This window comes from Rosenbergiella gaditana (assembly GCF_018494065.1).
GTDB lineage: Bacteria > Pseudomonadota > Gammaproteobacteria > Enterobacterales > Enterobacteriaceae > Rosenbergiella > Rosenbergiella gaditana.
The window spans coordinates 56,608-114,278 of record NZ_JABBFR010000006.1 but is presented as its reverse complement, the minus strand read 5'-3'; the positions used below and the strand labels follow the sequence as shown (position 1 = coordinate 114,278).

At 45.9% G+C, this 57,671-nt stretch carries 49 protein-coding genes, 1 tRNA gene and 3 pseudogenes (2 of these 53 only partly in view); 31 read left to right on the top strand and 22 right to left on the bottom strand.

Annotation, left to right across the window (positions count from 1 at the left end; translation table 11 throughout):
* Positions 1–1,114: the 5' portion of an acetate kinase gene (locus HH682_RS06360; protein WP_214236754.1), read on the bottom strand. It extends 89 nt beyond the left edge of the window; 1,114 of the gene's 1,203 nt are visible here — the first part of the coding sequence; its start codon is at positions 1,112–1,114; the stop codon falls past the left edge of the window.
* A gap of 299 nt (positions 1,115–1,413) precedes the next feature.
* Between HH682_RS06360 and yfbV the strand changes: the two genes are divergently transcribed.
* Both yfbV and HH682_RS06350 read left to right on the top strand, forming a co-directional pair.
* Positions 1,414–1,863: a terminus macrodomain insulation protein YfbV gene (yfbV, locus tag HH682_RS06355; RefSeq protein ID WP_214236753.1), complete on the top strand. Its 450-nt coding sequence runs from the start codon at positions 1,414–1,416 to the stop codon at positions 1,861–1,863.
* A gap of 14 nt (positions 1,864–1,877) precedes the next feature.
* The gene (locus HH682_RS06350) at positions 1,878–2,519 is read left to right on the top strand and encodes a sugar phosphatase (protein ID WP_214236804.1); all 642 of its coding nucleotides are present in this window, start codon (positions 1,878–1,880) and stop codon (positions 2,517–2,519) included.
* 43 nt (positions 2,520–2,562) lie between these two features.
* Here the strand turns inward: HH682_RS06350 and yfbR are convergent, their stop codons facing one another.
* Together yfbR and HH682_RS06340 are read right to left on the bottom strand one after the other, a co-directional pair.
* A complete protein-coding gene (gene yfbR, locus HH682_RS06345; RefSeq protein ID WP_214236752.1) occupies positions 2,563–3,168 on the bottom strand; it encodes a 5'-deoxynucleotidase in 606 nt (201 codons plus the stop codon).
* Positions 3,169–3,226: 58 nt separating this feature from the next.
* Entirely contained in the window at positions 3,227–4,444 is a 1,218-nt protein-coding gene (locus HH682_RS06340; RefSeq protein ID WP_214236751.1) for a pyridoxal phosphate-dependent aminotransferase, read from the bottom strand.
* Positions 4,445–5,266: 822 nt separating this feature from the next.
* Between HH682_RS06340 and HH682_RS06335 the strand changes: the two genes are divergently transcribed.
* The 15 genes and pseudogenes from HH682_RS06335 to HH682_RS06265 all read left to right on the top strand — a co-directional run bounded on the left by HH682_RS06335 (position 5,267) and on the right by HH682_RS06265 (position 22,241).
* Positions 5,267–6,193, top strand: coding sequence for a LysR substrate-binding domain-containing protein (locus HH682_RS06335; protein ID WP_214236750.1), 927 nt, complete (start codon positions 5,267–5,269; stop codon positions 6,191–6,193).
* Positions 6,194–6,684: 491 nt separating this feature from the next.
* Positions 6,685–7,128 (top strand): NADH-quinone oxidoreductase subunit A, encoded by a 444-nt coding sequence (locus tag HH682_RS06330; protein WP_048912317.1) that lies wholly within the window; start codon positions 6,685–6,687, stop codon positions 7,126–7,128.
* Between the two features lie 12 nt (positions 7,129–7,140).
* A complete protein-coding gene (locus HH682_RS06325; protein ID WP_071430808.1) occupies positions 7,141–7,821 on the top strand; it encodes a NuoB/complex I 20 kDa subunit family protein in 681 nt (226 codons plus the stop codon).
* 87 nt (positions 7,822–7,908) lie between these two features.
* Positions 7,909–9,722, top strand: a pseudogene (nuoC, locus tag HH682_RS06320) (NADH-quinone oxidoreductase subunit C/D).
* Between the two features lie 2 nt (positions 9,723–9,724).
* Positions 9,725–10,240 (top strand): NADH-quinone oxidoreductase subunit NuoE, encoded by a 516-nt coding sequence (gene nuoE, locus HH682_RS06315; protein WP_214236748.1) that lies wholly within the window; start codon positions 9,725–9,727, stop codon positions 10,238–10,240.
* A 2-nt stretch (positions 10,241–10,242) separates the two neighbouring features.
* The gene (nuoF, locus tag HH682_RS06310; RefSeq protein ID WP_214236803.1) at positions 10,243–11,583 is read left to right on the top strand and encodes an NADH-quinone oxidoreductase subunit NuoF; all 1,341 of its coding nucleotides are present in this window, start codon (positions 10,243–10,245) and stop codon (positions 11,581–11,583) included.
* 92 nt (positions 11,584–11,675) lie between these two features.
* A complete protein-coding gene (gene nuoG, locus HH682_RS06305; protein WP_214236747.1) occupies positions 11,676–14,399 on the top strand; it encodes an NADH-quinone oxidoreductase subunit NuoG in 2,724 nt (907 codons plus the stop codon).
* Positions 14,396–15,373, top strand: coding sequence for an NADH-quinone oxidoreductase subunit NuoH (nuoH, locus tag HH682_RS06300; RefSeq protein ID WP_214236746.1), 978 nt, complete (start codon positions 14,396–14,398; stop codon positions 15,371–15,373). The genes nuoG and nuoH overlap by 4 nt, the downstream gene beginning before the upstream one ends.
* A gap of 11 nt (positions 15,374–15,384) precedes the next feature.
* The gene (gene nuoI / locus HH682_RS06295; protein WP_071430795.1) at positions 15,385–15,927 is read left to right on the top strand and encodes an NADH-quinone oxidoreductase subunit NuoI; all 543 of its coding nucleotides are present in this window, start codon (positions 15,385–15,387) and stop codon (positions 15,925–15,927) included.
* A gap of 10 nt (positions 15,928–15,937) precedes the next feature.
* On the top strand, positions 15,938–16,492 hold the full coding sequence (nuoJ, locus tag HH682_RS06290) for an NADH-quinone oxidoreductase subunit J (RefSeq protein ID WP_214236745.1): 555 nt from the start codon (positions 15,938–15,940) through the stop codon (positions 16,490–16,492).
* Positions 16,489–16,791, top strand: a complete 303-nt coding sequence (gene nuoK, locus HH682_RS06285; protein ID WP_048912308.1) for an NADH-quinone oxidoreductase subunit NuoK — start codon at positions 16,489–16,491, stop codon at positions 16,789–16,791. The genes nuoJ and nuoK overlap by 4 nt, the downstream gene beginning before the upstream one ends.
* Positions 16,788–18,623 (top strand): NADH-quinone oxidoreductase subunit L, encoded by a 1,836-nt coding sequence (gene nuoL / locus HH682_RS06280; protein WP_214236744.1) that lies wholly within the window; start codon positions 16,788–16,790, stop codon positions 18,621–18,623. Before nuoK ends, nuoL begins: the two co-directional genes overlap by 4 nt.
* Before the next feature lie 99 nt (positions 18,624–18,722).
* Positions 18,723–20,243 carry an NADH-quinone oxidoreductase subunit M gene (nuoM, locus tag HH682_RS06275; protein ID WP_214236743.1) on the top strand — a complete coding sequence of 507 codons (1,521 nt, stop codon included), beginning with the start codon at positions 18,723–18,725 and terminating at the stop codon, positions 20,241–20,243.
* A 6-nt stretch (positions 20,244–20,249) separates the two neighbouring features.
* Positions 20,250–21,707 carry an NADH-quinone oxidoreductase subunit NuoN gene (gene nuoN, locus HH682_RS06270; RefSeq protein ID WP_214236742.1) on the top strand — a complete coding sequence of 486 codons (1,458 nt, stop codon included), beginning with the start codon at positions 20,250–20,252 and terminating at the stop codon, positions 21,705–21,707.
* Between the two features lie 165 nt (positions 21,708–21,872).
* Entirely contained in the window at positions 21,873–22,241 is a 369-nt protein-coding gene (locus HH682_RS06265; RefSeq protein WP_214236741.1) for a hypothetical protein, read from the top strand.
* 89 nt (positions 22,242–22,330) lie between these two features.
* Here the strand turns inward: HH682_RS06265 and HH682_RS06260 are convergent, their stop codons facing one another.
* Entirely contained in the window at positions 22,331–22,636 is a 306-nt protein-coding gene (locus HH682_RS06260) for a hypothetical protein (protein WP_214236740.1), read from the bottom strand.
* 178 nt (positions 22,637–22,814) lie between these two features.
* The gene (locus tag HH682_RS06255; RefSeq protein WP_214236739.1) at positions 22,815–24,473 is read right to left on the bottom strand and encodes a glucan biosynthesis protein D; all 1,659 of its coding nucleotides are present in this window, start codon (positions 24,471–24,473) and stop codon (positions 22,815–22,817) included.
* Between the two features lie 293 nt (positions 24,474–24,766).
* On the opposite strand from HH682_RS06255, the gene HH682_RS06250 reads away from it, so the two are divergent.
* The gene (locus HH682_RS06250; RefSeq protein WP_214236738.1) at positions 24,767–25,033 is read left to right on the top strand and encodes a DUF883 domain-containing protein; all 267 of its coding nucleotides are present in this window, start codon (positions 24,767–24,769) and stop codon (positions 25,031–25,033) included.
* Between the two features lie 31 nt (positions 25,034–25,064).
* Positions 25,065–26,237, top strand: a complete 1,173-nt coding sequence (locus HH682_RS06245) for a CinA family nicotinamide mononucleotide deamidase-related protein (protein ID WP_214236737.1) — start codon at positions 25,065–25,067, stop codon at positions 26,235–26,237.
* 19 nt (positions 26,238–26,256) lie between these two features.
* Here HH682_RS06245 and yfaE read toward each other — a convergent pair whose 3' ends face one another.
* From yfaE to ubiG, 4 genes are all read right to left on the bottom strand, one after another.
* Positions 26,257–26,523 carry a class I ribonucleotide reductase maintenance protein YfaE gene (gene yfaE / locus HH682_RS06240; protein WP_214236736.1) on the bottom strand — a complete coding sequence of 89 codons (267 nt, stop codon included), beginning with the start codon at positions 26,521–26,523 and terminating at the stop codon, positions 26,257–26,259.
* 2 nt (positions 26,524–26,525) lie between these two features.
* Positions 26,526–27,656 carry a class Ia ribonucleoside-diphosphate reductase subunit beta gene (gene nrdB, locus HH682_RS06235; RefSeq protein WP_214236802.1) on the bottom strand — a complete coding sequence of 377 codons (1,131 nt, stop codon included), beginning with the start codon at positions 27,654–27,656 and terminating at the stop codon, positions 26,526–26,528.
* Positions 27,657–27,735: 79 nt separating this feature from the next.
* A complete protein-coding gene (nrdA, locus tag HH682_RS06230; RefSeq protein ID WP_214236735.1) occupies positions 27,736–30,021 on the bottom strand; it encodes a class 1a ribonucleoside-diphosphate reductase subunit alpha in 2,286 nt (761 codons plus the stop codon).
* A gap of 344 nt (positions 30,022–30,365) precedes the next feature.
* Positions 30,366–31,097: a bifunctional 2-polyprenyl-6-hydroxyphenol methylase/3-demethylubiquinol 3-O-methyltransferase UbiG gene (ubiG, locus tag HH682_RS06225; RefSeq protein WP_214236734.1), complete on the bottom strand. Its 732-nt coding sequence runs from the start codon at positions 31,095–31,097 to the stop codon at positions 30,366–30,368.
* A gap of 170 nt (positions 31,098–31,267) precedes the next feature.
* On the opposite strand from ubiG, the gene gyrA reads away from it, so the two are divergent.
* The gene (gyrA, locus tag HH682_RS06220; protein ID WP_214236733.1) at positions 31,268–33,901 is read left to right on the top strand and encodes a DNA topoisomerase (ATP-hydrolyzing) subunit A; all 2,634 of its coding nucleotides are present in this window, start codon (positions 31,268–31,270) and stop codon (positions 33,899–33,901) included.
* An 89-nt stretch (positions 33,902–33,990) separates the two neighbouring features.
* A complete protein-coding gene (rcsC, locus tag HH682_RS06215; RefSeq protein WP_214236732.1) occupies positions 33,991–36,840 on the top strand; it encodes a two-component system sensor histidine kinase RcsC in 2,850 nt (949 codons plus the stop codon).
* Between the two features lie 31 nt (positions 36,841–36,871).
* Here rcsC and rcsB read toward each other — a convergent pair whose 3' ends face one another.
* Together rcsB and rcsD are read right to left on the bottom strand one after the other, a co-directional pair.
* Positions 36,872–37,519, bottom strand: a complete 648-nt coding sequence (gene rcsB / locus HH682_RS06210) for a response regulator transcription factor RcsB (RefSeq protein ID WP_214236731.1) — start codon at positions 37,517–37,519, stop codon at positions 36,872–36,874.
* Positions 37,512–40,172: a phosphotransferase RcsD gene (gene rcsD, locus HH682_RS06205; protein ID WP_214236730.1), complete on the bottom strand. Its 2,661-nt coding sequence runs from the start codon at positions 40,170–40,172 to the stop codon at positions 37,512–37,514. Before rcsD ends, rcsB begins: the two co-directional genes overlap by 8 nt.
* Positions 40,173–40,695: 523 nt before the next feature.
* Between rcsD and ompC the strand changes: the two genes are divergently transcribed.
* Positions 40,696–41,811: a porin OmpC gene (ompC, locus tag HH682_RS06200; RefSeq protein ID WP_214236729.1), complete on the top strand. Its 1,116-nt coding sequence runs from the start codon at positions 40,696–40,698 to the stop codon at positions 41,809–41,811.
* 63 nt (positions 41,812–41,874) lie between these two features.
* Here ompC and HH682_RS06195 read toward each other — a convergent pair whose 3' ends face one another.
* A complete protein-coding gene (locus tag HH682_RS06195) occupies positions 41,875–42,039 on the bottom strand; it encodes a hypothetical protein (RefSeq protein ID WP_214236728.1) in 165 nt (54 codons plus the stop codon).
* Between the two features lie 167 nt (positions 42,040–42,206).
* Here HH682_RS06195 and apbE point away from each other — a divergent pair, with 167 nt between their 5' ends.
* Positions 42,207–43,247, top strand: a complete 1,041-nt coding sequence (gene apbE, locus HH682_RS06190) for an FAD:protein FMN transferase ApbE (RefSeq protein ID WP_214236727.1) — start codon at positions 42,207–42,209, stop codon at positions 43,245–43,247.
* A 12-nt stretch (positions 43,248–43,259) separates the two neighbouring features.
* Complete coding sequence (gene alkB, locus HH682_RS06185; RefSeq protein ID WP_214236726.1) at positions 43,260–43,880, top strand: DNA oxidative demethylase AlkB; 621 nt, start codon at positions 43,260–43,262, stop codon at positions 43,878–43,880.
* Here alkB and HH682_RS06180 read toward each other — a convergent pair.
* Positions 43,875–44,609 (bottom strand): 4'-phosphopantetheinyl transferase family protein, encoded by a 735-nt coding sequence (locus HH682_RS06180; RefSeq protein WP_214236725.1) that lies wholly within the window; start codon positions 44,607–44,609, stop codon positions 43,875–43,877. The two genes, alkB and HH682_RS06180, sit on opposite strands and share 6 nt — an antisense overlap.
* Positions 44,610–44,774: 165 nt before the next feature.
* On the opposite strand from HH682_RS06180, the gene HH682_RS06175 reads away from it, so the two are divergent.
* On the top strand, positions 44,775–45,035 hold the full coding sequence (locus HH682_RS06175) for a hypothetical protein (RefSeq protein ID WP_048912288.1): 261 nt from the start codon (positions 44,775–44,777) through the stop codon (positions 45,033–45,035).
* A gap of 166 nt (positions 45,036–45,201) precedes the next feature.
* Positions 45,202–46,140: a DUF535 family protein gene (locus HH682_RS06170; protein WP_214236724.1), complete on the top strand. Its 939-nt coding sequence runs from the start codon at positions 45,202–45,204 to the stop codon at positions 46,138–46,140.
* Positions 46,141–46,315: 175 nt separating this feature from the next.
* On the opposite strand, the pseudogene HH682_RS15785 reads toward HH682_RS06170, so the two are convergent.
* Positions 46,316–46,445: pseudogene (locus tag HH682_RS15785) on the bottom strand (recombinase); the annotation flags it as partial.
* Between the two features lie 128 nt (positions 46,446–46,573).
* Here HH682_RS15785 and HH682_RS06165 point away from each other — a divergent pair.
* From HH682_RS06165 to HH682_RS06155, 3 genes and pseudogenes are all read left to right on the top strand, one after another.
* A pseudogene (locus HH682_RS06165) lies at positions 46,574–47,175 on the top strand (IS1 family transposase).
* A 232-nt stretch (positions 47,176–47,407) separates the two neighbouring features.
* On the top strand, positions 47,408–48,292 hold the full coding sequence (locus HH682_RS06160; RefSeq protein WP_214236723.1) for a GNAT family protein: 885 nt from the start codon (positions 47,408–47,410) through the stop codon (positions 48,290–48,292).
* A 449-nt stretch (positions 48,293–48,741) separates the two neighbouring features.
* The gene (locus HH682_RS06155; protein ID WP_214236722.1) at positions 48,742–49,059 is read left to right on the top strand and encodes a head-tail connector protein; all 318 of its coding nucleotides are present in this window, start codon (positions 48,742–48,744) and stop codon (positions 49,057–49,059) included.
* A 408-nt stretch (positions 49,060–49,467) separates the two neighbouring features.
* Here HH682_RS06155 and HH682_RS06150 read toward each other — a convergent pair.
* From HH682_RS06150 to HH682_RS06140, 3 genes are all read right to left on the bottom strand, one after another.
* Positions 49,468–49,544, bottom strand: a tRNA-Pro gene (locus HH682_RS06150).
* Positions 49,545–49,616: 72 nt separating this feature from the next.
* A complete protein-coding gene (gene yejM, locus HH682_RS06145; protein ID WP_214236721.1) occupies positions 49,617–51,371 on the bottom strand; it encodes an LPS biosynthesis-modulating metalloenzyme YejM in 1,755 nt (584 codons plus the stop codon).
* A 17-nt stretch (positions 51,372–51,388) separates the two neighbouring features.
* Positions 51,389–51,616, bottom strand: coding sequence for a YejL family protein (locus HH682_RS06140; protein WP_214236720.1), 228 nt, complete (start codon positions 51,614–51,616; stop codon positions 51,389–51,391).
* Positions 51,617–51,840: 224 nt separating this feature from the next.
* On the opposite strand from HH682_RS06140, the gene yejK reads away from it, so the two are divergent.
* Positions 51,841–52,845 (top strand): nucleoid-associated protein YejK, encoded by a 1,005-nt coding sequence (gene yejK, locus HH682_RS06135; RefSeq protein ID WP_214236719.1) that lies wholly within the window; start codon positions 51,841–51,843, stop codon positions 52,843–52,845.
* Between the two features lie 46 nt (positions 52,846–52,891).
* Here yejK and rplY read toward each other — a convergent pair whose 3' ends face one another.
* Together rplY and radD are read right to left on the bottom strand one after the other, a co-directional pair.
* Complete coding sequence (gene rplY, locus HH682_RS06130; RefSeq protein ID WP_214236718.1) at positions 52,892–53,176, bottom strand: 50S ribosomal protein L25; 285 nt, start codon at positions 53,174–53,176, stop codon at positions 52,892–52,894.
* Positions 53,177–53,298: 122 nt separating this feature from the next.
* On the bottom strand, positions 53,299–55,050 hold the full coding sequence (radD, locus tag HH682_RS06125; RefSeq protein WP_214236717.1) for a DNA repair helicase RadD: 1,752 nt from the start codon (positions 55,048–55,050) through the stop codon (positions 53,299–53,301).
* A 107-nt stretch (positions 55,051–55,157) separates the two neighbouring features.
* Here radD and rsuA point away from each other — a divergent pair, with 107 nt between their 5' ends.
* The gene (gene rsuA, locus HH682_RS06120) at positions 55,158–55,883 is read left to right on the top strand and encodes a 16S rRNA pseudouridine(516) synthase RsuA (RefSeq protein ID WP_214236716.1); all 726 of its coding nucleotides are present in this window, start codon (positions 55,158–55,160) and stop codon (positions 55,881–55,883) included.
* Positions 55,884–55,954: 71 nt separating this feature from the next.
* On the opposite strand, the gene mepS is transcribed toward rsuA, so the two are convergent.
* The 3 genes from mepS to yeiP form a co-directional block, all read right to left on the bottom strand.
* The gene (gene mepS / locus HH682_RS06115) at positions 55,955–56,527 is read right to left on the bottom strand and encodes a bifunctional murein DD-endopeptidase/murein LD-carboxypeptidase (protein WP_214236715.1); all 573 of its coding nucleotides are present in this window, start codon (positions 56,525–56,527) and stop codon (positions 55,955–55,957) included.
* A 323-nt stretch (positions 56,528–56,850) separates the two neighbouring features.
* A complete protein-coding gene (locus tag HH682_RS06110; RefSeq protein WP_214236714.1) occupies positions 56,851–57,546 on the bottom strand; it encodes a phosphatase PAP2 family protein in 696 nt (231 codons plus the stop codon).
* 20 nt (positions 57,547–57,566) lie between these two features.
* On the bottom strand, positions 57,567–57,671 hold the end of the coding sequence (gene yeiP, locus HH682_RS06105; RefSeq protein ID WP_214236713.1) for an elongation factor P-like protein YeiP. Its footprint extends 468 nt past the window's final position; 105 of the gene's 573 nt are visible here — the last part of the coding sequence; its start codon lies beyond the right edge, outside the window — the gene reads right to left on this strand; the stop codon is at positions 57,567–57,569.

The following is a 57,671-nucleotide window of genomic DNA, read 5'->3' as shown; positions in this document are numbered from 1 at the left end:
TTGCGCCTGACTCACCAAAACGCGCTGCTAAGTTTTTCGTCTCGTCAATGGCTAAATTTAATAATGCTAGTTTTTGCACGGTTTGTTCACGAATTTTTGCTGAGTTTTCACCAATTCCGCCGGTAAAGATCACCGCATCAAGCCTGCCGTCCATAAGCGAGGTGTAAGCACCAATATATTTGGCTAAACGGTGACAGAAAACATCTAAAGCGCGCTTCGCTTCGGGTTTATCAGCAAAATTGTCTTCGACATATCGGCAATCGCTTGTCACGCCAGTAAGCCCCAGTAACCCCGACTCTTTGGTCAACAACTGGTTGATCTCCGCGACCTTCATTCCTAAATTATCGTGCAGATAAAAGATAATGGCGGGATCGATATCGCCACTGCGTGTGCCCATCACCAATCCTTCCAAAGGCGTTAGCCCCATTGAGGTATCGACACATTGTCCGTGGCGGATGGCGGCGACCGACCCCCCATTACCGAGATGGCAAGTAATGACATTGAGGTCATCGACCGATTTTTCGAGTAATTTAGCGGCTTGTCGTGATACATAAAAATGGCTTGTGCCATGTGCACCGTAGCGGCGAATACCATGTCGCTCATAAAGCTCGTAAGGCAACGCATAGAGATACGATTCCTCAGGCATGGTTTGATGGAAGGCGGTGTCAAAAACAGCGACATTTTTAGTGGTTAAGTGGGGGAAATTTTTGAAAGCTTCTCGTATGCCAATAAGGTGTGCGGGATTGTGTAAAGGGGCAAAGCAGATAGCGTGTTCTATTGCTTTAATCGTCTCATCGGTTATGACGGCAGACTGGGTAAGATGCTCGCCTCCATGGACAATTCGGTGGCCAATAGCGGTAATTTTTTCAGACAGTTCAGGGGCGTCGGCCAAAATACGATTAACAATAAAAGCTAATGCCTCACTGTGGGCCGTTCCAGCACCTAATGCAGACTCTTGCTTAACGCCAGAATATTTCCATTTTATACGGGATTCCGGCAGCGAAAAACATTCTGCTAAGCCGGAAAGGTATTCAGCGCCCGTGGCGGGATCAAGAATTGCGAATTTTAGAGAGGAACTGCCACAATTAAGAACCAGAACTAAGTTATTCGACATAAACGCACCTGTAAATTTAATGTGTGAGCAACCACCAAATTCCCTCTGAATCGGTATTGCCATCGTTAATGCTAATATACACTGGTCAATAGCGATAACTATGTTCTGAGGCAATGCCACTGTGATTTATAGGATTGTTCAGAATAATCAGTGTAAGTTTGTGTCATCTTTCTCATCGATTGATGATGGGGGTGTTATCCTAGACCCATTCATGCACGCAGAGAGTGTGGTGCGAATGGTACTCCCAATTAATCGGGATTTAAAACTTTTTAAATCCTTCGGCTTTTGAGGCAAAAACAATGAACGATACGCATCGACCCGGGGTCTTTACTACGCTGCGTCTTGGGAAAAAATATATGAAAAGTTGGCCATTACAAAAGAGCCTCTCTGCCATTTTTCCTGAAAATAGGGTTTGTCGAGCGACACAATTTGGTATTCGCTTTATGCCGCCGATTGCGGTATTCATTCTGTGCTGGCAGCTGGCGTTTCATGCGCAAATCGGACCCGCGATTGCGACTGCCATTTTTGCCTGTAGTTTGCCAATCCAAGGTCTATGGTGGTTAGGTAAACGGGCGAGTAAACCCTTACCTGGCGGTACGTTAGAATGGTTTCATACTATTCGTGAAAAGCTACAAACTTCGGGGCATGTAGTAAACCTTCCCCAGAGGGAAGTGACCTACCAACACCTTGCAGAATTATTAATGAGGGCTTTCAAGCAGTTAGATAAAGCCTTTTTGGATGAACTGTAGTAATAAGGTAAGCAATTATGTATCAAGGATTTCTCTTTGACTTAGACGGCACGTTGGTTGATTCGTTAGCGGTGGTGGAGACAGCTTGGTCGAAGTGGGGTGAACGGCAGGGTATCCCTACGTCAGATATCCTTGCATTCATTCATGGTAAGCAAGCGATGACCTCATTGCGTCACTTTTTACCTCAAGCAGATGAGGCCACTTTGCGTCAAGAGTTTCTGTGGCTTGAGCAGCTTGAGTCGACAACTTTAGAGGGAATTGTGGCGTTACCCGGAGCGAAATCATTACTGACCTATCTGACTGACCACCAAATACCGTGGGCAATTGTCACCTCTGGCAGTCTACCGGTAGCGACTGCGCGTTATCAAGTGTTGGACTTACCTCGTCCTGAGGTCTTTATTACTGCTGAGCAGGTCGCTAAAGGTAAGCCTCATCCGGATCCTTATTTATTAGGGGCTAAACGTCTTCATTTAGCACCGGAACATTGTGTGGTGGTGGAAGATGCTGCGGCAGGAATCGAAGCAGGCTTGGCAGCCAAATGTGCCGTTGTTGCGGTGAATGCGCCGAACGATTCAGCACATCTTGCTGCGATGCTTCGACTTGAGAGTTTGACCGAATTATCCATAAAGCTAATGGCGAAAGGGTTTACGTTATAGAAATAATGGAGGAGACATCGGGATCCCCGATGTCTCCTCATCGCTATTGATAGTTTTCTGAAATACGATCGAAGGTAGTTGTGCAGCTCGCTGCGAATATTTCCATAAAGTCGTTAACTTCTGGCATGGTAGCGCGAAGCTGGTTTAGTCTCTCCTCAAGCCCCTCTTTTACGTGGATAAATTCGTCATTGTTAAATCGTAATTCATTTAATGCCTTAATATACGCCGCTAAAATATCCGCAGCTTTAACGATTTTTTTATATTCACTGTCGACATTATCTTGAATGATCAGTCTGGAATACGTCTCACGCAGATCATCAGGCAGTGTGGTTAAGCACTCTTGTTCGGCAATTTTTTCAAGATGTTTAAATGCCTGCGTTAATTCTGGATTGTGGTATTTAGTATGGGAGTTGATATCTTGCAGTTTAGTTTCGGAGACTTCGTGATACAGGGCGACTACCGCTGCACGGTCCGGATTTAGCGTGTTCCCGTAACGTTTATTACCAATAACGGTGAGTAAATGTGCAATGACGGCGACTTGATGACTATGCTCTGCCACATTTTCTTTCTGCACACAGTGCATCAAGGCCCAACGTTTAATCAGTGGCATGCGTGTTATCCACGCCATAAAAGTACTTTGGATCGCCATATCATCCCCTTATCTGGCCAAATAAAAAGACGCCTTGAGGCGTCTTAGTGAACAATAATTATTGATGGTAGTGACTGAGAAAGCGACCAAACTTATTAATCGCCATTTCTAAATCATCGACCCTTGGCAGGGTGACGATCCGCACGTGGTCAGGCCAAGGCCAATTGAAGGCAGTACCTTGTACCAACAGTACTTTCTCCTGTAAAAGGAAATCGAGCACCATTTTTTGGTCATCATAAATATTGAATTTTTTGATATCAATTTTTGGGAACATGTATAAAGCACCCTGGGGTTTCACGCAGCTTACCCCCGGTATTTGGTTAATCAGTTCCCAGGCACGTTCGCGCTGCTGGTAGAGGCGACCATCAGGAGCGATAAACTCACTGATACTTTGATAACCGCCTAAGGCAGTTTGAATTGCGTGTTGAGCTGGAACATTAGCACACAGGCGCATGGAAGCCAGCATTTCGAGGCCTTCTATATAACCTTTTGCATGTTTTTTAGGCCCATTCAATACCATCCAGCCTTGACGAAAACCGGCAACACGGTAGGTCTTAGAAAGACCATTAAACGTGACCGTTAACAGGTCTGGGGCTAAGGCTGCAATGGAGTGGTGCTGGGCTGCATCATAAAGAATTTTGTCATAAATCTCGTCAGCAAAGATGATGAGATTATGCTCGCGTGCAATCTTAACCACTTCAATCAGTAGCTCTTTACTGTACACCGCACCTGTTGGGTTATTTGGGTTAATAATCACAATCCCACGGGTACGTGGGGTGATTTTTGCACGAATATCATCAAGATCAGGGAACCAATCGCTGCTCTCATCGCAGAGGTAGTGGACTGCTTTACCACTGGATAGTGATACGGCAGCAGTCCACAGCGGATAGTCTGGCGCGGGTACTAGCATCTCATCGCCAGTGTTTAAAAGCGCCTGCATAGACTGCACAATAAGCTCAGAAACACCGTTACCGATATAAATATCTTCAACGGTCACATCACGCATTCCCAGTGCCTGGTAGTGTTGCATGATTGCTTTACGTGCTGAGTAGAGACCTTTTGAGTCGGAGTACCCTTGTGAAGTCGGAAGATGTTTAATGACATCGACTAAAATTTCGTCAGGTGCCTCAAAACCAAAAGGAGCAGGGTTGCCAATGTTCAACTTAAGTACTTTATTACCTTCTTCTTCAAGCCGCTTAGCTTCTTTTAATACTGGGCCACGAATATCGTAACAAACATTCTCTAATTTGGCGGATTTTTCTATTTTTATGCTCATCGGCTTCATCTCGGCTTTAGGAACAGGGAATGGCACTGCAAATTTTTAGTAAATGTACTCCGGTCAGGCAGTTAAATGAAGTGCCTCTGTGATGTCAACGCTGATTACAGAAGGGAAATCTAAAGATCTAGTGTTTTATGCTGAATTTACCAATTTATATTGCATTTTATATCGACAGTGTGTGGCGGATGGTTACTCGTAATGTTCAAGGTTTATACAACTAGTTATCTATTTAATTATAGAAAGCCTCAAATTTTAAACTGTCGTAAATACTTGATGAATTTTTATAAGAATTTTTGGAATTACTTTTAATAAGATTTTTAACAGGGTGATCAAAAGAATTAGCTAAGATTTATATGTTTATTTATTAATTTGTCTTAAAGGTTTTTGATTTATTAGTTATTAATAATTTAAGGTTAAAAAATTAATCATTATATGATTTCTTATAAGTCTCGGTATTAGGGGGAGTAACAACGGTTTAGAGCAATATTATATGAACTAAGTCAAAGAAAGTTCATTTTTATTGAAAAATGATTCCAATTCATGGCTAGAAATGATTAAGTCGAATTAACAAATTAAATCTTATCGTAGAAGGGGCATTAACTTAATTTTTTTGTCTACTATAGACAATTCATTATTCCTGATGGCCGATAACGATGAGTAAAAGAGAGTGCTACTCACCAAGCATGGCGGATAACCCTGATCAACTGTTTGGAAAGCGTTTGAGTTGACGCTATTGAGTCATTTTAAAAAAAGTAGTCACTCTCGACCAGTAATAAACAACACCAGTAAGTATTAAAATAAAATTAAAAGTGAATAATTATGACAAACCATAACAATACATCGATCAATCTCGATCTTGATCTGCTTCGTACTTTTGTTGCGGTAGCCGATTTAAATACTTTTGCTGCAGCCGCGGTAGCGGTGTGTCGAACGCAGTCTGCAGTCAGCCAACAGATGCAGCGATTGGAGCAAATTGTAGACCGAGAACTTTTTGCACGTCATGGACGCAATAAACTCCTCACAGAACATGGCATACAATTATTGGGCTACGCTAGGAAGATACTCCGCTTCAATGATGAAGCCTGTGCTTCATTGAAATACAGCAATGAACAAGGAAAGCTTATAGTTGGTGCAACCGAAGATACATCGGAGAGTTTATTACCTTTCGTGCTCAATCGAATTACCGCACTTTATCCAAGCCTGGAAGTGGAAGTCCGTATCAATACAACAGAAACCATACTGTCACTGCTTGATCAGCAGGAAATTGATGTTGCCTTAACAACGCAGGGTGATACGCGTTTTGAGCAACAAGTCTTACGTACCTCACCGACACTTTGGTTTTGTGCGGCCGATTTTGCTATCACGGCGGGTGAGGCTATTCCTCTGGTAATCCAAAATGAGGGAGAGCTATTCAGAGAGATTGCGATTAATGCACTCGACGAACATCAGGTGCCATGGCGTTTAGCTTATGTCGCAAACTCAAAAGCTGCCATAAATGTTGCGGTGAAATCAGGCTTGGGCGCAACAGCTAGGCCAGCTGAAATGCTAAACCCTGAACTGCGTGTATTAGGGACAGCGGAAGGATTACCTCTGCTTTCAGATACGCAGTATCTATTATGCCGTCTCCCTATGGGTGAAAAAGCCTTTGTCCAATCGCTATTCAACGTATTGGCGCCCGCGCCTGATACTGTTCATCGTTTAGCGGAGATTCCAAGCTCAGAGACTGACACGGATGAGTCGAACTAAAGCGACGTGGATAGCCTTGTAAAAGCTTGTGTCTTTGACGGTAGAACACTGTTATCTGTCATCATTGACGACACGAGTCACTACATGGTCTTAGGATCTTGGACGGTTCGATTGCTCCTCCAAGTACGAGAGGAGCAAATTACCTTTTTGATGATAAATCAGGTGAAATTATGAGTCAGATCAATAAAACCTTAGTTATTGTACGTGAAAATTCTTATAGACCTGCCACACTTATTTGAGATTTCTTGAAAATTTTTGATAGAGATCTAAGGTTAAGTCTTTACATTTCATGTTCGTCAATTGTTAAAAAATATTTATATTTATTCACTTAGGTTGACAAAAGGTTGTAAAAAGGAGTAAAAAAAGCCAATAAAAATACTGTTAATATTGTTATTTAACAGACATAGCTAAAAGGTGTTACACCTTCCGTAAACTTTTGTGGTCACTCCTTGCGCAGTTTTGCGAACTGTCATCACACTTGAAGAGTAAGCATGAGTATGTCAACCACTACTGAAGTAATCGCTCATCACTGGGCTTTTGTCGTTTTTGTCGTCATCGCTTTCGGACTCTGTGCCTTCATGTTAACCGGTGGTTGGTTACTGGGTGGGCGCGCCAAAGGTCGACACAAAGATACACCTTTCGAATCAGGTATCGAACCTGTTGGCTCTACACATCTTCGCCTCTCTGCAAAATTTTATCTTGTCGCGATGTTCTTCGTCATTTTCGACGTTGAAGCACTATTCCTCTATGCTTGGGCCACCTCCGTTCGCGAAAGTGGCTGGATAGGCTTCGCTGAAGCAACAATATTTATTCTTATCTTGTTAGCTGGATTAGTTTACCTCGTGAGAACGGGTGCACTTGATTGGGCGCCAGCACGTCGTCGTATTGTCGTCAAATCAGAGAACGGACGCGGCAATTCTCCTCAAAAGTCATAGAGAGGCATTAAGATGGATTACACACTCACCCGCGTCGATCCCAATAGCAATGGTGAGAACGATCGCTATCCTTTACAAAAGCAGGAAATCGTAAGCGATCCTCTTGAACAACATGTCCATAGAAGCGTTTATATGGGCAAATTGGAGCATGCGCTCCACGATATGGTGAACTGGGGTCGTAAAAATTCCCTATGGCCGTATAACTTTGGCCTCTCCTGTTGCTATGTTGAAATGACTACCTCGTTCACTGCGGTGCATGATGTAGCCCGCTTCGGAGCGGAAGTTATGCGCGCCTCACCGCGTCAAGCTGACTTTATGGTTATCGCTGGTACGCCTTTCACTAAAATGGCACCGGTTATCCAACGTCTTTATGACCAAATGCTTGAGCCTAAATGGGTTATCTCAATGGGAGCCTGTGCTAACTCCGGCGGCATGTATGATATCTATTCGGTGGTGCAAGGCGTTGATAAATTCCTACCAGTAGATGTTTATATTCCGGGTTGTCCTCCTCGTCCTGAAGCCTATATGCAAGCGCTTTTACTCTTGCAGGAATCAATCGGCAAAGAGCGCCGGCCACTTTCTTGGGTAGTGGGGGATCAGGGCGTCTATCGAGCTAATATGCAATCGGAACGTGAACGTAAACGTGGCGAGCGTATTGCCGTAACAAATTTACGTACCCCAGACGAAATTTGACCCGAAACCATTAGGCGGCGTTTGGAACTATAACAATAACTCTCTCGCCTAATGGCTGCCTTCTTTGTCGTGCCAATACAGGCCGAAATGGTGAACAATGTATGACAGATATCAACACGCAACAGCAAAATCCCGCTGCTTGGCAGACACAGGATCACCTTGATGATCCTGTGATCGGTGAGCTGCGTAATCGTTTTGGGCCTGACGCTTTTACGGTCCAACCCACGCGTACCGGAATCCCTGTAGTTTGGGTACGCCGCGAGCAACTGCTCGAGATTGTCAGTTTCCTGCGACACGTTCCTAAACCTTATGTCATGCTTTATGACCTGCATGGTGTCGATGAGCGGTTAAGAACACACCGTCAAGGACTACCGGAAGCGGATTTCTCGGTGTTTTATCACTTTATTTCGATTGACCGTAATCGCGATATTATGCTGAAAGTTGCTCTGCTTGAGCGCGATCTGACTCTGCCAACATTGACCAAGATCTTCCCGAACGCGAATTGGTACGAACGCGAAACCTGGGAAATGTTCGGAATGACCTTTGACGGGCATCCTCATCTTACACGCATCATGATGCCTGATACCTGGACCGGACACCCTTTACGCAAAGATTATCCCGCGCGGGCCACCGAATTCGATCCTTTTATGCTGACGAAAGCAAAAGAGGATATGGAGATGGAAGCGTTAACCTTCGACCCTGAAAAGTGGGGAATGAAACGCGGGACCGCCAATGAGGACTTTATGTTCCTTAACTTGGGACCGAACCATCCCTCTGCGCACGGTGCGTTTCGTATCATTTTGCAACTCGACGGTGAAGAAATCGTTGATTGTGTACCGGATATTGGCTACCACCATCGTGGTGCTGAGAAGATGGGCGAGCGTCAATCATGGCACAGTTACATCCCTTATACCGACCGAATTGAGTACCTAGGCGGTTGTGTTAACGAGATGCCATACGTTCTGGCGGTCGAGAAACTGGCTGGGATTACTGTGCCGGAGAAAGTTGACGTCATCCGCGTAATGCTTTCTGAACTTTTCCGTATCAATAGTCACTTGCTCTACATCTCTACCTTTATCCAAGACGTCGGTGCCATGACCCCGGTATTTTTTGCCTTTACTGACCGTCAGAAAATTTACGATGTTGTGGAAGCAATTACCGGTTTTAGGATGCATCCAGCGTGGTTCCGGATTGGCGGCGTGGCCCATGATTTACCGAAAGGCTGGGAGCGTTTGCTGCGTGAATTCTTAGATTGGATGCCTAAACGCCTTAAAGAGTATGACAAAGCTGCTCTACGTAACTCTGTATTGATTGGACGTTCGAAAGGGGTCGCCGCCTACAACCAAGAAGAAGCATTACGTTGGGGCACCACTGGTGCGGGTCTTCGTGCAACGGGGCTGGACTTTGATGTGCGTAAATGGCGGCCTTACTCAGGCTATGAAAACTTTGATTTCGAAATCCCTGTTGGTGACGGTATCAGTGATGCCTACAGCCGTGTTCAGCTGAAAATGCAGGAGATGTGGCAATCACTGCGTATTCTTGAGCAATGCCTGAAGAATATGCCTGAAGGGCCTTTCAAAGCGGATCATCCACTGACAACGCCACCCCCGAAAGAGCGTACGTTACAGCATATCGAGACCTTGATTACTCACTTTTTACAAGTGTCATGGGGTCCAGTGATGCCAGCTAATGAATCGTTCCAAATGATTGAAGCGACCAAAGGTATCAACAGTTATTACTTAACCAGTGATGGCTCGACCATGAGTTATCGCACCCGGGTTCGTACTCCTAGTTTCCCTCATCTGCAGCAGATCCCTTCAGTGATCAATGGCAGTTTGGTGTCAGACCTTATCGTCTATCTAGGCAGTATTGATTTTGTTATGTCAGATGTGGACCGCTAATTATGCACGATCAAACCATTTCAATTAAAACTATCGAGACTCAACCAGAATTTATGCTGAGTGATTTCGAACAGCAGGCGATTGAGCATGAAAAGCACCATTATGAAGACCCGCGTGCTGCCTCGATTGAAGCGCTAAAAATTGTTCAAAAGCAGCGGGGCTGGGTTCCTGATGGTGCCATTAACGCTATTGCTGAGGTATTAGGTATTCCGGCCAGTGATGTGGAAGGTGTGGCGACTTTTTACAGCCAAATCTACCGTCAACCAGTGGGACGTCATGTTATTCGTTATTGCGACAGCGTGGTCTGCCATATTACCGGTTACCAAGGTATTCAAGCGGCATTAGAAGAAACCTTACAGATCAAACCCGGGCAAACCACGACAGATGGCCGCTTCACCCTATTACCGACGTGTTGCTTAGGTAATTGTGATAAGGGGCCGACGATGATGGTCGGTGAACACACTCATGTGCATTTGACACCCGAGTCCATCGCCTCGCTTCTGGAGCAATACTCATGAGCATCAAAACCATTATCCGCACAGCGGAAACGCATCCACTGACGTGGCGTCTACGTGACGATAAACAACCGGTCTGGCTCGATGAGTACTGTGCTAAAAACGGGTATGCCGGGGCGCGTAAAGCATTAGGCGGGATGGCTCCCGATGAAATCGTGGCATTGGTTAAAGATTCCGGCCTGAAAGGGCGTGGTGGGGCAGGGTTCTCTACTGGCTTGAAATGGAGTCTGATGCCAAAAGATGAGTCGATGAATATCCGCTATCTGCTCTGTAATGCCGATGAGATGGAACCCGGGACTTATAAAGATCGCCTTCTGATGGAACAAATGCCACACCAATTGGTGGAAGGTATGCTGATCAGTGCTTTTGCACTTAAAGCTTATCGTGGCTACATCTTCTTGCGTGGCGAATATGTTGAAGCGGCTGAAAATTTGCGCCGTGCGATTGAAGAGGCGAAGCAAGCTGGTCTATTAGGCGAGAATATCCTCGGAACCGGTTTTAATTTTGAACTCTTCGTCCATACGGGCGCAGGACGTTATATCTGTGGTGAAGAGACCGCACTGATTAACTCCCTTGAAGGGCGTCGAGCGAACCCGCGTTCTAAACCGCCATTTCCCGCGAGCGCAGGTGTGTGGGGTAAACCGACCTGTGTGAATAACGTTGAAACGCTGTCTAATGTTCCCGCCATCTTAGCCAACGGTTTGGAGTGGTACAAAGGGTTATCTACAAGCGAAGATGCCGGGACCAAAATGATGGGCTTCTCAGGACGGGTAAAAAACCCTGGATTATGGGAACTGCCTTTTGGGGTTACCGCGCGAGAAATTTTAGAAGATTATGCCGGCGGCATGCGCGATGGGTTACGCTTCAAAGCTTGGCAACCGGGTGGGGCAGGGACTGACTTTTTAACCGAGAGTCACTTAGACCTGCCTATGGAGTTCGCCAGTATTGGTAAAGCGGGGAGCCGCTTAGGGACTGCGCTGGCGATGGCGGTTGACCATGAAATTAACATGGTTTCCTTAGTCCGGAATCTGGAAGAGTTCTTCGCACGTGAGTCTTGTGGTTGGTGTACCCCTTGCCGTGATGGTTTACCGTGGAGTGTCAAAATTCTGCGTGCGTTGGAGCAGCGTAAAGGTCAACCTGGCGATATTGAAACGCTAGAACAACTGTGTCGTCAGCTTGGGCCGGGGAAAACGTTCTGTGCCCATGCTCCAGGAGCAGTAGAGCCGTTACAGAGTGCGATCAAATACTTCCGCGAAGAGTTTGAAGCGGGTATTGCTCCGCAAGTATTTGGCAATACACGCAGTATCAGCGGAATTCAGCCGAACTTATTAAAAAGCCGTTGGTAGTTCGCTCGCCCTTCAAGGGCAGTGACCACACAAAAATAAGTATTAATCTTTAACGCTCGCGTCAAACCGAGCCTTACTTGAGCATGTTGACTATGGCTACAATTCATGTAGACGGAAAAGATTATCAGGTGGATGGGGCAGAGAACTTGCTACAAGCTTGTCTCTCCATGGGCCTCGATATTCCCTATTTTTGCTGGCATCCAGCGCTGGGTAGCGTCGGTGCATGTCGTCAATGCGCGGTAAAGCAGTATCAAAATGCGGAAGATACCCGTGGACGTTTGGTCATGTCATGTATGACACCCGCCGCCGACGGAACCTTTATTTCGATTGATGATGCTGAAGCGCGTGAATTCCGAGAAAGTGTAGTGGAGTGGTTGATGACTAACCACCCACATGACTGTCCAGTGTGTGAAGAGGGCGGTAACTGTCACCTTCAAGATATGACCGTGATGACCGGCCATAACTTCCGTCGCTATCGTTTCACCAAACGAACCCATCAAAACCAAGATTTAGGGCCTTTTATCTCTCACGAGATGAACCGCTGTATTGCCTGCTATCGCTGTGTGCGGTACTACAAAGATTATGCAGGCGGGACTGACCTTGGGGTTTACGGTGCGCATGATAATGTCTACTTTGGTCGTACCGAATCAGGCACCTTAGAGAGTGAATTCTCTGGCAACCTCGTCGAAGTGTGTCCTACAGGCGTATTTACCGATAAAACACACTCCGAACGTTATAACCGTAAATGGGATATGCAGTATGCACCGAGCATCTGTCATCAATGCAGCATCGGCTGTAATACGAGTCCCGGTGAGCGTTATGGCGAACTACGTCGAATAGAAAACCGCTTTAATGGTAGCGTTAACCACTATTTTCTCTGTGACCGCGGCCGTTTTGGTTATGGTTATGTGAATCGTGAAGATCGTCCTCGTCATCCACAACTGCGCCATGGCGAAAATTGGGTGACGATGAATGCCGAGCAAGCGATCACTGCCAGTGCCGATTTACTGCGCCAAGCGAAACGTGTGGTTGGCATTGGTTCTGGACGCGCCAGCGTTGAAAGTAATTTTGCCTTACAACAACTGGTTGGCTTAGATAATTTCTCTACCGGTATGCCAGCTGATGAGCAGCGTCGGGTCGAGTTGATCATCGATATTCTGCAAAACCGGGGACTGTATACGCCGTCACTGCGTGAAATTGAGCAGTACGATGCCGTCCTTGTATTAGGCGAGGACCTGACGCAAGTCGGCGCACGTGTCGCACTTTCCGTGCGTCAAGCGGTGAAAGGTAAGGCACGTGAATTAGCCGCGGCTCAGAAAGTGGCTGACTGGCAGATCGCCGCTATTCTCAATATCGGGCAACATGCTAAGCACCCGCTCTTTATGACCACGGCACAACCGACACGTCTTGATGATATTGCCGCGTGGAATTACTGTGCGGCAGTGGAAGATCAAGCCAGACTCGGATTTGCTGTTGCGCATGCCATCGATGGTTCAGCACCTGCAGTGGATGATTTCGATGCTAGCTTAACGGCGAAAGTTGACGTGATTGTCCAAGCATTAAGTGGCGCCAAAAAACCGCTTATCATTGCTGGCACGCACGCCGGTAGTGATGACCTCCTGCATGCCGCCGCAAACGTTGCCCAAGCGCTGAAGGCGCAAGGTAGCGAAGTCGGTATTACGCTGCTGGCCCCACAAGCCAATAGTATCGGGCTTGGGTTACTGGGCGGTAAACCGCTGGAATCGGTGTTGGATCTCCTTGCCGAGGGTGAGGCCGATGCGGTGGTGGTGATGGAAAATGATCTTTACCGTCATCTTCCTGCTAGGGTTGTCGATGCCGCGCTCACTCGCGCTGAACAGGTGCTGGTGCTTGACCACCAAGCAACGCCAACCTTGGCGCAAGCTTCAGTTATTTTATCTGCGGCCAGTTTCGCCGAAGCGGATGGCACCTTGATCAACCAAGAAGGTCGAGCGCAACGTTTCTTCCAAGTCTATGACCCAGCCTACTATGACACCACGGTGACTCAACTTGAGAGTTGGCGTTGGCTTCATGCCTTGGATCGAGCAATTAATCGTCGGGAAACCGATTGGTCACAGCTGGACCATGTCATTGATGCTGTGATTGCGGAAAAACCTTTCCTCAACGCCATTAAAGATGCTGCGCCCGATGCGTCATTCCGTATTCGTGGTCAGAAACTGGCACGTTCACCGCACCGTTCAAGCGGTCGTACGGCGATGCGCGCCAACATCAGTGTGCATGAACCGCGTCAGCCGCAGGATAAGGACACTATGTTCGCCTTCTCAATGGAAGGTAATAACCAGCCTCAGGCTCCGCGCTCACAAATTCCGTTCGCCTGGTCGCCAGGTTGGAACTCACCGCAAGCATGGAATAAATTCCAAGACGAAGTGGGGGGGCACTTACGCCACGGTGATCCAGGCGTACGTTTGTTTGATGGGCAAGGCCATGGTGGAGAGTGGTTTACCGCGATTCCTGCGGCTTATCGTCCACAAGCGCAATGGCGCGTCGTGCCGTTATGGCGTCTGTTTGGCAGTGAAGAACTCTCTCAACGCTCTGAGGTCTTTTCACAGCGTGCCGCCCCTGCGGAAGTGGTGTTACACCCAGAGGATGCGCAAAAGCTTGGGCTGCAAGCAGGTCAATCCGTCAATTTACAAGCTCTAGGCGTTGGATTGACATTACCTTTACGTCTTTCTGAAACCTTATCACAAGGGCTGGTTGGACTTCCGGTTGGAATGCCAGGTATTCCCCCTTATTTAAGTGGAGCAGAGGTGGAGATGTTGCAGGAGGCACAAGCATGAGCTGGTTCACACCTGAAGTGATCGATGTCATTCTGCAAGTCGTAAAATCTGTCGTGATTTTACTGGTGGTCGTGGCGTGTGGCGCATTTATGAGTTTTGCTGAGCGTCGTCTGTTGGGCCTGTTCCAGAACCGTTACGGACCTAACCGTGTCGGCTGGGGCGGTTCATTACAACTCGCGGCAGATATGATCAAAATGTTCTTCAAGGAAGACTGGGTACCTCCTTTTACCGATCGTGCTATTTTCACCATGGCTCCGGTCATTGCGTTTGTCTCCTTGTTACTAGCCTTTGTGATCGTACCTGTCTCGCCAACGTGGAAAGTGACTGATTTAAATATTGGCTTACTGTTTTTCCTGATGATGGCGGGTTTAGCTGTATACGCTGTGCTATTCGCGGGATGGTCAAGTAATAACAAGTACTCGTTACTGGGTGCAATGCGTGCTTCTGCGCAGACCTTGAGTTACGAAGTGTTTCTTGGGTTATCGTTAATGGGCGTTGTCGCACAAGCTGGTTCGTTCAATATGACGGATATCGTCAACAGTCAGACACACTTATGGAATATCATCCCGCAATTCCTCGGGTTCGTGACTTTCTGTATTGCGGGCGTCGCGGTCTGTCACCGACATCCTTTCGATCAGCCAGAAGCCGAGCAAGAACTGGCTGATGGTTATCACATCGAATATGCCGGGATGAAGTTTGGCTTATTCTTCGTCGGTGAGTATGTAGCCATCACAACCGTTTCCGCGCTTATTGTCACCCTGTTCTTCGGGGGCTGGCATGGGCCTTGGTTACCGCCGTTTATCTGGTTTGCCTTGAAAACAGCCTTCTTTATGATGATGTTTATCTTGATCCGTGCGGCGTTGCCCCGTCCACGTTATGACCAGGTAATGACTTTTGGTTGGACAGTATGTCTGCCGCTGACTTTATTGAATTTACTGGCGACCGCTGCCGTCATTCTCTATAGCGCGCAGTAAGGAATAACACCATGAAAATAAAAGATATAGTGGTGGGTTTTGGAACCCAAGTCCGAAGTATTTGGATGATAGGGATGCATGCCTTCGCCAAGCGTGAGACACAGATGTACCCGGAAGAACCGGTTTATTTACCGCCACGTTATCGTGGACGGATTGTGTTAACGCGCGATCCCGACGGTGAAGAGCGTTGTGTCGCGTGTAACCTGTGCGCTGTTGCGTGTCCAGTGGGATGTATCTCGCTGCAAAAAGCCGAGATGGACGATGGCCGTTGGTATCCCGAATTCTTTCGTATCAACTTTTCTCGCTGTATTTTCTGTGGTTTATGTGAAGAAGCTTGTCCAACGACTGCTATTCAGCTGACGCCAGATTTTGAGCTGGGAGAGTTCAAGCGCCAAGACTTAGTCTATGAAAAAGAAGATTTATTGATTTCAGGTCCAGGTAAATACCCTGAATATAACTTCTATCGTATGGCGGGAATGGCGATTGAAGGTAAAGAGAAGGGCTCTGCAGAAAACGAAGCCAAACCTATCGATGTGAAAGGCTTATTACCCTAAGGAGTCGGGCATGGAATTTGCGTTTTATCTTTGCGGCATTATTGCCATTCTTGCAACGCTACGCGTCATTACACACAGTAATCCGATTCATGCGTTGCTTTATCTGATTGTGTCGTTATTAGCTATTGCTGGCGTGTTCTTCTCTCTTGGGGCTTACTTCGCCGGAGCATTAGAAATTATTGTTTATGCTGGCGCGATTATGGTGCTCTTTGTCTTCGTTGTGATGATGCTAAACCTAGGAAAAAGCACTGTTCAGCAGGAACGTGAATGGCTTAAACCTTCTTTATGGATTGGACCGGGTGCTATCGCACTGCTGCTGTTAGTGGTCATCGTCAGATCGATTCTTACCGTTAATGATCAAGGTATCGATGGAACGGTGATTGCGGCAAAAGAAGTGGGTATCAGCTTATTCGGTCCTTATGTTTTGGCGGTTGAATTAGCGTCGATGTTATTACTGGCCGGTGTCGTGGTGGCCTATCACTTGGGACGCGAAGAGCGTCGTGGTGAAGTATTGGCTAACCGCGAAGATGATCGGGCGGATAATGAGAAGGAGAACCGTTCATGATCCCGTTACAACATGGCTTAATTCTCGCGGCGATTTTGTTCGTCATGGGGTTTACCTCAATTATTCTACGTCGCAATTTGCTGTTTATGCTGATTGGACTTGAGATCATGATCAATGCGGCAGCCTTAGCATTGGTGGTGGCGGGAAGCTATTGGGGACAAGCGGATGGGCAAGTGATGTATATCTTGGCCATCAGTTTAGCTGCGGCGGAAGCAAGTATTGGCCTAGCCTTATTACTCCAACTCCATCGCCGCCGTCAAACACTCAACATTGACTCAGTGAGCGAGATGCGCGGATGAACTTACTCTATTTAACCGTCCTTTTTCCCTTAATTGGCTTCGTATTATTGGCCTTCTCACGTGGCCGTTGGAGTGAAAATCTCTCTGCGACAGTGGGAATCGGTTCGATTGGACTGGCTGCGTTAACGACGCTTTATGTTGGGATGGACTTCTTCGCTCACGGGCGCGCCGTATTTGAACAAACGCTGTGGACTTGGATGAGCGTACCACCGTTCAACATTCCCGTGCGCTTCACCCTAGATGGTCTTTCCATGACTATGCTATCGGTGGTCACTGGGGTGGGCTTTTTCATCCATATGTTCGCTTCCTGGTACATGCGCGGAGAAGAGGGGTACTCCCGTTTCTTCGCTTACACCAACTTGTTTATTGCGAGTATGGTCGTACTGGTTCTCGCCGATAACTTGATGCTGATGTACCTAGGCTGGGAAGGGGTAGGGCTATGCTCCTATCTGTTAATTGGTTTCTACTATACCAATCCTGACAACGGTAAAGCGGCGATGAAAGCCTTTATCATTACCCGTGTCGGTGATGTGTTCTTAGCTTTCGCCTTGTTTATCATTTATAACGAGCTAGGAACGTTAAACTTCCGTGAAGTGGTCGAACTCGCGCCGCACCATTTCGCTGCGGATAACCATATGTTGCAGTGGGCGACCCTGATGTTATTAGGGGGGGCAGTCGGTAAATCAGCGCAACTTCCATTGCAAACTTGGTTAGCCGATGCAATGGCCGGCCCTACGCCTGTTTCCGCACTGATCCATGCGGCAACCATGGTGACCGCAGGGGTTTATCTGATCGCTCGTACCCATGGTTTGTTCCTGCTGACCCCTGAAGTGCTTCATTTGGTGGGGATCGTTGGTGCTGTGACCTTAGTGTTGGCGGGTTTTGCGGCACTGGTACAAACTGATATTAAACGGGTATTGGCTTACTCGACCATGAGCCAAATCGGTTATATGTTTTTGGCACTGGGTGTTCAAGCGTGGGATGCCGCCATTTTCCACCTAATGACGCACGCATTCTTTAAAGCATTGCTATTCCTCTCCTCAGGTTCGGTCATTTTGGCTTGTCACCATGAGCAGAATATTTTCAAAATGGGCGGATTACGTAAATCCATTCCATTGGTCTATATCTGCTTCTTAGTGGGCGGCTCGGCGCTGTCAGCGTTACCGATCATCACCGCTGGTTTCTACAGTAAAGACGAAATTCTGTTTGGTGCCATGGCGAATGGTCATCAAGGATTAATGATTGCGGGCTTAGTTGGGGCGTTCTTAACCTCAATCTATACCTTCCGGATGATTTTTATCGTTTTCCATGGCGAAGAGAAGATCAAGGCACACGCTGGAAAAGGCATTACTCATCATCTACCGCTGCTGGTTCTGCTGGTGTTATCGACCTTCGTCGGAGCCATGATTACGCCGCCGTTGGCCGGGGTACTGCCAGAGAATCACTTCTCCTCTGAAGGGAAAGAGATGCTGGAAATGGTGTCAGGCAGCGTAGCCATTATCGGTATTCTGATTGCGGCAGCATTGTGGTTAGGAAAACGTCGCTTAGTGAATGCCGTGGCCGCGAGTGGACCAGGACGCTTCCTGTCAACGTGGTGGTTTGCGGCATGGGGATTCGATTGGCTCTACGACCTGCTATTTGTGAAGACGTTTAAAGCGATAGGCTGGTTATTGAAATCCGATCCGCTTAATGCGTTGATGAATCTCTTTGCCGTTTTCTCCCGTTTATTCAATCGTGGATTAGTGGTTGGTGAAAATGGTTATGTGCGTTGGTACTTGGCGTCAATGGGTATCGGTGCAGTAGTTGTGCTAGCGTTACTGCTGGTGATCTAGGGTGCGTAGGTAAAGGCGAACGACTTATCGCCTTTACCTCCAAGCGTAAATTTTTTGAGCAATGAGACTCAAAATCACTAAAAAAGGGAACTCTACGCCGTGTTACTACCTTGGCTAATTATCCTCCCCTTCGTTGGCGGCTTACTCTGCTGGCTGGCTGAACGCTTAGGCGTTAAAGTACCGCGCTGGATTGCGCTTGTCACAATGGGGCTAACGCTAGCACTTGCTTTGCAACTTTGGTCGCAAGGTGGGTTTTCGTTCACTCAGACTGCTGGCGTCGATCACTGGCAGTCCTCCTTTACCGCGGATTGGATCCCGCGTTTCGGGATTACTTTCCATCTCGCCATTGATGGTTTATCGCTATTAATGGTGGTACTCACTGCACTGCTCGGTTTGATGGCAGTACTGTGTTCATGGCAAGAAATCCAAAAACGCCAAGGCTTTTTCTACCTAAATCTGATGTGGATTTTAGGTGGCGTAATGGGGGTCTTCCTCTCCCTGGATATGTTCCTATTCTTCTTCTTCTGGGAACTGATGCTGGTGCCAATGTACTTCCTGATTGCCTTATGGGGACATAAAGCGTCTGACGGGAAGACGCGGATCTCGGCCGCCACCAAGTTCTTTATTTATACCCAGGCATCGGGTCTGGTGATGCTGATAGCGATCCTCGGTTTAGTGTTCACGCATTACTCGGCGACAGGTGTCTGGACCTTTGCTTATGAGCAACTGTTAAACACTCCGATGTCGCACAATGTTCAGTATTTACTCATGCTGGGCTTCTTTATCGCGTTTGCGGTGAAAATGCCGATTGTTCCGCTGCATGGATGGTTACCGGATGCACACAGCCAAGCACCGACTGCCGGTTCAGTCGATTTAGCCGGTATTTTGTTAAAAACCGCAGCTTATGGTTTGTTGCGTTTCAGTCTACCCCTCTTCCCGCAAGCCTCGGCAGAGTTTGCGCCGATTGCCATGGGACTGGGATTAATCGGCATCTTTTATGGTGCATGGATGGCTTTCACCCAAACCGATATCAAGCGGCTGATTGCCTATAGCTCGATTTCTCATATGGGCTTTGTGGTTATCGCCATTTTTACCGGCAGCCAACTTGCTTACCAAGGCGCCGTCATTCAGATGATTGCGCACGGTCTGTCTTCGGCAGCACTGTTCATTCTCTGTGGCCAACTTTATGAGCGTCTACACACCCGTGATATGCGTCAAATGGGCGGGTTATGGGCGCGTATTAAATGGATCCCCGCGATGTCACTGTTCTTCGCCGTGGCGAATCTCGGTATGCCAGGAACGGGTAACTTTGCCGGTGAATTTATGATCTTGACCGGGAGTTTCCAAGTGGTGCCAGTGATTATCGTGATTGCGACCTTTGGCTTGGTTTTTGCCTCGGTTTACTCGTTAATTATGATGCAGCGCGCCTACTACGGTGCGCCTAAGTCCGAGACACCGCTGGCGGCAATGAATGCACGCGAATTCTCCATGATTCTGATCCTAGTGGTATTGGTCGTGTTACTGGGGATTTTCCCGCAACCGATTCTTGATACTTCTTCGTCAACCATGGGTGCCATTCAGCACTGGTTTAACGCTTCACTTACAATGACAAGGCAGTAATCCGCCATGACAATAACTTCTCAACAATTGATCTCACTGCTGCCGATGTTAATCGTTGGATTAACTGTGGTAGTAGTGATGCTATCCATTGCTTGGCGTCGAAATCATTTTCTAAACGCTACGCTGACGGTGATTGGTCTTAACCTTGCGCTTTTTTCCATCTGGATCCCTGCGCATCAATCTGTCACGACGGTGACGGATTTATTGAGAGCCGATCATTACGCCTTTTTCTATAGCGGCTTAGTGATCTTAGCGAGTCTTGCCACCTGTACTTTTGCTTACCGTTGGTTGGAGCACTATACGGACCACAAGGATGAATTTTATCTTTTAGTTCTGATTGCGGGCCTTGGTGGAATAGTCTTGGCTTATGCGGACCACTTTGCTTCACTGTTTATTGGTGTAGAGCTGCTGTCGCTCCCGCTATTTGGCTTAGTCGGTTATGCTTTCCAACAAAAACGTTCGTTGGAAGCGGCGCTTAAGTACATGATCCTGTCTGCGGCAGCCTCTTCATTTATGTTGTTCGGTATTGCGCTTATCTATGCTGCAAGCGGCGGTCTTGGGTTCCCAGCATTAGCGAAAGCATTGACTGACGGTATGGTTGAACAACCGTTATTGATTACTGGTTTTGGACTATTGATCACCGGTCTTGGATTTAAATTATCCTTAGTTCCTTTCCACTTATGGACTCCCGATGTTTACCAAGGCGCTCCGGCACCGGTTGCAGCCTTCCTCGCGACGGCGAGTAAAATTGGGATTTTTGCCGTACTCATTCGTCTATTTTTAACCATTCCGGTGGCAGATAATGAGTCGATTCGTGTAGTGCTAATCGTTATCGCCTTAGCGTCAATGCTGGTTGGTAACTTGATGGCGATATCACAAAGCAATATCAAGCGGTTAATGGGCTACTCGTCGATTGCGCATCTGGGGTATTTACTGATCGCCTTGATTGCTACGCCCTCTCACCAACTCTCTTTGGAAGCAACAGGGATTTATCTAATTGGCTACCTGTTCAGTAGCTTGATTGCCTTTGGTGTGATTAGCTTAATGTCTTCACCTGCGAATGGTAGCGATACTGACTCACTCTACTCTTATCGTGGGTTATTCTGGCAGCGTCCAGTGCTGGCCAGTGTGATGGCGGTCTCGATGCTGTCTTTAGCAGGGATCCCCTCGACTTTCGGCTTTATCGGTAAATTTTATCTGTTAGCGAATGGTGTGCAGGCTCAGCTCTGGTGGTTAACGGCTGCGGTCGTGGTGGGGAGTGCCATTGGCCTCTATTACTACTTACGGGTCACGGTCAGCCTGTTCTTAAAAGGCCCTGAGCAGCGTAGTCGTGATACCAACAATAATTGGGCCTACACCGCGGGTGGTATTGTGGTTCTGCTCTCGGCTTTAGTCATTATTTTGGCAGGCTTCTATCCGCAACCGATCATAGCATTAGTACAGTTAGCACAGCCCTTGCTGTAAGGACTGGCAAAGTCTGTTTTGCACCGAAAGGCGATATAGCTCAGTAGGTGCACGTTTTCTCCCCTATACTATCAGCAATGATCTGCGTTAACTTATTCTTCTCCTGTGACTCAGCGTTGTCTCCCGACAATGACTGACCCACTCTTTATTTATCAAGGATGAAATATGAAAGTGATAAAATTGTTTTTTCCACTAGGGATTGTCGCGGTCACCAGTTGTGTAACGCCTCCTCCGATTAACGAGAAAAAATTGTTAACGTGGACGAATGATGAGCTATGTCGTGGCTTGGGTACTTACAAGGACGATGGCCCCTCAATACTGAAAATTTATTCAGAATTGAACCATCGAGGATCTCGCATCGATAATGAGCGATGTTATGCGCTAGAGAACGCTGTCCGCAGCGAAGCTTCCGAGTTTTCCATTACTCCTACGGTAAGGCCTCCACAACAAGAGCACGTTTTTAATAAAGAGAAGGGCAGGTATATCCTGCAGCAGAGTGGGCCACGGGCGGGACTGGATATTCGTACTCCTTAACAGCGTTTAGGGCCTCTGCTTTTGCTGGAAATAGAAGATATGAAAAAAACAACAGTCCATTGTGCCGGACTGTTGTTTATATCTAGAGGTTAAATGGATTTGTTTTTGAGATGATGCAAAGATTGGCCCACTAGTTGTTTGCATTGTTCGACTTTTGCGTCAGTCGGATTTTGTGCTAATTGCGGATTCTTTTTCAGTACATGGTTAAAGGCTAAACGTACTTCATTGCCAACATTCATGGTGTTGGCATCACTTTCAGCGATAGGGTGTGTATTCAGTTTGATATGGGTACAAACTCCGGCAATTTGCTCACCTTCCGATTGGCCAGCAGCCATATTTGCCATCGCGGTACCACTCACTAACATTCCAATAATTAATAAACTAGCCTTGCGCATAGCGATTTCCTTTTTTATGTTAAGAATTAAGCGAGAATAAAATAATGATAGGTGATGATTTCGAAGCTTGCACAATTTTACTATAACAAATTCTTGTGGATAGCGAAGGTCTAACAGCAGGGGCCGTGAGGTCAGTGGTATTCCCCGAATCGCCGATTAAGCGACTCGGGGAAGAGGATTAATTTCCAGCAGTCATCTTACGGTCATCAACGTATTTACGCTGATCGGCCGCCGGTGGGAAATATTGATATAACCAGGTTTCAGAGAGCGTTTGATCCTTAGTGCGCAGGAACATACGCATATTCACCGGCGTTGTGCTATCGCTGTTGGGATACCAATCAAACAGAATACGATAGGTATTAGTCGGCTCCACATAAAGGATCTCAACCTGTTTGAACGTCCCTGATGAGACGGTAATCACCGGTTCAATCCCTTTTGGTGCAGCCTCTTTCAACTCGGCGCCTGTAAAGTCGATAGCAAAGCGGCGGCACCAAGTATCTGGGAAATGTTCGCCAGGTGCCCAGCCTTCTGGGAATCCACCCATACCGGTACGCGTAGAGACAACCCGTGATAACTTGCTCTCTACCGGTGGCAAGGCACTCCAATACAAGTTATACGCAAAATTCACTTCGCTACCCGCGTTAATCGCCGCTGCAGGTTGCCAGAAACAGACAACGTTATCGAGTGTTTCGCCCGTTGTCGGGATCTCCATCAGATTAATGGCACCTTTACCCCAATTTCCGACAGGTTCAACCCATAGGCTTGGACGTTTATCGTACCAGCCGATGACATCTTGATAATCATTAAAGTCATGATTGAGTTGCAACAAACCAAAGCCTTTCGGGTTTTCATCGGTAAAGTCATTGAAAGATAACTGACGGGGGTTATTAAGCGGACGGCATATCCATTCACCTTTCCCCGTCCACATCGCTAGGCGGTCAGAATCGTGGATTTGCGGATGATAGGTATTACACATTCTACGCTCGTTGGTGCCGCAGCTGAACATACTGGTCATGGGGGCGATACCCAGTTGTTCGATATTTTTACGCGCGTAAAGACTGTTTTCGATATTCATCACCGTACGTTTGTCTTCACAGGAAATAGTGAATTTATACGCACCGGTCAGGCTTGCGCCATCCAGTAAGGCGTAGACCACGAAAGTGGTGGCATCGGCTTTCGGTGTTTCGAACCAAAACGCGGTGAAATCAGGAAATTCTTCATGCTGGGTGAGGGTGTTAACGGCAACGCCTCGCGCCGATAATCCATACTGGAACGTATCATCTACGGCACGAAAGTAGCTGGCACCTAAGAAAGCGACGATATCGCGACGTGCCAGTTCTGGGGCCTTAAAGGCACGGAAACCGGCAAAGCCAAGGTCAGTTTTTCCTTGTAGCTGTTTTACGTCTACATTGGCATCATGATAATTGAACAGTTCAGGTCGGAAATGGATCTCTCGCGCATCTTGGCTAGCGGTATCGATAGAGAACATTCTTATCGGACGTTTAAAACCCATTCCGACATGGAAAAATTGAACATCTAACTTGCGATGCGGCACGTTAGCCCACAAGGAGTGCTTTGCATCGTATTGGATAGTGTTATAAGCCTGCGGAGTAAGGTTGGCTAAGGTTGCAGGCAGTGCGCCTGGCATGCCGGACCAAGGTGTGCTGGCCATCTGTTTGGCATGGGATTTTAATTTATCGAAACTGAATTTTTTTGCAGTGCCATCGGCAATCCCGTCCGCTGCCCACACTTGATTTGATAACAATCCTGAGATCCCAGAAAGGCCACCTAGGGTGGATAACGCGACTGAGGCTTTAACAAACTTTCTACGATTCATGCCGAAAACATTCCCTTAGAACTATGGAAGAATGGAGGAAGCTCTCCTCCGCGATGGATAACTTTCAGATACTATAGCGTGCCTAAAATTCGTTTTACTACTGCTTTTAAGAGTAATCTTGTCCGAAGATATTCTTGCACAAAATTAAGGGATAAGCAGCGTATGCTAAGATTAATAAAGCGTAGCACTAATAAGTTACAAGCGTGCATTATGCCCAACGTTATCAATCTACTTTGACTGTACTAGGAGAGCGTATGTCTAAGTAAAATCAGCAGGAGCAACTACAGCAGCAATTGTCTGCACTGGCAGAGAGTGTTGAAGCGTTACTGGCGGCGGAAGTCGATCTGACGGACACCTATTATCTTGGATTGAAAGCCAAGGCCGAGCAAGCTCTCGACCAAGCCCGTGAGTCGCTGGAGGCCAGTAAAGAGAGCATTTTGGCGAGAAGCAGCCGTAAGGTCCGCAGAGTGAATCAATTTGTGACCGAATGCCCGTGGCGGACGCTCGCATTGGGATGGGCAGCTGGGATGATTTGCGGTATTGTTTCTGCTAAACGTTAGTTAATGCGAGGTCGTATTAGTGAAGGTCGAAATGTTATCTACTGGCGATGAAGTGCTTCATGGTGAAATCGTCGACACCAATGCCGTTTGGTTAGCTTCCACCTTTTATGAAGCCGGTTATGCTTTGACCTTCCGCACGACTTCAGGCGATTCCCTGCCAACTTTAGTGGAAACACTGCAGCAACGTAGTCAAGTGGCGGATGTTCTGATTGTTAATGGTGGGTTAGGGCCTACGAGCGATGACTTTACTGCCCAAGCGGCGGCTCAGGCGGCAGGGGTCAGGCTAGTACGAAACGATGAGTGGCTGCTACAGCTCAACGCTTTTTTCACCCGGCGGGGAAGAGAAATGGCTGCCATCAATCTTAAACAAGCAGATATCCCTGACACAGCGGAAATGCTGCCAAATGGTAATGGCACAGCCTGTGGTTTTCGTCTTGAGCTTAATAATTGCCAGATTTTTTTTACCCCTGGCCCCCCCACTGAATTTCAGTTGATGATTACTGAACAGGTACTACCACGACTACAACATTATTTTCCCACTCCCGATAAACTGCTCTGTTTGCGCTTAACGACCTTTGGTCGTGGCGAAAGTTTTATTGCCGCGCAGCTTGCGGACATAAGCTTGCCCGTCGGCGTAACGTTGGGCTATCGTGCAGCAGCCCCTATCGTGGAAATAAAACTTAGCGGTTACCAGACTCAACACGCCGAAATGGAAGCCTGTTGGCAAGTTATCAAGGCGAGAGTGAATGATTTTCTACTATTTGAAGGGAAGGGGGGGGTTGCTGCGGGCATCGCCTCGTTACTCACCGAGCAGCACTACTCTTTACAATTGTGTGAAGGGATTACAGCAGGATTGCTTAACTGGACTTTGGCTAATGGCCAAGTATCCCTCTGCGATACGCTGATTAGTGGGAGCCATGAAAATGACGACTTCGAGACTTGGACGGCGCAATTACCGGTTAAGCCGTCGCCGCAAACACTTTTTTTAGCAGTAAGCCCGTTGATAGACAGTCAATACTTGGGTTTTGTTTTGGTCACGCCACATCAAACTTACTCCTTTAAAGTGGTCATTTCAGAAGCACTGTTGGCAACACAGCAACGACTCCAGGAGGTGGTTGTATTGCAGGCGATGTATTTATTGCATCGATGGTTGTCAGGACAGACCGTCACCATTATCTACCAAGGCTTGGAGCCTATAGTCTAGTCAGTCGGTGTACGGTACTCTACAGCTCAATCTCAATATCGCCATCGGGTAGGCAACAGCAGGGTAGGATCTCCCCCTGCTGAATGAAGGCTAAGGGTTGTTTCGCATAGCAAACCTGGCCCTTACATAATTTCACTCGGCATGAGCCACAGTAGCCTTCGCGACACTGATACTCGACCTCGAGCTGGTGGTGCTCTAAGGTTTGTAACAAGCTGGAGTGGTGAAGCTCCGGCTCCACCATCTTCCCAGAATGACTGAGTATTATGCGCGCGGGTTTATTCGCCATGATTACAGTTCGAAGTCGTTGAAACCGTTAGTATCGACAACGCTGTCGATCTGGCCAACAAGATAGGAACTGACTTCAACTTCTTGCGGAGCTACCTGCACATTATCGGAGACTAACCACGAGTTAATCCAAGGAATCGGGTTTGAACGAGTTTTAAACGGCAGTTCTAGGCCGACGGCGTGCATACGAATGTTGGTAATATACTCAATATATTGGCATAGAATATCTTTGTTCATACCAATCATTGAACCATCACGGAAGAGGTATTCGGCCCACTCTTTTTCCTGCTCAGCAGCTTTTTTAAACAGATCAAAACACTCTTGTTCACACTCCGCCGCGATCGCCTTCATTTCCGGATCATCTTCACCGCTACGCAATAAATTCAGCATATGCTGGGTGCCAGTCAGGTGTAAGGCTTCGTCACGCGCGATCAGACGGATAATTTTCGCATTCCCTTCCATCAATTCACGTTCGGCAAAAGCGAACGAACAGGCGAAACTGACGTAGAAACGAATCGCTTCTAGGGCATTGACGCTCATTAGACAGAGGTAAAGTTGTTTCTTCAGTTCGCGCAGCGAAACGGTGACCGTTTTCCCCGCGACGTGATGTTCCCCTTCACCAAACAGATGCCAATAGTTGGTCATCTCGATCAGGTCATCATAGTACTTAGAAATATCTTCAGCACGACGGAGGATTTGGTCATTGGTGACGATATCATCAAATACCAGTGCCGGATCGTTCACGATATTACGAATAATGTGGGTGTAAGAGCGTGAATGGATAGTTTCGGAGAATGCCCAAGTTTCAATCCAAGTTTCCAGTTCAGGGATGGAAATTAATGGTAACAGCGCAACGTTCGGGCTGCGTCCTTGAATCGAATCTAATAACGTCTGGTATTTTAAGTTACTTAAAAAGATATGACGTTCGTGTTCAGGAAGCTTTTGAAAATCGATCCGATCGCGTGATACATCGACTTCTTCAGGGCGCCAAAAGAAGGAGAGTTGCTTTTCAATCAGTTTTTCAAAAATTTCATATTTTTGTTGGTCATAACGAGCAACGTTGACCGGTTGGCCAAAGAACATCGGCTCTTTAAGCTGATCGTTTTTGTTCTGAGAAAAAGTGGTGTAAGCCATTGAGGTATCCCAATCATTAGCAATAAGAAAATTATTAAGGTAAGCAGGGGGTACCTGCTTACCTTGGCCATGGCAGTAATTAAATCTTACATGCTCCGCCTGCACAGCCATCGTCTTCCGCTTCTGGTAACAGATCTTCTTGGGAGTCTTCAGCACCGTCACGCGTGTTTTGATAGTAAAGCGTTTTAACGCCAAATTTGTACGCCGTCAGTAGATCTTTGAGTAGCTGCTGCATCGGGACTTTTCCGCCAGTGTAACGCGTCGGATCGTAGTTCGTGTTCGACGAGATCGCTTGGTCCACAAACTTCTGCATGATCCCCACTAACTGCAAATAGCCGTCATTGGAAGGCATTTCCCACAGTAGCTCATACTGTTCTTGCAAGCGTTCATACTCAGGAACGACTTGGCGTAAAATACCATCTTTAGAGGCTTTAATGCTGACATAGCCGCGCGGCGGTTCAATACCATTGGTGGCGTTAGAAATCTGTGATGAGGTTTCTGATGGCATTAAGGCCGAAAGCGTTGAGTTGCGTAAGCCATGGGTTTTGATCTCTTGGCGCAGGGTTTCCCAATCTAGATGCAGGGGCTCATTGCTGATCGCATCTAAGTCTTTCTTGTAGGTATCAATCGGTAAGATACCTGCAGCATAGGTAGTATCGTTGAACCATGGGCAAGCTCCCGCTTCCTTCGCCAATTGGTTCGACGCTTTCAATAAGTAATATTGAATCGCTTCAAAGGTTTGGTGCGTCAGATTATTAGCAGAGCCATCGGAATAGCGCTTGCCGTTTTTCGCTAAGTAGTAAGCAAAGTTGATTACCCCTATACCCAGTGTACGACGACCCATGGCACCGCGTTCTGCGGCAATTAGAGGATAATCTTGGTAATCAAGTAGGGCATCCAGCGCACGCACGGCGAGGTTCGCTAACTCTTCTAATTCGCCCAGATCGTTGATAGCACCCAAGTTGAATGCAGAGAGGGTACAGAGCGCAATCTCACCACTTTCATCATTGATATCATTTAACGGTTTGGTCGGCAGAGCGATTTCTAAACATAGGTTAGATTGGCGCACTGGCGCAACGGCTGGATCAAACGGGCTGTGGGTATTGCAGTGGTCAACGTTTTGAATATAGATACGTCCGGTTGACGCACGCTCTTGCATCATTAATGCAAAGAGGTCTACGGCTTTAATTTTCTGCTTACGGATGGAGTCATCCGCTTCATACTGGGTATAAAGACGCTCGAATTCAGTTTGATCGGCGAAGAAGGCATCGTATAATCCTGGGACATCCGATGGGCTAAACAGCGAGATATCACCGCCTTTCACCAGACGTTGATACATCAGTTTATTGATCTGTACGCCGTAATCTAAGTGACGGACACGGTTACCTTCGACACCACGGTTATTTTTCAGCACTAATAAGCTTTCAATTTCCAAGTGCCACATTGGGTAGAACAATGTCGCTGCACCCCCACGGACCCCACCTTGAGAGCAAGATTTTACCGCAGTTTGGAAATGTTTATAAAAAGGAATACAACCTGTATGGAAAGCTTCTCCCCCACGGATTTGACTGCCTAACGCACGAATTCGTCCAGCATTAATGCCGATACCTGCACGTTGCGAGACATATTTAACGATAGCACTCGAGGTCGCGTTGATAGAGTCTAAGCTATCGCCACATTCGATCAGCACGCAAGAGCTGAACTGGCGAGTAGGCGTACGCACCCCGGCCATGATTGGCGTTGGGAGTGAAATTTTAAACGTTGAGACCGCATCATAAAAACGACGGATATAGTCGAGGCGAGTTTCTTTAGGATAAGCAGAGAACAGGCAAGCTGCCACAAGAATATATAAAAACTGGGCACTCTCATAGATATCACCCGTGACGCGGTTTTGAACTAAATATTTCCCTTCAAGCTGCTTCACCGCGGCATAAGAGAAGTTCATATCGCGCCAGTGGTCGATATAGCTATCGAGTTCAGCAAACTCTTCTTCCGTGTAGTCAGTCAGCAGGTGGGCATCGTATTTACCCAGTTCAACCATTTTTTTGACATGGTCGATTAACATAGGCGGTTCAAACTGACCGTAGGCTTTTTTACGTAGGTGGAAAATCGCGAGGCGTGCAGCGAGGTATTGATAGTCCGGCGCATCACGGGAAATCAGATCCGCTGCCGCTTTGATTATGGTTTCATGAATATCAGAAGTCTTAATGCCATCATAAAATTGGATATGTGAGCGTAGTTCAACTTGTGAAACGGAGACATTATTTAATCCCTCAGCAGCCCAATCAAGTACTCGGTGTATCTTATCCAAATTGATACGCTCTTGCTGGCCATTGCGTTTAGTCACGAGCAGACTCTGATTCATGCGGCAGTTTCCTATTGTTACGGAAGTCTTAGGGGGCTACCTATTAACAGAGTTATGCACAGTCGTATTAGTGTGAATAAGACTGTGGATAAACACTACATGTAGTGTCTTGCTGCTAATGAGGTAACAATATGGTGTTTTATTGTAGTGAGAAATAACGACTATACAAGCATAAAATTATGCTAAGAATCTCTTGTTTTTTCCGAAAACCGCATGGGAAAAGGGGGGACGCCTTGTCAATAAAATCAGGCTTTTTTTTCATCGTCATGTCGTATGATGAGAATTCGGTCAAATTGATTATTCGTGCTGCAAATTCCCTTCCTCGTAAAGGAAGGGTGGGGGATTTAGACTGGGCGAGGATAGTGCGTATGGATCATATAGTTGACGTCGACATTCCCCCCTAAAGAAAAACGATTAGTGAAGGGGTTGTAATGTAAACCGGTCATATCGCGCTCTTTCAACGGTGTTTCGTCTACCCATCCTAATAGCTCCGAAGGACGAATACATTTTTTAATGTCATGTGTTCCCTTTGGTACCATTCGCAACACGTACTCCGCCCCAAAAATAGCCATTAGCCAGGCTTTAGGGTTACGGTTAATGGTCGAGAAAAATACCTCACCGCCAGGTTTTACCAGTCGAGCACAAGCGAGTACCACTGAGCGTGGGTCAGGAACGTGTTCGAGCATCTCCATACAGGTGACCACATCGTATTGACCGGCGTACATTTCAGCGTGGGCTTCAACCGTCTGTTGAACATAATTGATAGTCACTTGGCTTTCTAGAGCATGGAGTCTTGCCACGGCGAGCGGTTCGGCCCCCATATCAAGCCCCACCACCTCAGCGCCTTCTTTAGCCATGCTCTCGGCTAAAATTCCGCCACCGCACCCGACATCTAATATTTTCTTTCCGTATAACCCTTGGCACTGTTGGGTGATGTAGCCTAACCGCAGAGGATTGATACGATGAAGAGGCTTGAACTCCCCTTCAAGGTCCCACCAGCGACTTGCAACCGCTTCAAATTTTGCAATTTCTTGTTGGTCAACGTTTTGTTTTTCGACTTCAAATTGGTCACTCATCGACACTTACTCCTAAGATATGTCAGCTCAGTATAAACGCTTCAACGCACTTCATCATCTAAGGATTACGATAAGTCGAGTAAGTGGTGGAGAGAGGTGCACCTGACAGGCGAAATGTGATATGATTCCGTTCTTTATATTAGGTAATATTCTAGAGGGATAGCGGCTCCATGAGCGACCTTGCAAGAGAAATCACACCGGTTAATATCGAGGAAGAGTTAAAAACCTCTTACCTTGATTATGCCATGTCGGTCATTGTTGGCCGCGCGTTACCTGATGTCCGTGATGGATTGAAGCCTGTTCACCGTCGCGTATTATTCGCGATGAATGAATTAAGTAACGACTGGAATAAACCATACAAAAAGTCTGCCCGTGTCGTCGGTGACGTCATCGGTAAATATCACCCACACGGTGATTCAGCAGTTTACGATGCGATAGTCCGTATGGCTCAGCCTTTCTCACTGCGTTATATGCTGGTGGATGGACAAGGTAACTTCGGCTCAATCGATGGTGACTCTGCCGCCGCAATGCGTTATACCGAAGTTCGTATGGCGAAAATTACGCATGAACTCCTCGCCGATCTTGAAAAAGAGACCGTAGACTTCGTTCCTAACTACGACGGTAATGAACAAATACCTGACGTACTACCTACGCGCGTACCAAACCTGCTTGTTAACGGGTCTTCAGGTATTGCCGTGGGGATGGCAACAAATATCCCGCCACATAATATGACGGAAGTGATTAACGGTACTTTGGCTTATATTGACGATAATGATATTACGTTAGAAGCCTTAATGGATCATATTCCAGGACCTGACTTCCCGACCGCTGCGATCATTAACGGACGCCGTGGCATTGAAGAAGCTTACCGCACCGGCCGAGGTAAAATTTACATTCGGGCGCGGGGAGAGGTTCAAGCTGACGCGAAGACGGGCCGCGAAACCATTGTTATTCATGAGATCCCTTATCAAGTCAACAAGGCTCGTTTGATTGAGAAAATCGCCGAACTGGTTAAAGACAAGCGGATTGAAGGCATTAGCGCACTGCGTGATGAATCAGATAAAGACGGTATGCGTATCGTTATCGAGATCAAACGTGATGCGGTCGGAGAAGTGGTTTTAAATAATCTCTACTCCCTGACTCAATTACAGACCTCTTTCGGGATCAATATGGTTGCCCTGCATCAAGGCCAACCGAAGATTATGCCACTAAAGGATATTCTTGAAGCCTTTGTGCGCCACCGTCGTGAAGTCGTTACCCGTAGGACCATTTTTGAACTTCGCAAAGCCCGTGACCGCGCGCACATCTTAGAAGGTCTAGCGATAGCCCTAGCGAATATCGATCCGGTGATTGAATTGGTTCGTCGTGCGCCAACGCCTGCAGAAGCCAAAGCAGGGCTTATCGCGCAAGGCTGGGCGTTAGGGAATGTTTCGGCAATGCTAGAGAAAGCCGGTGACGATGCGGCGCGTCCTGAATGGCTGGAAGAGCAATATGGTATTCGTGGTGATACTTATTACCTTACCGAGCAACAAGCCCAAGCTATTTTAGACCTCCGTCTACAAAAACTGACTGGCCTTGAGCACGAAAAACTGCTGGATGAGTATAAAGGGCTATTGGAAGAAATAGCAGAGCTTCTGCACATTCTAGGCAGCGGTGAGCGCCTAATGGCTGTGATTCGTGAAGAGCTCGAAGCCGTACGCGAACAGTTTGGTGACGAACGTCGTACTGAGATCACTGCGAACAGTGCTGATATCAATATCGAAGATTTGATTAACCAAGAAGATGTTGTTGTAACCCTGTCGCATCAAGGTTATGTCAAATATCAACCGTTGTCGGACTATGAAGCTCAACGTCGTGGTGGCAAAGGCAAGTCGGCTGCACGAATCAAAGATGAAGACTTTATCGATAGACTGCTGGTGGCGAATACCCACGATACGATCCTCTGTTTCTCCTCACGGGGACGCCTCTATTGGATGAAGGTTTACCAGTTACCTGAAGCGAGCCGTGGTGCACGGGGTCGTCCGATCGTTAACTTGCTGCCGCTTGAGGCGAATGAGCGAATTACCGCTATTCTGCCAGTAAAAGAGTATGCAGAAGGGGTCAATGTCTTTATGGCAACGGCGAGTGGTACGGTGAAGAAAACTGCGCTGACTGACTTTAGCCGTCCACGGAGTGCAGGGATTATTGCCATTAATCTGCGTGATGATGACTCGCTTATTGGCGTCGCCTTAACCAAAGGCGAAGACGAAGCTATGTTGTTCTCGGCGGCAGGTAAAGTGGTACGATTCTCTGAGCAAGCGGTAAGAACCATGGGCCGTACCGCGGCGGGCGTGCGAGGTATTAAACTGGCGGCAGATGACCAAGTTGTGTCATTGATTATCCCAAATGTAGAAGGGGCAATCTTGACCGTGACGGAAAATGGTTTTGGTAAGCGTACCGCGACTCAAGAGTATCCTACCAAGTCTCGTGCTACTCAAGGTGTTATCTCAATCAAGGTCACCGATCGTAACGGTCCTGTGATTGGGGCAGTACAAGTGGTGGATAGCGACCAGATCATGATGATCACCGATGCGGGAACCTTAGTAAGAACTCGCGTATCGGAAGTCAGCATTGTGGGTCGTAACACGCAAGGCGTAATCCTTATCCGTACTGCGGATGATGAGAATGTCGTGGGTCTACAACGTGTGGCTGAGCCGGTTGCGGAAGAGGAACTGGATGCCATCGATGGATCAGTACCTGAAGGCGAAGATAGTTTACCCCCTGAAGTCGATAATGAGGACGATGAAGTTATCGATGATGAGTGATAAACTCACAACATAAATAAAAAAGGCATCGTAAGATGCCTTTTTTAATCCTGTAACGGCCTATTTTGAAAAAAAGAGAGCGCTTAAACGTGAAATATTTAGTCTCTTTTAGAACCGCATTACGTGTTTCACGCTATCTTTTTCGCGGCCTTGCAGTGGTCATTTGGCTCGTTGGTATATTGATCTCTTTATTTACCCTGACACAAGTTCTCCATCAAAAAGAGAATCGTCTTCGTGAGCAATTATTTAGCTCATTCTCTCAAACACAGTCCCATATATCGCATTTAGCTGAAGCCACACGTGGACTGAAGTATATCGCAGAGAACCAACTTAATCGGCCCACGTTAACCGGAGGCGAAGTAGCAAAATTACCCTTAGCCGATCCCGCGTTAGGGACAAATATCGCCGCTATTTTCTCACTCTCTGTCGGAGCTGACTGCCAACAGACGTTTTCACCTTGGCGAAATGCGCTCGCTACGCTCAGTCAATATTTACATATCGTTGATAGTCAGTACGCTTCAACCTATGAGTTGAGTACTATCTATCTGGTGGATCAGCAGAGCAGCTGTGCGGGGAACTTCGTATTTAATGAAAGCAGCCTAGGTCAAGCAGGTAGCCGAGCGATATTACGTGACCACCAACTGGTGTTTCAAAGTACTAACGATGAAGCCTTACGTAATCCCCTCTATTGGATTGCAAGTGGGTCGGCTCGAGCCAACGGCAGTGTCTTTATGAGTATGCCAATTTATTCCGGCACCCAGCGGATCGCTGAGATTGTCGTGGAACAAAACGTCAGACTCGATGATGGCTTAGTGGTTGGTAACCTACCCATGGAGTCTTTTGTCACCGATCGAAATAACCGATTGTTGCTGGCTAATAATGATTGGTCGCTGCAATCCATCGTATCGGCACTCCCGAGCAGTAAACAATGGTTTGGCTATGTGGATAATTACCGCTATTTAGTGCTAAAAAATAGCTTAACCCCTGGCCCGTTTAATATGGTGTACCTGGTCCCTACCTCGATTCTCTTCGACCAGATGCGATTGATGTTACTCAACACATTATTATTAAATCTCTTTACCGGATTATTTTTAATCTGTCTAACGATGATGTTTGAAAAACGAATGTTTGTGCCGGCATTCAATAATGCGTTACGTTTAGAAGAGCATGAGCAATTTAACCGCAAGATAGTCGCCTCGGCACCGGTGGGAATTTGTATTCTTCGCACCAGCGATGGCAGTAATATTCTTAGTAACGAGCTGGCACATAACTATCTCAGCGTGTTGACCCCCGAAGATCGCGTCAGAATTGGCGAGATCATCCGTGGCCAAGAAGTCAATTTTATGGATGTGTTAACCGCTTCCAAAATCAATTTACAGATGAGTTTTGTCCATAGCCGTTATCGTAATGAAGACGTCGCGATTTGTGTGCTGATTGATGTGAGCGCACGGGTAATGATGGAAAAATCGCTGCAAGAAATTGCCAACAGTGCTGAGCAAGCGAGTCAATCTAAATCGATGTTCTTGGCAACTGTTAGTCACGAATTACGAACGCCACTGTATGGCATCATTGGTAATTTAGACTTACTACAAACCCGTGAACTTCCTGAGAATATTCATAGTTTAGTACAGGGGATGAATAATTCATCGGGTCTGCTGTTGAAGATCATCAACGATATCCTCGATTTCTCGAAAATTGAATCTGAGCAGTTAAAAATTTCACCGGTAAGTTTTTCACCGAGTGAAGTGATCTCCCATGTCCAGATGAACTATCTTCCTTTGGTGATCCGTAAACGACTGACCTTATGGTGTATGGTCGAAGCTGATGTTCCGCAGACCATGATGGGTGATCCGATTCGTCTACAGCAGGTGATATCCAATATATTAAGTAATGCCATCAAATTTACCCATACAGGAGGCATACTTCTGCATCTTTGGTGTGAGGCTGGCTACTTACATATTAGAATTCGCGACACCGGAATTGGTATTCGTCAACGCGATCTCCAGCAACTGTTTGATCCGTTTTTTCAAGTTGAAGGTAAAGTGCAGCGAAACTTTCAAGGAACGGGCTTAGGCTTGGCGATTTGCGAAAAACTCATCAATATGATGGACGGTGATATCACTGTATTATCTGAGCCGGATATTGGCAGTGAATTTACGTTACGACTGCCGGTTTGGCAGGCGGACTATGAGACGAGTTATGACGAATTACGCGGCAGACCAGTGGTCGTATTAATCAATAATCGTTATTTTTCTGACTATATTGTTCGACGTTTACAGGCTTTAGATCTCGATGTTACCACCCAGCTTCCCACAGAGAGTCATTGTACAGAGCTGGTGATTACCGATAATCATGCGCTATTACACCATCGGCAGTTGGGTCAGGAGTGGATTCTATTCTCTGCATTGCATAACGATAAATCGATCCGCACTTCAGAAGGGTATTGGCTCACTTCGACTGCGAAAGCCTATCAGCTGCCAGAGCTATTGGCACAGATTTGGCAAACTGCACCGCAGAATACTAAAGGCGATAACCTTGGGATTATCCCCTCTCTTGATGAGCAGTCAGGGCATCTTATCCTGGTGGTCGATGACCACCCGATTAACCGCTTATTACTGAGCGAGCAATTAACCACTCTCGGTTATCGAACTAGAACTGCGAAAGACGGAATCGACGCCTTAGAAGTACTTAAAATTGGTGATATAGACCTAGTGTTAACCGATATCAATATGCCTAATCTTGATGGTTATGGCCTTGCGCGTCAATTACGCAGTGAAGGGAATAGTTTTCCGGTTATCGGTCTTACCGCGAATGCTTTAGCGAAAGAACAGCAGCAGTGCCTAGATGCGGGAATGGATGACTGCCTTTCGAAGCCGATTACGCTTGAAGAGCTACAGCAGGCTTTAGGAAAGTATTTATCCAATGCAAATAAAGAGTAAAGACATTCAGATGCCTTTACTCTTTGTTCGGTTACTCTTCGGTAGCCGAGTGACTGACTGAAGAGAGGTAGTTGAGTAGGGCGATATCATTATCGACGCCTAATTTCATCATCGCCGATTTCTTTTGGCTGCTGATCGTTTTAATACTACGGTTAAGTTTACGTGCAATTTCAGTGACTAAGAAACCTTCAGCGAATAGACGTAACACTTCACTCTCTTTCGGAGATAGGCGCTTATCACCGTAGCCGCCAGCGCTGATTTTTTCTAACAGACGCGCAACCGAGTCTGGGGTGTATTTCTTGCCTTTTTGTAAAGCAGCTAAGGCTTTAGGCAGATCTGTCGGCGCACCTTGCTTAAGTACGATCCCTTCAATATCCAGATCAAGCACAGATCCCAAAATGGCGGGATTATTGTTCATTGTTAGGACAATGATAGATAAATCAGGATAGTGGCGTTTGATATATTTGATGAGCGTAATCCCATCACCGTATTTATCTCCAGGCATGGAGAGATCGGTGATCAGTACATGTGCATCAAGTTTACCTAGATTGTTAATTAGCGTAGTGGAGTCTTCAAATTCGCCAACAACGTTTACCCACTCGATTTGCTCTAAAGATTTACGGATTCCGAAGAGTACAATTGGATGATCGTCTGCGATAATTACATTCATATTATTCATTTTTTTGGCTACCTTGCTGTAACAGTGAATCGACATAATCTTGTAATTCACCAATACTGTTCGTGATGTTCAATTTATGGTGTTGCTGAATCTGTATCTCAATCTCCTCACAGTATGTTTTTCCCTTTTGCAGATTAAGCATGGCAAAAACACCCTTGAGTCGATGTGCTGTGAGGGCAAGTGCAGAGTAATCCTCTTGCATAATTTCGCTCTGCAGCTTATCCATATCTTCTTTAACTGTTTGTTCAAAGATAGAGTAATACTCTGAACTTTCCCATAATGACGTCGATACCTCTTCCTCTCCCTGTGATAATACATCCTCTCCAATTTGTTGCTCTATTAATGCCATGATGGCATCGAGAATAGAACGGCTAATATTGACATTCGCCTGCCTATGATGGGGATTGCTTACCAGCAACTCACTCTTACTTGAGAGTAAGACTCCCCAATCGTCGAGTTGTTCAACATCATCGGTAATCATGAGGTCGCATTGTTGACCCGAGTACCGATCTTCTGGGAAATCATACTTGGCTCCCCAACGTAATAACTGTCGACAGATGATATGACGGACATCATCGGCGACGATACTGACTAGCACTCTGATATCTTCAAGGATTTTTTCATCATCCTCTTGTTCAACAACCTCTTGAGGCAGAGTGAGTTGCATTTGATAGCGCGTACCAATGTGACTCGTTGATTCGATGGTCAAAGTGCTATCAAAAAGTGCCAAGAGCTTTTTACAAAAAAACAGGTCGAGACTGGTTGAATAGTCGACTATCTCAGCACTGATTGGACTGATGAAGGGAAAATCGATATTTTCCTGTTCATATGAAGAGAGCCCCGGCCCAGTATCAACAATTTCCAGCAAAAGTCGATCAGCATATTCCGCACTTTGCGAAATCTTTAATTTTATTTTTCCCCATACGGTATTTTCAATTGAATAGCGAAGTATAGTTGTCAATATCTGAAAAATAAGGGGTGCATCACCCAGTCTTGTGGTTTGCGTTAACTCACTATTATCCACCAATAAAAGCACGCCTTTTTCGGTGACGATATGTTGGTTCTCAGTGATGACATCATCCAAAATCTGCTGTAAATCTACTTTGTGCTTGTCGACAGTAAACTTACCTGACTCCACTGCATTGAGGGTTTCAATATTTCGCGTTAGCCGACTTAGAAAGTGAATGCCTTGCAGTAGGTCATTGGGAAGTAAAGAGGGCGTTTTTGTCTCTAACTCAGTAATGGCCGTATCAACCCGGCGCATTGGATTGCTGAAAGTATTACTAAGCTGTTCGAAAAACTGACGCCGTAAGGTGTGATTTTTCTCTAGCACCGCTTGAGCATTCTGCAATTGTTGACTCACCAGCTGTTCACGATTCTGCTCGCGGAAGGTAAAAATGTGGTAGTGGCTAATAATCTGACTGGTATGGTGACGTACTTGATAAATTTCGTTATTGACGGTCACCTGCAAAAGCTCAAACGGATTCGACGACATATCCACCATTTTTTTGAAGTTCAGATGTTGAACGAGATGGTCAGACATTTCATTCGAAAGCAGAATCTTTCCTTGGTTAGCATCATAAATCAGAGAGCCCATAGGGAAGTTTTGGACTAACTCTTGTGTGAACTGCTGAAGTTTTTCCACCCAAGGATCAACTGTATCCGTTGGTTGCACTTTGCTTTCCCGTAAGAAGAACAATGAACAGGTCGTTAATGCGATAAGCGCTATCAAAATAAGATAGACCGGCAGCAGTTCATCGATCATGGCACTGAAAATGGTCATTACGGGTAAATGATAAGTTACCGAAAGTGGGGCACCTGAGACCGGACGCAATAAATCGATACTGAATGCCGAAAGATTAAGAAAATAACTGCCAGTAGCACTCTTTTTTGATACTGATTCGTCGTTATGAATTTGTAATGCTGAAAGGTTCAACGAATTATTGTTCAAGTCATTGAGGGGTAAGTCAACGGCGAGAATAGTAGCCAAGTGTCCTGGCTGATTGAAGGTCGTTCGTAACGTGATAAATGCCCCATCAGAAAGTTGTCGATTACGACGCAGTGCCGAAAAACTTTCTTTTTCATCCAAAGTATTCGCCTGCTGTAGCATTTCATTTCGACGTCCGGCAATGGATGAAGCAATGTTGCGTCCTTCATAGCGGTTCAGCGTGTTGGTTAAGTGACCATTAGTAATCACTGCTAGGCTATTATCTTCCCCATTAAGATAGTACAAGGTCCACGTTAGCTTGGCTGATGCCCAAAGTGTTTCAGTGTATTGTGAGATCTGAGAAGCGAGATTCAGGGTGGCAAGCTCATGCTCTCCGAAGATCAAGGTTTCAATTTTCGATGACGGAGTACTGATAGCGAAGATACCAGGCTGTAGGGTTGACTGATTCACTGGAGGGGGCTGCGCAGTAGATGTCGAGGTCCCTTGTGTCGCCGAGTCAAAGATTTGCCATGAGATATAGCGATATTTATCGATACGATCTTGTAGTGAATGTGTAAAGCTACTCAGCGCCGACCCATGCTGTTCAATGATTGCCGAACTGCTGCTGTAGATCAGACTGATAAACGAAATGATGAGAAGAGTAAGCAGTAACGTAAGCAGCTTACGCAAGTTATTAGGGGTCATTTCAGGTATTTTAAACAGCATACACGTCTCAATTTTGGGACATAAAGAGTAGTGAGCAATTATGACAGATCTTGGTGAGTGTGTAACGGGTGTCAGTGGTCTAAACCGAGGAGAGAGTAACAAAGTTGGACAAAAAAATACCGAGCAAAAGCTCGGTAGAAGATAGGTAAAAACTTATAAAATAAGTTAAAAAAAACAATAATGAATATAAATGATGATAGCCCAGTGATAGTAATACTTAGAGGCCTAACTGTTTGAACATTCAGTGCGGAAACGAAGAAACTAAGGTTTTTTGTTAAGTTAAACGTTAGGGATAATTGTCAGTTGTCGTCAGCAATTGTCATCAACAACACTTCTCAATAAAACTTATATCATTAAATTTACATTCAGACATAAATAAGAAACACATTGAAATATTTTCTGTGCTTTAGTAACTTCCGCATTGAGAATTTTTAGCTTTAATATTTCATTATAGTCATTGAAGCATTTTTTGCATATTTAGTTGACATTTTTTCAGGATTAACGGTTTTCGAGGAAAATACAGATGAAAATCCGCGCTCTTTCTTTGCTCGTTCCAGCACTTATTATGGCAGGTTCTGCAAGTGCCGCAGAAATCTACAATAAAAACGGTAATAAATTAGATTTATTCGGTAAGGTCGACGGCTTACATTATTTCTCTAAAGATGATGGTAATGATGGTGACCAATCTTATATGCGTTTTGGGTTCCAAGGAGAAACGCAAGTTACCGATCAATTGACTGGCTATGGTCAGTGGGAATACCAAGTTGCCCTGAATAATGCTGAATCACAGGGGACGGCAAACAACTATACACGTATTGGTTATGCAGGCTTACGCTTTGGTGATGCGGGCTCAATCGATTATGGTCGTAGCTATGGTGTGATGTACGATATCGCTGGCTGGACCGATGTGTTACCTGAGTTTGGCGGTGATACTTATGGGGCGGACAACTTTTTATTCCAACGGAGTAATGGTTTAGCGACTTACCGTAATAATAATTTCTTCGATTTAGTGGACGGCCTTAACTTCGCTGTTCAGTATCAAGGTAAAAATGGTAATGCGACAGAATCACCTAATGGTCGCGATGTCTTAGGACAAAACGGCGACGGCTGGGGCCTAAGTTCTACCTATGATTTAGGTAATGGACTGTCACTGGGGGGTGCACTTTTTGCCTCAGATCGGACTAACGATCAGAATGGCGGGAAGGGCTACAGCAAGATTCAAGGACGTGGCGATAAAGCGAACGCTTATTCTGGTGGCCTGAAATACGATGCCAACGGTGTTTACCTTGCGGCAATGTATACTCGTTCTTATAACGCGACTAAATTCGGTAACTCTAGCTCTGAAGCTTACGGTTATGCTAACAAAGCGGATAACTGGGAGTTAGTGGCTCAGTACCAATTCGACTTTGGCTTACGTCCTTCTTTAGCTTATGTCACTTCACGTGGGTCTGATTTAGGTCAATACGGCACTCAAAATTTGAAGAAATATGTAGATGTTGGTGCGACATACTACTTCAATAAAAATATGTCTACCTATGTTGATTATCAAATTAACTTGATGAAGAACAACGACTTCACACAAGCTGCAGGTATCACAACCGATGATACTGTGGCCTTGGGACTTGTTTATCAATTCTAATGGTAAGCAAATCTTGAAAAAAACAGGATGCCTCGGCATCCTGTTTTTTTAGACATAACGTCTTTAAGAGTGACTCCGTGACGTTGTTTCAGAGTCGGCTAAGGTAGCAGACTCTCGTAAACAGTAATGCCCTTCCATAAACATCCCGTTAGCACTGAATCCGCCAGCCACTAGCCACTGATCATAAAGCGCACGACATTGGGTGAATAAGCGCTGAAGTCTTTGCATAAGCCATCTCCGCATTAAGGGGGTCTTATTTCTTGCTGCAAAGATAGTGCCAACCTTAGCACCGCTCGACACGTACGCGGAGATATAATCAGTAAAATAGAGGTTCAATTTCGGTGCACACTTTCAGTGAATTGCTCCCTAATCGCTCAATGACTCAGAGACAGGCTATGCGACTAACAATATTTTTCCATACACTACTTTTGTCCCTTTGCGCGACCTTAATTGGCTGTGACGCGTCCTCACTGCCTGATCAGGTATTTCAAGGGAAAACCATGGGAACGGTCTGGCGAGTCACCGCAAGTGGCTTGACGCCCGACCAAGTAAAACAGTTACCCCAATTGATACAGCAACGCCTCGATGGTGATGACCACGAGTTGTCCACCTGGAAAAAAGATTCCTGGCTTTCACGATTCAATCAAAGTTCAAGCTTAGATCCCCAGCCCGTCAGCGATAATGTTGCCGCTATTATCACTCGCGCGATGTACGTCGGGCGGATGACTGAGGGCGCGATGGATATTACCGTGGGGCCGCTAGTCAATCTCTGGGGTTTTGGTCCCGACGCGGTCCCGACGCGAACCCCATCTGCTTCGCAAATTGCTGCAGCAAAAGAAAAAGTTGGTTTACAACATTTAACACTAAGTGAAATGGCGCGCGGTAATACGTTACGTAAAGATATCCCTGATTTATATGTCGACCTCTCAACGGTAGGTGAGGGATTTGCCGCTGATCATCTAGCAAGACTCATGGAACAGCAGGGGGTACGAAATTATTTGGTTTCTGTAGGGGGAGCCCTTATTTCACGCGGCCAACATCAACAAGGACAACCTTGGCGGGTCGCCGTACAAAAACCGACAGACAAAATGAACCAAGCTCAAGTGGTTGTGGATCTACAAGGCCATGGAATTAGTACTTCCGGTGATTATCGTAATTATTATGAATTAGAGGGTAAGCGGATATCTCATATTATTGATCCGAGCACTGGGCAGCCAATTGAACACCATCTTGTTTCTGCTACGGTTATTGCGACTACGGCATTGGAAGCGGACGCTTGGGATACCGGATTGATGGTGTTAGGGACCGAAAAAGCGAAAGCCTTGGCTTTACGTTTGCATCTTGCGGTGTACTTGATCACGAAGCAAGGCGATGATTTTGTGGGGTGGGCATCGCCGACCTTCAAAACGTTTTTGGTGGGTAATCAGGATAAGTAAAAGGGGGAGGTGATGTTCGATTTTTTTCAAGATGAGGAGCCTTGGCAGGAGCCCCTCGCCTCCGGTGCAGTGGTTTTACGGCGCTTTGTTCAAGGTGATGATCATGATCTTTATCAAGAGGTAAATAACATTGCCGCGCAGAACCCTTTTATTCATCGCATTACACCGGGTGGATTTAGAATGTCTGTGGCGATGACTGGCCGTGGCGCAGCGCAATGGCTTTCAGGACGCGACGGCTATTTGAGCAATTCAGAAAGCCTGCCGCTCAGTGATACCTTACTCGCGTTTGCGAAACGTGCTGCAATCGAGGCGGGTTATCCTGACTTTATACCTGATAGTTGTTTGATCAATCGCTATGCGGTAGACAGTAAAATGACACTACACCAAGATAAAAATGAGCGTGATTTGCGCCAACCCATAGTCTCTGTTTCGTTAGGTTTACCTGCGGTGTTTCTTTTTGGTGGTCTACTGCGCAGTGATAAGACGAGTAAAGTTTTATTGGAACATGGGGATGTTGTGGTGTGGGGAGGTGAATCGCGCCTCTGTTTTCATGGCATCTCACCCTTAAAGCCCGGTATTCATCCACTAACCGGGCCTTATCGCTTTAATATCACCTTTCGCAAAGCGCTATAATGTTTTCCTCGCTACCCAACTCATGACTTCTGTGTCGGTGAGCCAATAATGAATGTCCCAGTGTGGATGATGGCTCGATATAGGTTGCGCGACGGCAGATAATTGAGCCGTCACCCTACCGATATGGTGATCACAGGCAGTGATTGTGACTTGTTCAAACCCAAACACTGTTTGTACCTCAGGATAGACCGCTTTGTAAACGGTTTCTTTCACTGAGAAAACCAACGTTGTTGCCTGAGATAATGAAAAACCGGCTGAAGTTAGCAGGGATAGCTCTTCATGGGTCATGATCATAGATCGAAGTTCTGCGGCTTTCTGCTGGGTCAACATCCGCTCGATATCATTGCCTACCCATGTCGGGCAGCTGTCGATAAGGGCAAATGTTTTGTGATCATGATGTGAAAGGGATCCTACTTTGCCCGTTGGCCAGATCGGTGAACGGTCAGGCCGATTAAAAAGTTGGAAGTTCGGGATATCGATAGTCTCTAACAGTTTCGCCACTAGCCAGCGGCTCGCCACATATTCCGCTTGGCGTTTTTTGACCGCATGGCGCAGCGCCTCGGGCAGCACCAAGCCGAACTGACTGGTGAGTTGCGGCGTGAAAGCACTGGGATCAAAGAGACAGCACGCTGCGCGTAGAGGGGCTGTGCTCACTTCAGCCTGTAAAATAAAAGGCAGGCATGGCTCGAGCGGTTCGATTTGAAAGGTTGGGGGGAGCAGTCGAGGCATAATCCATTTCATCACGTTAGAGAAAGGATTCAGAATACCGACTAAATCACCTCGCCGCGAGTAAAAGTGTATGACTTACTATTGCGGATTAATCTGAAGGCGAACCGCAGAATTTTTGCCAAGCTTACGATACACCCAAAAATTAATGATAGAGGAGTTGTCGTAATGAGCGAAGTAGAAAAAACTCAACTGGATTATTTTCGTGATGTGACCTCGCAATTAAAGGAGATGCGCCATTATGCGCAGAACAACACTGAGACGCTTTCAGCACAGTGGTTAGCGTTTGACGCGGGTGAATACAAGCATAAAGAATTTGCGGATCAAATTAATACATTACTTAACGAGCAAGGTAAATTACTCGATAATATTGATGCGACAATTCAAAATATTGAGATTGAAATCAATCATCAAGAGCAAGAAAGCTAAAATCTTCTGAGCAGCTACGGCTGCTCTGTTTTTTCCTTCTGTTTAGATTCCGTTAAGATTACGTAAGTAAACCCCTATTCCGTTGAGAATGCGTTGAGAAATTTCCGTTATTCTGTGGCTGAACCGCGTTAACTCGCGCCACTCTGCATAGAATTAGGATATTTCGATGGGACGGTTTAGAACTTGGCGTAAAAATAATCCAAAGTGGAATGAAGCGCTTAGAAAATTTAATTTTTATAAGCGCGCCTGCCGAACTCTAGTCAGTCATCCAGTGCTTTATTGGCGCTATTTCCAGTTATGTCAGCGTTCGCTAATTGCACAGCAGGTTTCACAACGTAAAGAAGTCGTGAGTCTAGCTGCACGTCCTTTTAATAAATATCTGAACAAACACTGGACTATTAAGCAAAAGCTGGCATCTATGTCGACTACGCTACAGCGCCTCGACCAGAGCATTGATCCACGCTTTATCCCAACGTTATTTAGTGATACCTCGACGGGGCTGACGATTGCGACCTTAGAATTAAAAAACGACGAGCAGGCAACCCTCAGACTGATGCATTCCCGCTTTGTTCGCGAAGGGGAGATGGGGCTTTATCTTTTTGCACCAAATAGTGAGGCACCGTTATATAGCCTGACGTATTCGTTCGATGCCACTGGAAAAACACTTTATCTCTGCGGCTTACAAGGTCCTAAACCGGGTGAAGGACAAGATCAAGTTAGAGCGATAACCAAGGCGATGTTTGGCTTGCGGCCAAAAAATCTGTTGCTGTCCGCCGCCTATGCGTTAGCCGATAGCTATGAGGTAGAGAAAATTTGCGGGATAGCCGATAGCCACCACATCAAATCTCACCACCTTAAGTCGAGTTATGATGCCTTTTGGGCAGAACTCACCCCAGAGGTTGATGGGCAGGGATGGTATCAGCTTCCACGTCAGGAAGCGGAGCGCAACGTTGAGCAGGTAGAAAGTAAACACCGATCAGCTTTCCGAAAACGAGAAGCCCTACGCCAGCAGATGGCGCTGGATATTGTTAATCATCTCCGACGTATTGCTGACCATTCTCAACCCCAAGAAGCGGCTCGGACATTACAAGTGTCGAATGCATAAAACACCCTTGCTTACTTCATCGTTCAGTGAGATGGAGTGAGTAGGGTAGAAAAATTAATGAAACTAACCGGCCACCGATCGAGTGGTTATTCTTTTGGGGCCATTCTACCCCCTATAGCTCTTATTGACTCACCTAAGGTTAAAGAAAGGATGTTCATCAACCCTTACCGTCTCAAATAAATTTCAGTGCTGGCCCGATAGGTATCGCAACATGAGAAGCTTCCTTTTGCTGTACTTTCTTCAGGTGAATATGTAGCGTTCCGAATAGTTCATTCTCTGGCTGATAACCCTACGCAACCGCAGATAACTTAATTAGGTTATTTTATACGTGAAACCTCAAGCCTTGCATGATTCGTCTATAGAGCAAGGTCGAATTTGAGATCTTATCAGTGCAAGCACTACTGTTCATTTTCCCCGCTGTCACTCTGCTTAAATCTAACGGTATGGTCAAAACCCTAATGGGACTGACTGTTTTCGCTGCCGCCAAAAAAAAAATTACGCAGATGCCATTCAATGGTGCGGGTGTCCGTGATACAGCAAGAACGCTTAAAGTGGGTATTAATATCGTTATCCGCACTTTAAAAAACGCTCACCAAAACGAATAATCTCCTCTCCGCTAATACATGCTGATATTGTACTTATCTGTGAGCGTCATGAGCAGTGGGATGTTGTCGGCAGTAAAGCACAAGCATACTGGATCTGGTATGCCTCCAACACAAAAACGGGTAGGGTGTTGGCGTTTAGGTTTACATTCGGCTCAAGAACAGATGATACCTGTTATGAGCTATTGTCTCTGCTTACACCTTTTCTACTGATATGATAACCAGCGATAATGGGGGGAGTTATGCAAAAGAAGTACCGAGAGATAAGCATTTTACGGGAAAAATCTTCACCCAACGTATTAAGCGTAACAACCTCATACTCAGAACCCGAATTAATCGCCTAGCTCGGAAAACGATTTGCTTCTCATGCTCTGTTGAGTCGCATGAAAAAGTCATCGGTGTCGTCATTGAGAAATACTTGTTCTACCAATAGGATGCCTCCGCCGTTTATGAACCATTAGAGTAATTTATGTTTACTTACCATTTATTCATTAAATGCTAACATTTCCTCGGCAGTAATGAATGGCGTTAGGTACAACTTGATAATTATTGTCAGTGGTAAAGGTCATCGAAATCTCTATACGCTAAGAGGCTTTGAGGTTATTAGGAATGGACTTTAAACAGTTTGGTAGTATTACCAAAAACAATATGGAGATATTAATTCTATGATTTTAGAAAAATTATCTGGATGGGAATTATCCAACTATGAAAACTATTGCAAAGCGTATGCGAAATTTGGAGGGGCCGTTTGTAATCACCCAATCATGTTAGATTTTCTTGAAAAGAAATATCCTAATCGAATTAAGTTTTATCATAGAGAAGTTAATGGTGAAATTGTAGGTGCATACTTTACTGATGAAAACTCAAACTTAAAGCATAATTACAATAAAATACCACTTATTTTTGAAAATATAATACTCCCTATATGTCCGGAAAAAGGTAGGTGCTATCTTCCTGTAAAGACCAAAGCATTATCAATTAGACATAAAAAACAGTTTTTCAACGCAAGCTATGGTCTACTTAATCGTAGATCTGTTTGTATTGTAAAAGAGAGATTCTCTAAAAAGACCCTGAAAAAAAGACAAGCGGAGACAAGAAAGTTTCTTGCCAATGGTGGTGAAATTTTATCTGTGACATCATTTAATAGTACTGAGTTAAGTCGCATATATCTTTCATTAATGGGGCTTCGCTGGGATAATAAGTATGATGAAAATGATATTAAAGAGCTTTCAGAGTTTATTGAATCAATTCGACCCATGATTTTTGGTAATGTGTTAATGTTTAATGGTAAGCCATGTGCATACGATTTGATTTATAAAGCTGAATGTAATAATTGGATATATTTTGATGATCATAATGGTAGTATTGATATAAGTGTCAAAGATTTCAGTCTTGGAAGTATTTTATTATCAGTAAATGTTGCTGAAGCCCAACGTATTTGCCAGGATGCGAATAAAGAATTTATATTCAGCATTGGATTATCTAATAAAAAATGGTCATATAAAAATATTTGGGCACATGAGATGAAGTTAGGGAAAATGATTTTCTAAAAATATTTCCCATTTTTTCTAATAGGAAATATAGGTGATGACATCAATCTATTGACTGGCGGTGATGGGTAACGTTACCAATATTTTAATATATTTTTACTTACTACATCAGGATATCTTGAAGTAGTAAGATATTATGACCCTCATCTAATACAATAATCATCAAGTTACTAGTCTTAGAAAAATTAGTAGGTGTATTGCTACGCCAAAGCTCTAGCTGAAACTGATAGCGAATAAAACCACTACTCGTAGCAGGTCAGGTTATCGCAGAAGGTGAAACATTCACTGTAAAAGAACAACGTGGATGTGGACTTGTTTTACTCGGATACGCAACGCTAGCGGAGATCAAAAGGGTCGACGTCGATAGCCAAAGTGGCGTCGTAGCGAAATCACCCAACGTGTTTGTGGAAAAAAGGCGGTCAATAATCCTGACGATTAAGCAGGTTAAATTGTATTGCCGTATTAATGCAAGTGATACGGATGAAGCCGAAGCCGCATGGATCTCGGCAAGAATAAAAGTAGCCTCGCGTTATGTTGAAGCCTACACCCGTAGGAAGTTATTCGAATCAGCAGACGATGATAAGTCTCTGAGTGAATCGTTTCGCCTTCTCTATGATGCTGATATTGAAACCGCAATGCTTAGTTGGGCAATTGGTACGCAAATAGGGACGCTGTCATCACCAACGGTAGCGCTTCTGCGGTCGATCGCGCTGTCTCAAAGTGATGGTCGCCAATGGGTTAATTGTGAGATTGATGCAGCAATATAAACGCACAAATATTAACCAGAGACAGCTATGGCCTTCCTATCTCCCGCAATAGATTACGTAGAGGCAAGACTTACTCCCGAGTCACTTATGCACGTTAGCTAATCCTCGATCACCATTCCAACCGATGAGGGATATGCTGTGGCCGAACCTGGCTATAAAGTGACGCGTGCTGCTTGAGGTAAAGGGCAAGCTGATGTTTGCCGGTGGGGCATGGGAGTTTCAAGACTAACGATGCCATTATCGAGGGTGACGCTCTTGATGATGCCAGAGTGTTAGGAGTGGTGACTTATAGGGTTAAAAGCCTCGATTAGCGCTGTACTTTTACCAGACTTTTACCATCTTTTTACCATTGGTAAATCGCAGGCATAAAAAAAGCAGCCGTAAGTGGCTGCTTTTCTTAGGGATTTTTGGTCGGCACGAGAGGATTTGAACCTCCGACCCCTGACACCCCATGACAGTGCGCTACCAGGCTGCGCTACGTGCCGACGGCTACAAATGATAGTACCGTAGTTTCGCAGAAAATCAATATATCACTGATCTAACTGACTTATTATTAATCAATTTGCGATAAAACGCTTCTCTTCCGTCAACACTTGCAGTAATAGTCCTAGCTCAGGCGTTTCATCGTGTAACCTCCGGCCTTTCACATCATAGCTGCTGTAATGGCCGTTGGGATTGAGCACGATAGAGCGTGTCGGGGTCGTGATAATAAGATGATTATCTTCACTGCTCGTAACCCAGCTATTACGACCTTGAGTGGCGAACAGGTCTCTGCCTTGTGTGTAGTCGTAACTTGGCGTCGTAACATTTAATAGGCGCTGCATTAAGGTGGCCATGATGTCTTGATGGTCAGTCAGATAATCGATCGACTGCGCCGGGGTATTGGGCCAATGGATCACCAATGGAACGTGTAACAGATTGCGTCGACTCTCCGATGCAGTGCCAGGTGTAAGCGGTAGGCCATGCGCTCCGGTGATCACCACCACGGTATTTTCCAACGCCTGTGAACGATTGAGTTCATCAAGGATATCGGCAAGTTGTTTATTAGTCGTTGCGGAGTTCTGCTGATAAGTTTGGCTACGTTGATCCTCGCTCGACTTACTGGTCGCCGCTCCTTGTAATGAGACCCACGAGAACCAAGGTTGCGTGGTGCCCTGTTGTTGACGGTACCAATTACGCCACTGTTCAACCGTTTGGGTATCAGATTGGCGATGCTGCAAAGGAATTGTATAGTCAGTTAGCAGTGCTTGGCGATAGAAGGGTTGCTTAAAGCCATCGGTTGAAAATAAGCCGAATTGATAGTGCCGATTGGCTAAGGTAGTCAATAAGCTTGAGGGGGTTCTGGAGGCGAGGACACCCTCTAAATAAGTTGAAGAAATTCCATAAAATAATCCGAATAACCCATTTTCGCTACTTGGCCCAGAACTGTAATGTTGAGTGAAGTTAATATTCTGTCGTGCAAAATTCCCCAGTGCAGGGTAAGCCTTATTGACCGCTTCATTGCTCAAATTATCGATGGTAATAACCAATAAGTTATCACCCGAAGCTTTAGGGGCGACCGTGATATCGTTCAAAGGATAAGCTAGGGACAAGGCATCGGGGTCACCTTGTTGAATCAGGCGACGTTGATAATCTTCTGAGTCGAGTAGACCGTGCTTCTCAAGAAAACGACGGGCAGTCATAGGGTAAGAGAGCGGTAGGTTACTTTTTTGCATCGTGATAGGGCGATAAAAGTTCGCATCCGCCCAGATATACATGATGTGGCTAGTAAAAAACGTCGCAATAAATAGTACGACAAAAGGCCGCGCATAATGATGCCGGTTAAGGCTACGGAGCTTCTGCCAGCTCCAAGTGGCGAATAATAATTCGGCCAGAAAAATAATGGGGGCGGCAATAAACATTAATTGCCAATCACGAGTCAGTTCGCTCTGTTCGGGATTCACCACCAATTGCCATACGATGGGGTTTAAGTGCAAGTGGAAGCGCTGAAATACGGCGCCATCGATCAAGAGTAGGGTCAGCCCACAGGTTGCAATGATTGAGGCAATAACGCGTAAGAGCCGCTGCGATCGAATAAAGAAGGTAATGGGGAAAAGTATCAGCAGATAGAGTGCGAAGACAATAAAGCTGAAGTGACCTAACCAACTACAGTAAGCATAAATACGGCCAGCGAGCGACGCTGGCCAATCATTAATCAGTAAATAACGACTGCCAAGCACCAAGGCCAACAAAATGTTAAATAGGGCAAACCAGTGCCCCCAGCTAATCATGCTGGAAACTTTTTCGCGATACTGTTGTTGGTGATTGGCCATATACGTCGTTTAAGTGATTAGTGAGCTGAATCTTCGCTGACTGAGGCTTCAAGAGCCGCAGCGAAGGAGCGAGCCAACGCATGGCGCTGAGCGGGTGAAACACTGGAATTAATTAAATTCGTGACCATATTACCGAGCACCATCAAGGAGAGATCGGTAGGAGCCTTATCCATTTCAAGGACTTGAGAAAGCTGGTCGAGAAGCTTCTCGACGCGTGAATCACTATAACGAGATAACTGTGGCATAGTATCAACTAATATCATTGTAAAAAGTAGCTAGTCTACTGTAAAACAGGGTTTATATCTGCAATTTTTCATTAGGAATTACTCAGTAAATGCTGAAAGTTGTGTCAGCTTAGCCATTCAATCGTCTCCTCTGATCGAATTTACCTCCTTATGCTTAGCAAATCTCATTGTCAGCATGACACCTGCGTGATTCAATAGTGCATCATTCGTTTAGGGAGTTATCTATGAGTCTGGATATTGACCAGATTGTGGTTCATCAGCTAATTAAGCGTGATGAGGACGAGTTATCGCTTATTCTGCGTGATTCATTGTTGACGCCAACACACGAGGTTGAAGTGATGTTGGAGGAGTTACATCGCGTCTATAGTGCAAAGAATAAAGCCTATGGGTTATTCAACGAAGAGAGTGAATTGCGCGATACGCTGCGCGAGTGTCGTGGCGGTCAACAAGATTTCCTTGCCTTTACCCGCGCGGCAACCGGTCGCTTGCGCGATGAATTAGCAAAGTATCCCTTTGCCGAAGGTGGGATTGTCCTCTTTGCTCAGTACCGTTATCTAGCCGTTGAATATTTATTGATTTCTGTCCTGAACAGCCAATCAAGTATGCGTGTCAATGAGGCGCTGGAGATTAGTACAACCCATTACCTTGATATCAATCACGCCGATATTGTCGCCCGGATTGATTTAACGGAATGGGAAACACAACCTGACTCCACCCGTTACCTTACTTTTTTACGTGGCCGAGTAGGGCGCAAAGTCGCGGATTTCTTTATGGACTTTTTAGGTGCTAGCCAAGGCTTAGATACCAAGGCGCAAAATAGAACCTTATTGCAAGCGGTAGACGATTATTGTGAAGAGGTCAGCCTTGATAAACAGTCTCGTCAGGAGTATCGCCAACAGGTTCATCAATACTGCAGTGATCAATTGAAATCTGGGGATGAAATCACCATTACAGAACTCTCGCATCAATTACCGGAAGTGAATGAGCAAAGTTTTGTCGGTTTCACAGAACAGCAAGGTTATGAGTTTGAGGAGAGTTTTCCTGCCGATCGCTCAACGCTACGTCAATTAACAAAATTTTCAGGAAGTGGTGGCGGACTGACGATGAATTTCGATGCGTTGCTGCTTAATGAACGTATCTTCTGGGATCCCACTACCGATACCTTAACGATTAAAGGCACACCTCCAAATTTACGCGACCAATTACAAAGGCGCTTAAAAGAGCAATAAAAAAACGCCGCGAAAGCGGCGTTTTTTATATCGTCTTCTTCAGCAATTAAGCGCGAACGAAGTCGATGTGATGTAGTTTTGGCTTGAACGGGTGACGTTGAACAGCCTGAACTTTGACTTTAGTTTCTTTACCGTCGATAACCAGAGTCAGAACGTCTGTGTAGAATTCTGGCTTAGTTTGCAGGTTGTTAACGAAATCGTGGTCTAAAACTACTGATACTGCAGCTTCATTTCCGCCGTAAACGATGGCTGGGAATTGGTTAGCTAAACGCAGGCGGCGGCTCGCACCCTTTCCCTGCTCTGTACGGACTTGTGCTTCGATAGTAAACATAATTTTTCTCTTAGAGTAATTCCGCTACAGGCGACCCAGCAACGGAAGGATTATTCAATGACGCTCTATTTGAGATAAAGCGCGCGGCATTATAGCGGGTAAAGGGAGACAGGGCAAATGATCTAGCTTGCTGAATCCGCACGCCTAAAGCGTCCTTGGTAATCGAAGACTTTATGGCGAATTTTCCAAAAGACTTTTTGTCGATGGGCTACGACAAAGTCGGGATGCCGTAAGAGGGTCTGTTGAGCAACAATATCGCTTACTGACTGCCACGTTAGGGGAACTCCCGGCGCACGACTGTGTACGCGAAGAAACTGTTGTTCAAACACGTGACGCTGAGCGGGAGACTGCAACCGGAAAGTTTCCGGTATTTCGGCCCCATCTTCGTCAATATAAGTAATACGTAGCCACTCTCCCTTTGAATCGCTCCCATCCTGTAGCACCATTCCTGAGCAACGAAGTACCGTTGCATCGCGGAGTTTAAGCGCTGCTTTTAACATATCGTCGGGATCGACCAACACACTGTCGCAGTGTTGGCAGATTTTTGCGGCAATATCATTCTCCGCATTACAGTGCGGACAGGATTTGAAACGAAAACGGAAATCGCATTGTTGAGGCTGACCGGCGAGCTCGATAATACCTTGGCAACGCCGGCCAAAGTGCTCGATAACCGTCCCATCGGCGAGGGCTTTACCCCAAAAAATATTGGCGAACTGGCATTGCGGACAAAAAACCTGGACAGGCTGGTTTTCGCTATCACCTTGTGGGCTTCCAATTTCAGGAAGATAAAGATCGTAATTGTTACCCGCATAATCAAGGATCGCACAGGCCGTTTTTCCAGGATAGAGGCGTAGCCCGCGACCAATAATTTGTTGATAAAGGCTGACCGATTCAGTCGGCCGAAGGATAGCGATCAAATCAACATGTGGGGCATCGAAACCTGTGGTCAGTACTGCGACATTGACCAAGTAAGTGATTTGTTGAGAAGTAAAACGCTGTAAAATATCGTCGCGCTCGGCGCTCGGTGTATTCCCCGACACTAAAGCACTCTCGGCAGGGAGGTAACTGAGGATCTCTTCTGCATGGCGTACCGTTGCAGCAAAAATCATGACGCCACGACAGCTCGCTGCGTGTTGAATAATCTCTGCAACAATCGACGGCGTGACACGTTTTTGCTGCGATAAACTGAGATTTAACGCCTTCTCAGTAAATAGTCCCTGTTGATTGGCGACTAATGAGGAAAAGTCATAGCGTAAAATAGGCATATCTAAGCGTTGAGGCTCGACAAGATAGCCATGCTTAATCATATAGCGTAGCGGAAGTTCGTAAATACACTTATAAAATAAGGCATCTTCCGTTCCCCGTACCATCCCGTGGTAATGAAAATGGTATATCCACCCTTTTCCCAGCCGGAAGGGGGTGGCGGTCAGTCCTAGTAGGCGAAGTTGCGTATTACGGTGTTTGAGATAGTCCAAGATTTGTTGGTATTGGCTCTGATCGTTATCGCCAATGCGGTGACATTCATCAACGATGACTAAGGAAAAAGCCGCATCAAACTGGTCAAGATGGCGGGCAACCGACTGTACGCTACCAAAAACGACTTTACTCTGGCTCTCTTTTTGCGCCAATCCCGCAGAGAATATATCGGCTTCTAAGCCTAAAGCCTGATACTTGGCATGGTTTTGTCTGACCAACTCTTTGACATGCGCCAACACCAGTACCCGCCCCCGAGCTATGCGTGCCAGTTCGGCGATGACCAAACTTTTCCCTGCACCGGTGGGTAAAACAATCACCGCAGGGCGTTGTTCTTGGCGAAAATAATGTACTGCAGCCTCAACGGCTTCTTGTTGATAAGGTCGTAGGGTAAAACTCATCGGTTATGAACTCGATTACAGGCAGGGTTACACACTGACAGTCGGTGTCGCTTCGGGGTATACTAGCATAACTCACTCTATAAACTCCCTAATAGGCTTACAGATCCATGCGACTCGATAAATTTATCTCCCAACAACTTGAAATCAGCCGTGCCATTGCTGGCCGTGAAGTTCGAGCACGTAACGTCACAGTCGATGGAGAGGTGGTACGTGAAGCGGCTTTTAAAGTATTACCCGAACATGAAGTGGCCTATGACGGTAACGTGCTTCATCAACAGCATGGCCCGCGTTATTTTATGTTGAACAAGCCGGTAGGCTATGTGTGTGCGACAGAAGACGAGCAGCATCCCACTATTCTCTATTTTATCGAGGAACCCATGGCATGGAAGTTACATGCAGCAGGACGACTGGATATCGATACCACCGGCCTGGTGCTATTAACTGACGATGGCCAATGGTCACACCGTATTACTTCGCCACGCCATCATTGTGAAAAAACGTACTTGGTGACCTTGGCCGAGGCGGTTGATCCTGCGCTGATCACGCGTTTTGCACAGGGTATCATGCTACAAGGGGAGTCCGTCCCGACTAAGCCGGCGGTATTGGAATTATTGGACAATAATCAGGCTAGAGTCACCTTGAGTGAGGGGCGTTATCACCAAGTCAAAAGAATGTTTGCGGCATGTGGAAACCACGTGGAAGATTTGCATCGTGAACGAGTCGGCGACATTGCGCTCGATGAGGACTTAGCACCCGGTGAGTATCGCGAGTTAACGCAAGAAGAAATATTAAGTATTAACTTGCCGCCAGAATTACAGCAGCCATTGGGCTAAATGACCGAAATAAAAAAACGCTGCGAAGGACAGCGTTTTTTTTGGCGAACATTTGTCAGACCTTATGAAAATTAACTGTGCGAGTTACTGAGGACCCGGCGTGCTTCGCGATAGCGAGCTTTCCAATAATTGTCATTAAGGTTTGAAATCATGACTCCACTGCTTGTTGAAGCATGAACAAAATCGTTGTTGCCTAAATAAATACCTACGTGACGTCCTGTCGAGCCAGACCGAAATAGCACTAAATCACCAGGACGAAGCTTACTTTTGTTAATAAAACGTCCAGTATCTTGTTGATCCGCGGTGGAACGAGGTAGTGATAAGCCAAACTGTTCACGGAAAGTACGCTGTACGAAGGCGGAACAGTCAATACCGCGACGTGATTCACCGCCCATACGGTAACGAACACCTTTCCAACTCGCATATTGATTCATTATTTTCGATTTAATATCGACATTATGAACCAGTTCTTCAAATTGATCCTGAGAAGCTTGAAGTAAAAAACCATTCCGGTTGTTAACGTCATGTTTCTCTAAATTCGCTGTGGTAGTTGGGTGGCTAGTACATGCACTTAGCAGCGTTGCTAAGGCAATTGCTGGAACAGCCCGCCACAAGTATCTCACAATTGGTTGAGATTTGACCATATTAAGCAGTTTCCTTCGATGTCCTTACGACAAATATGTCGTTCGCCAATGAACAGATTAAGAGATTATCAGAGATTATCAAGAAGACAATTTATGAATTATATCTAGATGTAAATTTCTTTGAAGCTCTTTAAAGCTGAAACCCCTCATAACAAGGGCTAAGCGTTATTTGAGATTACCGTAGAAAATGTTAACTGGCGAGAGTTTTTAAGATTTTTTTTGATCTTAATAGGAAAAATGTCTGATAGCTTTATTTTTAACGGGTTTAGTGGGGAAGATCCGGGAGTAAAACCTCCCGGAAAAGGAAAAAATAACCAGAAGGATTATTGAGTGCCTGGAAGTTTGCGATAAATCCAATTAACAAGAATATCAGTCAATGGAGTCAATAAACACCAACTCATCCCGACCAATACCACTGAAAGCGAGCCGACAGAAATATCGGTAAACCAATGGGCGCCTACCATCACACGGGGTAAGGCAAAAATAGCCAAAATGATAAGCCCAACAATAAATGCTTTACGGCCAAAGTAGCGTCCCATAAAACAGGCATAAATCATTAACATCATCCCATGATCCCCAGGAAAGCTGTCTGCAGAACCATCTTTAGTAGGGATACCGGTGAGAGAACCTGCTCGTTGTGCATCGGCGAAGAATAAAGAAGGGCTGCTATGGCTTACTGGAATAAGGTGACCGAGTTGATTTAATACAATAGCCGTAATGAGCATGGTGATGCCGACGGCTAACATCCACTGACGCCCATTACGATCTTTGAGTCTCCAAAAAGAATAAAAGTAAGCGGCCATTACCAGAAATGAGACGATATCAAATCCACGATAGTTAGTGATTGCAACAAATACTGCAAACGCATGGGATTTCACCATTTCATGGTTAAAACTATAAAAAATAGATTTATCTAATGAAAACCATAAACCGTGATGGGTCGGGAGATACCATGAGAAAAATAGGCAAATACCGAGCAGATTCAAGATGATGATAATTGGAAAATTAGACTGTCGCATAGGTCATCCCCCGCAATGGATTAATCGGCTCTACTCATATAACGACGTTCAGGTATATGAATACGGATCTTATCACTATTACTCAAGTATTCAGGGACTTGTACCGTTAAACCTGTAGAGAGCGT

Bases quoted from the DNA above. Each gene is read 5' to 3' on its own strand.
- yfbV (WP_214236753.1), top strand. From the start codon at position 1,414: ATGAACGATACGCATCGACCCGGGGTCTTTACTACGCTGCGTCTTGGG.
- yfbR (WP_214236752.1), bottom strand. From the start codon at position 3,168: ATGGCGATCCAAAGTACTTTTATGGCGTGGATAACACGCATGCCACTG.
- HH682_RS06340 (WP_214236751.1), bottom strand. From the start codon at position 4,444: ATGAGCATAAAAATAGAAAAATCCGCCAAATTAGAGAATGTTTGTTAC.
- HH682_RS06335 (WP_214236750.1), top strand. From the start codon at position 5,267: ATGACAAACCATAACAATACATCGATCAATCTCGATCTTGATCTGCTT.
- HH682_RS06330 (WP_048912317.1), top strand. From the start codon at position 6,685: ATGAGTATGTCAACCACTACTGAAGTAATCGCTCATCACTGGGCTTTT.
- HH682_RS06325 (WP_071430808.1), top strand. From the start codon at position 7,141: ATGGATTACACACTCACCCGCGTCGATCCCAATAGCAATGGTGAGAAC.
- nuoE (WP_214236748.1), top strand. From the start codon at position 9,725: ATGCACGATCAAACCATTTCAATTAAAACTATCGAGACTCAACCAGAA.
- nuoG (WP_214236747.1), top strand. From the start codon at position 11,676: ATGGCTACAATTCATGTAGACGGAAAAGATTATCAGGTGGATGGGGCA.
- nuoH (WP_214236746.1), top strand. From the start codon at position 14,396: ATGAGCTGGTTCACACCTGAAGTGATCGATGTCATTCTGCAAGTCGTA.
- nuoI (WP_071430795.1), top strand. From the start codon at position 15,385: ATGAAAATAAAAGATATAGTGGTGGGTTTTGGAACCCAAGTCCGAAGT.
- nuoJ (WP_214236745.1), top strand. From the start codon at position 15,938: ATGGAATTTGCGTTTTATCTTTGCGGCATTATTGCCATTCTTGCAACG.
- nuoK (WP_048912308.1), top strand. From the start codon at position 16,489: ATGATCCCGTTACAACATGGCTTAATTCTCGCGGCGATTTTGTTCGTC.
- nuoL (WP_214236744.1), top strand. From the start codon at position 16,788: ATGAACTTACTCTATTTAACCGTCCTTTTTCCCTTAATTGGCTTCGTA.
- nuoN (WP_214236742.1), top strand. From the start codon at position 20,250: ATGACAATAACTTCTCAACAATTGATCTCACTGCTGCCGATGTTAATC.
- HH682_RS06265 (WP_214236741.1), top strand. From the start codon at position 21,873: ATGAAAGTGATAAAATTGTTTTTTCCACTAGGGATTGTCGCGGTCACC.
- HH682_RS06260 (WP_214236740.1), bottom strand. From the start codon at position 22,636: ATGCGCAAGGCTAGTTTATTAATTATTGGAATGTTAGTGAGTGGTACC.
- HH682_RS06255 (WP_214236739.1), bottom strand. From the start codon at position 24,473: ATGAATCGTAGAAAGTTTGTTAAAGCCTCAGTCGCGTTATCCACCCTA.
- HH682_RS06245 (WP_214236737.1), top strand. From the start codon at position 25,065: ATGTTATCTACTGGCGATGAAGTGCTTCATGGTGAAATCGTCGACACC.
- yfaE (WP_214236736.1), bottom strand. From the start codon at position 26,523: ATGGCGAATAAACCCGCGCGCATAATACTCAGTCATTCTGGGAAGATG.
- nrdB (WP_214236802.1), bottom strand. From the start codon at position 27,656: ATGGCTTACACCACTTTTTCTCAGAACAAAAACGATCAGCTTAAAGAG.
- nrdA (WP_214236735.1), bottom strand. From the start codon at position 30,021: ATGAATCAGAGTCTGCTCGTGACTAAACGCAATGGCCAGCAAGAGCGT.
- ubiG (WP_214236734.1), bottom strand. From the start codon at position 31,097: ATGAGTGACCAATTTGAAGTCGAAAAACAAAACGTTGACCAACAAGAA.
- gyrA (WP_214236733.1), top strand. From the start codon at position 31,268: ATGAGCGACCTTGCAAGAGAAATCACACCGGTTAATATCGAGGAAGAG.
- rcsB (WP_214236731.1), bottom strand. From the start codon at position 37,519: ATGAATAATATGAATGTAATTATCGCAGACGATCATCCAATTGTACTC.
- rcsD (WP_214236730.1), bottom strand. From the start codon at position 40,172: ATGCTGTTTAAAATACCTGAAATGACCCCTAATAACTTGCGTAAGCTG.
- ompC (WP_214236729.1), top strand. From the start codon at position 40,696: ATGAAAATCCGCGCTCTTTCTTTGCTCGTTCCAGCACTTATTATGGCA.
- HH682_RS06195 (WP_214236728.1), bottom strand. From the start codon at position 42,039: ATGCAAAGACTTCAGCGCTTATTCACCCAATGTCGTGCGCTTTATGAT.
- apbE (WP_214236727.1), top strand. From the start codon at position 42,207: ATGCGACTAACAATATTTTTCCATACACTACTTTTGTCCCTTTGCGCG.
- alkB (WP_214236726.1), top strand. From the start codon at position 43,260: ATGTTCGATTTTTTTCAAGATGAGGAGCCTTGGCAGGAGCCCCTCGCC.
- HH682_RS06180 (WP_214236725.1), bottom strand. From the start codon at position 44,609: ATGCCTCGACTGCTCCCCCCAACCTTTCAAATCGAACCGCTCGAGCCA.
- HH682_RS06175 (WP_048912288.1), top strand. From the start codon at position 44,775: ATGAGCGAAGTAGAAAAAACTCAACTGGATTATTTTCGTGATGTGACC.
- HH682_RS06170 (WP_214236724.1), top strand. From the start codon at position 45,202: ATGGGACGGTTTAGAACTTGGCGTAAAAATAATCCAAAGTGGAATGAA.
- HH682_RS06160 (WP_214236723.1), top strand. From the start codon at position 47,408: ATGATTTTAGAAAAATTATCTGGATGGGAATTATCCAACTATGAAAAC.
- yejM (WP_214236721.1), bottom strand. From the start codon at position 51,371: ATGGCCAATCACCAACAACAGTATCGCGAAAAAGTTTCCAGCATGATT.
- HH682_RS06140 (WP_214236720.1), bottom strand. From the start codon at position 51,616: ATGCCACAGTTATCTCGTTATAGTGATTCACGCGTCGAGAAGCTTCTC.
- yejK (WP_214236719.1), top strand. From the start codon at position 51,841: ATGAGTCTGGATATTGACCAGATTGTGGTTCATCAGCTAATTAAGCGT.
- rplY (WP_214236718.1), bottom strand. From the start codon at position 53,176: ATGTTTACTATCGAAGCACAAGTCCGTACAGAGCAGGGAAAGGGTGCG.
- radD (WP_214236717.1), bottom strand. From the start codon at position 55,050: ATGAGTTTTACCCTACGACCTTATCAACAAGAAGCCGTTGAGGCTGCA.
- rsuA (WP_214236716.1), top strand. From the start codon at position 55,158: ATGCGACTCGATAAATTTATCTCCCAACAACTTGAAATCAGCCGTGCC.
- mepS (WP_214236715.1), bottom strand. From the start codon at position 56,527: ATGGTCAAATCTCAACCAATTGTGAGATACTTGTGGCGGGCTGTTCCA.
- HH682_RS06110 (WP_214236714.1), bottom strand. From the start codon at position 57,546: ATGCGACAGTCTAATTTTCCAATTATCATCATCTTGAATCTGCTCGGT.